This is a genomic window from Streptomyces sp. WMMB 322, from assembly GCF_900090145.1.
In the GTDB taxonomy this organism is placed as follows: Bacteria; Actinomycetota; Actinomycetes; order Streptomycetales; family Streptomycetaceae; genus Streptomyces.
This window is the reverse complement of record NZ_FMHI01000026.1, coordinates 1-55,081: the sequence shown is the minus strand read 5'-3', so window position 1 is coordinate 55,081 and position 55,081 is coordinate 1. Positions and strand designations below refer to the sequence as shown.

Annotated in this window: 53 protein-coding genes and 1 pseudogene (1 of these 54 cut by a window edge); 20 read left to right on the top strand and 34 right to left on the bottom strand. The window is 71.1% G+C overall.

What is annotated here, in order from left to right:
* Window positions 1-826, bottom strand: the 5' portion of a protein-coding gene (locus H180DRAFT_RS28190; RefSeq protein WP_055488990.1) for an ROK family protein. The gene continues 338 nt to the left of window position 1, outside the view; 826 of the gene's 1,164 nt are visible here — the first part of the coding sequence; its start codon is at window positions 824-826; the stop codon falls past the left edge of the window.
* A 187-nt stretch (window positions 827-1,013) separates the two neighbouring features.
* On the opposite strand from H180DRAFT_RS28190, the gene H180DRAFT_RS28185 reads away from it, so the two are divergent.
* On the top strand, window positions 1,014-1,454 hold the full coding sequence (locus H180DRAFT_RS28185) for a hypothetical protein (protein WP_055488989.1): 441 nt from the start codon (window positions 1,014-1,016) through the stop codon (window positions 1,452-1,454).
* A 388-nt stretch (window positions 1,455-1,842) separates the two neighbouring features.
* Here the strand turns inward: H180DRAFT_RS28185 and H180DRAFT_RS28180 are convergent, their stop codons facing one another.
* The 7 genes and pseudogenes from H180DRAFT_RS28180 to H180DRAFT_RS28150 form a co-directional block, all read right to left on the bottom strand.
* Complete coding sequence (locus H180DRAFT_RS28180) at window positions 1,843-2,379, bottom strand: GrpB family protein (RefSeq protein ID WP_055488988.1); 537 nt, start codon at window positions 2,377-2,379, stop codon at window positions 1,843-1,845.
* 136 nt (window positions 2,380-2,515) lie between these two features.
* Window positions 2,516-3,021: pseudogene (gene mug, locus H180DRAFT_RS28175) on the bottom strand (G/U mismatch-specific DNA glycosylase).
* A gap of 113 nt (window positions 3,022-3,134) precedes the next feature.
* A complete protein-coding gene (purB, locus tag H180DRAFT_RS28170) occupies window positions 3,135-4,565 on the bottom strand; it encodes an adenylosuccinate lyase (RefSeq protein ID WP_055488987.1) in 1,431 nt (476 codons plus the stop codon).
* Between the two features lie 31 nt (window positions 4,566-4,596).
* Complete coding sequence (locus tag H180DRAFT_RS28165; protein ID WP_055488986.1) at window positions 4,597-5,457, bottom strand: SGNH/GDSL hydrolase family protein; 861 nt, start codon at window positions 5,455-5,457, stop codon at window positions 4,597-4,599.
* Between the two features lie 35 nt (window positions 5,458-5,492).
* Window positions 5,493-6,527 (bottom strand): hemolysin family protein, encoded by a 1,035-nt coding sequence (locus tag H180DRAFT_RS28160; protein ID WP_055488985.1) that lies wholly within the window; start codon window positions 6,525-6,527, stop codon window positions 5,493-5,495.
* A complete protein-coding gene (locus H180DRAFT_RS28155; protein WP_055488984.1) occupies window positions 6,524-7,885 on the bottom strand; it encodes a hemolysin family protein in 1,362 nt (453 codons plus the stop codon). Before H180DRAFT_RS28155 ends, H180DRAFT_RS28160 begins: the two co-directional genes overlap by 4 nt.
* A gap of 310 nt (window positions 7,886-8,195) precedes the next feature.
* Window positions 8,196-8,576: a hypothetical protein gene (locus H180DRAFT_RS28150; protein ID WP_055488983.1), complete on the bottom strand. Its 381-nt coding sequence runs from the start codon at window positions 8,574-8,576 to the stop codon at window positions 8,196-8,198.
* A gap of 157 nt (window positions 8,577-8,733) precedes the next feature.
* Between H180DRAFT_RS28150 and H180DRAFT_RS28145 the strand changes: the two genes are divergently transcribed.
* Window positions 8,734-8,979, top strand: a complete 246-nt coding sequence (locus H180DRAFT_RS28145) for a toxin-antitoxin system HicB family antitoxin (RefSeq protein ID WP_055488982.1) — start codon at window positions 8,734-8,736, stop codon at window positions 8,977-8,979.
* The gene (locus tag H180DRAFT_RS28140) at window positions 8,976-9,347 is read left to right on the top strand and encodes a hypothetical protein (protein ID WP_055488981.1); all 372 of its coding nucleotides are present in this window, start codon (window positions 8,976-8,978) and stop codon (window positions 9,345-9,347) included. Before H180DRAFT_RS28145 ends, H180DRAFT_RS28140 begins: the two co-directional genes overlap by 4 nt.
* 139 nt (window positions 9,348-9,486) lie before the next feature.
* Here H180DRAFT_RS28140 and bioD read toward each other — a convergent pair whose 3' ends face one another.
* From bioD to bioB, 3 genes are read right to left on the bottom strand one after another with little or no spacing between them, the layout of a single operon-like run.
* Window positions 9,487-10,212, bottom strand: a complete 726-nt coding sequence (gene bioD / locus H180DRAFT_RS28135) for a dethiobiotin synthase (protein ID WP_055488980.1) — start codon at window positions 10,210-10,212, stop codon at window positions 9,487-9,489.
* A gap of 4 nt (window positions 10,213-10,216) precedes the next feature.
* A complete protein-coding gene (locus tag H180DRAFT_RS28130) occupies window positions 10,217-11,563 on the bottom strand; it encodes an adenosylmethionine--8-amino-7-oxononanoate transaminase (protein WP_055488979.1) in 1,347 nt (448 codons plus the stop codon).
* Window positions 11,556-12,638: a biotin synthase BioB gene (gene bioB / locus H180DRAFT_RS28125; RefSeq protein WP_055488978.1), complete on the bottom strand. Its 1,083-nt coding sequence runs from the start codon at window positions 12,636-12,638 to the stop codon at window positions 11,556-11,558. Before bioB ends, H180DRAFT_RS28130 begins: the two co-directional genes overlap by 8 nt.
* Before the next feature lie 272 nt (window positions 12,639-12,910).
* Between bioB and H180DRAFT_RS28120 the strand changes: the two genes are divergently transcribed.
* A complete protein-coding gene (locus H180DRAFT_RS28120) occupies window positions 12,911-14,134 on the top strand; it encodes an 8-amino-7-oxononanoate synthase (RefSeq protein WP_079100471.1) in 1,224 nt (407 codons plus the stop codon).
* A gap of 63 nt (window positions 14,135-14,197) precedes the next feature.
* On the opposite strand, the gene H180DRAFT_RS28115 is transcribed toward H180DRAFT_RS28120, so the two are convergent.
* Window positions 14,198-14,524, bottom strand: a complete 327-nt coding sequence (locus tag H180DRAFT_RS28115; RefSeq protein ID WP_055488977.1) for a hypothetical protein — start codon at window positions 14,522-14,524, stop codon at window positions 14,198-14,200.
* A gap of 6 nt (window positions 14,525-14,530) precedes the next feature.
* Entirely contained in the window at window positions 14,531-15,175 is a 645-nt protein-coding gene (locus H180DRAFT_RS28110) for an ATP-dependent Clp protease proteolytic subunit (protein ID WP_055488976.1), read from the bottom strand.
* A gap of 73 nt (window positions 15,176-15,248) precedes the next feature.
* On the opposite strand from H180DRAFT_RS28110, the gene H180DRAFT_RS28105 reads away from it, so the two are divergent.
* On the top strand, window positions 15,249-15,551 hold the full coding sequence (locus H180DRAFT_RS28105) for a type II toxin-antitoxin system Phd/YefM family antitoxin (RefSeq protein ID WP_055488975.1): 303 nt from the start codon (window positions 15,249-15,251) through the stop codon (window positions 15,549-15,551).
* Between the two features lie 54 nt (window positions 15,552-15,605).
* On the opposite strand, the gene H180DRAFT_RS28100 is transcribed toward H180DRAFT_RS28105, so the two are convergent.
* A complete protein-coding gene (locus H180DRAFT_RS28100) occupies window positions 15,606-16,556 on the bottom strand; it encodes a M28 family metallopeptidase (protein ID WP_055488974.1) in 951 nt (316 codons plus the stop codon).
* A gap of 753 nt (window positions 16,557-17,309) precedes the next feature.
* Between H180DRAFT_RS28100 and H180DRAFT_RS28095 the strand changes: the two genes are divergently transcribed.
* Entirely contained in the window at window positions 17,310-18,959 is a 1,650-nt protein-coding gene (locus H180DRAFT_RS28095; protein WP_254666221.1) for an alpha/beta hydrolase, read from the top strand.
* A 100-nt stretch (window positions 18,960-19,059) separates the two neighbouring features.
* Here the strand turns inward: H180DRAFT_RS28095 and H180DRAFT_RS28090 are convergent, their stop codons facing one another.
* The 6 genes from H180DRAFT_RS28090 to H180DRAFT_RS28070 form a co-directional block, all read right to left on the bottom strand.
* Window positions 19,060-19,791: a lysophospholipid acyltransferase family protein gene (locus tag H180DRAFT_RS28090; protein ID WP_055488973.1), complete on the bottom strand. Its 732-nt coding sequence runs from the start codon at window positions 19,789-19,791 to the stop codon at window positions 19,060-19,062.
* Window positions 19,792-19,878: 87 nt separating this feature from the next.
* Window positions 19,879-20,037, bottom strand: coding sequence for a hypothetical protein (locus tag H180DRAFT_RS30020; protein ID WP_175437844.1), 159 nt, complete (start codon window positions 20,035-20,037; stop codon window positions 19,879-19,881).
* A gap of 112 nt (window positions 20,038-20,149) precedes the next feature.
* Window positions 20,150-21,100, bottom strand: a complete 951-nt coding sequence (locus H180DRAFT_RS28085; RefSeq protein WP_055488972.1) for a cytochrome c oxidase assembly protein — start codon at window positions 21,098-21,100, stop codon at window positions 20,150-20,152.
* A gap of 147 nt (window positions 21,101-21,247) precedes the next feature.
* Entirely contained in the window at window positions 21,248-21,976 is a 729-nt protein-coding gene (locus tag H180DRAFT_RS28080) for a type 1 glutamine amidotransferase (protein WP_055488971.1), read from the bottom strand.
* A 31-nt stretch (window positions 21,977-22,007) separates the two neighbouring features.
* Window positions 22,008-23,246 (bottom strand): Mur ligase family protein, encoded by a 1,239-nt coding sequence (locus tag H180DRAFT_RS28075; protein WP_055488970.1) that lies wholly within the window; start codon window positions 23,244-23,246, stop codon window positions 22,008-22,010.
* A 184-nt stretch (window positions 23,247-23,430) separates the two neighbouring features.
* Entirely contained in the window at window positions 23,431-24,078 is a 648-nt protein-coding gene (locus H180DRAFT_RS28070; protein WP_055488969.1) for a TetR/AcrR family transcriptional regulator, read from the bottom strand.
* Window positions 24,079-24,232: 154 nt separating this feature from the next.
* Between H180DRAFT_RS28070 and H180DRAFT_RS28065 the strand changes: the two genes are divergently transcribed.
* Complete coding sequence (locus H180DRAFT_RS28065) at window positions 24,233-25,465, top strand: acyl-CoA dehydrogenase family protein (RefSeq protein WP_055488968.1); 1,233 nt, start codon at window positions 24,233-24,235, stop codon at window positions 25,463-25,465.
* A gap of 117 nt (window positions 25,466-25,582) precedes the next feature.
* Here H180DRAFT_RS28065 and H180DRAFT_RS28060 read toward each other — a convergent pair whose 3' ends face one another.
* Window positions 25,583-25,912 carry a hypothetical protein gene (locus H180DRAFT_RS28060; RefSeq protein ID WP_139151457.1) on the bottom strand — a complete coding sequence of 110 codons (330 nt, stop codon included), beginning with the start codon at window positions 25,910-25,912 and terminating at the stop codon, window positions 25,583-25,585.
* Here H180DRAFT_RS28060 and H180DRAFT_RS28055 point away from each other — a divergent pair.
* The 4 genes from H180DRAFT_RS28055 (at window position 25,905) to gndA (ending at window position 30,009) form a co-directional block, all read left to right on the top strand.
* Window positions 25,905-26,813, top strand: a complete 909-nt coding sequence (locus H180DRAFT_RS28055; protein ID WP_254666220.1) for an aminoglycoside phosphotransferase family protein — start codon at window positions 25,905-25,907, stop codon at window positions 26,811-26,813. The genes H180DRAFT_RS28060 and H180DRAFT_RS28055 overlap by 8 nt on opposite strands.
* Window positions 26,814-26,904: 91 nt before the next feature.
* A complete protein-coding gene (locus H180DRAFT_RS28050) occupies window positions 26,905-27,747 on the top strand; it encodes a DUF427 domain-containing protein (protein WP_199822530.1) in 843 nt (280 codons plus the stop codon).
* A gap of 136 nt (window positions 27,748-27,883) precedes the next feature.
* The gene (locus H180DRAFT_RS28045; protein ID WP_055488965.1) at window positions 27,884-28,471 is read left to right on the top strand and encodes a pyridoxamine 5'-phosphate oxidase family protein; all 588 of its coding nucleotides are present in this window, start codon (window positions 27,884-27,886) and stop codon (window positions 28,469-28,471) included.
* 95 nt (window positions 28,472-28,566) lie between these two features.
* On the top strand, window positions 28,567-30,009 hold the full coding sequence (gene gndA, locus H180DRAFT_RS28040; RefSeq protein ID WP_055488964.1) for an NADP-dependent phosphogluconate dehydrogenase: 1,443 nt from the start codon (window positions 28,567-28,569) through the stop codon (window positions 30,007-30,009).
* A gap of 586 nt (window positions 30,010-30,595) precedes the next feature.
* Here gndA and H180DRAFT_RS28030 read toward each other — a convergent pair.
* On the bottom strand, window positions 30,596-30,826 hold the full coding sequence (locus H180DRAFT_RS28030; RefSeq protein WP_055488963.1) for a DUF6480 family protein: 231 nt from the start codon (window positions 30,824-30,826) through the stop codon (window positions 30,596-30,598).
* A 71-nt stretch (window positions 30,827-30,897) separates the two neighbouring features.
* Window positions 30,898-31,554, bottom strand: coding sequence for an alpha-ketoglutarate-dependent dioxygenase AlkB family protein (locus tag H180DRAFT_RS28025; protein WP_055488962.1), 657 nt, complete (start codon window positions 31,552-31,554; stop codon window positions 30,898-30,900).
* 213 nt (window positions 31,555-31,767) lie between these two features.
* On the opposite strand from H180DRAFT_RS28025, the gene H180DRAFT_RS28020 reads away from it, so the two are divergent.
* On the top strand, window positions 31,768-32,034 hold the full coding sequence (locus H180DRAFT_RS28020) for a GlsB/YeaQ/YmgE family stress response membrane protein (protein ID WP_055488961.1): 267 nt from the start codon (window positions 31,768-31,770) through the stop codon (window positions 32,032-32,034).
* A gap of 183 nt (window positions 32,035-32,217) precedes the next feature.
* Entirely contained in the window at window positions 32,218-33,270 is a 1,053-nt protein-coding gene (locus H180DRAFT_RS28015) for a phosphatidylinositol-specific phospholipase C domain-containing protein (protein WP_055488960.1), read from the top strand.
* A 92-nt stretch (window positions 33,271-33,362) separates the two neighbouring features.
* Here the strand turns inward: H180DRAFT_RS28015 and H180DRAFT_RS28010 are convergent, their stop codons facing one another.
* Together H180DRAFT_RS28010 and H180DRAFT_RS28005 are read right to left on the bottom strand one after the other, a co-directional pair.
* Entirely contained in the window at window positions 33,363-34,898 is a 1,536-nt protein-coding gene (locus tag H180DRAFT_RS28010) for an ATP-dependent DNA ligase (protein WP_055488959.1), read from the bottom strand.
* Window positions 34,899-34,981: 83 nt separating this feature from the next.
* The gene (locus H180DRAFT_RS28005; protein ID WP_055488958.1) at window positions 34,982-35,326 is read right to left on the bottom strand and encodes a DUF3140 domain-containing protein; all 345 of its coding nucleotides are present in this window, start codon (window positions 35,324-35,326) and stop codon (window positions 34,982-34,984) included.
* Window positions 35,327-35,832: 506 nt separating this feature from the next.
* On the opposite strand from H180DRAFT_RS28005, the gene H180DRAFT_RS28000 reads away from it, so the two are divergent.
* The 5 genes from H180DRAFT_RS28000 (at window position 35,833) to H180DRAFT_RS27980 (ending at window position 39,883) form a co-directional block, all read left to right on the top strand.
* Entirely contained in the window at window positions 35,833-36,987 is a 1,155-nt protein-coding gene (locus tag H180DRAFT_RS28000; RefSeq protein ID WP_079100468.1) for a polyprenyl synthetase family protein, read from the top strand.
* A 217-nt stretch (window positions 36,988-37,204) separates the two neighbouring features.
* Window positions 37,205-37,741 carry a Dps family protein gene (locus H180DRAFT_RS27995; RefSeq protein WP_055488957.1) on the top strand — a complete coding sequence of 179 codons (537 nt, stop codon included), beginning with the start codon at window positions 37,205-37,207 and terminating at the stop codon, window positions 37,739-37,741.
* Window positions 37,742-37,785: 44 nt separating this feature from the next.
* On the top strand, window positions 37,786-38,232 hold the full coding sequence (locus H180DRAFT_RS27990) for an SRPBCC family protein (protein WP_055488956.1): 447 nt from the start codon (window positions 37,786-37,788) through the stop codon (window positions 38,230-38,232).
* A gap of 110 nt (window positions 38,233-38,342) precedes the next feature.
* The gene (locus H180DRAFT_RS27985) at window positions 38,343-39,461 is read left to right on the top strand and encodes a LacI family DNA-binding transcriptional regulator (RefSeq protein WP_055488955.1); all 1,119 of its coding nucleotides are present in this window, start codon (window positions 38,343-38,345) and stop codon (window positions 39,459-39,461) included.
* 212 nt (window positions 39,462-39,673) lie between these two features.
* Entirely contained in the window at window positions 39,674-39,883 is a 210-nt protein-coding gene (locus H180DRAFT_RS27980; RefSeq protein WP_055488954.1) for a hypothetical protein, read from the top strand.
* 94 nt (window positions 39,884-39,977) lie between these two features.
* On the opposite strand, the gene H180DRAFT_RS27975 is transcribed toward H180DRAFT_RS27980, so the two are convergent.
* The 6 genes from H180DRAFT_RS27975 to H180DRAFT_RS27950 form a co-directional block, all read right to left on the bottom strand.
* A complete protein-coding gene (locus H180DRAFT_RS27975) occupies window positions 39,978-41,603 on the bottom strand; it encodes an amidohydrolase (RefSeq protein WP_107097796.1) in 1,626 nt (541 codons plus the stop codon).
* Window positions 41,600-43,135 carry a sodium:solute symporter family protein gene (locus H180DRAFT_RS27970; RefSeq protein WP_055488953.1) on the bottom strand — a complete coding sequence of 512 codons (1,536 nt, stop codon included), beginning with the start codon at window positions 43,133-43,135 and terminating at the stop codon, window positions 41,600-41,602. The genes H180DRAFT_RS27975 and H180DRAFT_RS27970 overlap by 4 nt, the downstream gene beginning before the upstream one ends.
* Window positions 43,132-43,506, bottom strand: coding sequence for a DUF3311 domain-containing protein (locus tag H180DRAFT_RS27965; RefSeq protein ID WP_074467046.1), 375 nt, complete (start codon window positions 43,504-43,506; stop codon window positions 43,132-43,134). Before H180DRAFT_RS27965 ends, H180DRAFT_RS27970 begins: the two co-directional genes overlap by 4 nt.
* A gap of 67 nt (window positions 43,507-43,573) precedes the next feature.
* Window positions 43,574-44,374, bottom strand: a complete 801-nt coding sequence (locus H180DRAFT_RS27960; protein WP_055488999.1) for an SDR family NAD(P)-dependent oxidoreductase — start codon at window positions 44,372-44,374, stop codon at window positions 43,574-43,576.
* A 32-nt stretch (window positions 44,375-44,406) separates the two neighbouring features.
* Window positions 44,407-45,903: an aldehyde dehydrogenase family protein gene (locus tag H180DRAFT_RS27955; protein ID WP_254666219.1), complete on the bottom strand. Its 1,497-nt coding sequence runs from the start codon at window positions 45,901-45,903 to the stop codon at window positions 44,407-44,409.
* Window positions 45,900-47,168 (bottom strand): M20 family metallopeptidase, encoded by a 1,269-nt coding sequence (locus H180DRAFT_RS27950; RefSeq protein ID WP_055488952.1) that lies wholly within the window; start codon window positions 47,166-47,168, stop codon window positions 45,900-45,902. The genes H180DRAFT_RS27955 and H180DRAFT_RS27950 overlap by 4 nt, the downstream gene beginning before the upstream one ends.
* Before the next feature lie 195 nt (window positions 47,169-47,363).
* On the opposite strand from H180DRAFT_RS27950, the gene H180DRAFT_RS27945 reads away from it, so the two are divergent.
* Window positions 47,364-48,134 (top strand): FadR/GntR family transcriptional regulator, encoded by a 771-nt coding sequence (locus H180DRAFT_RS27945; protein WP_055488951.1) that lies wholly within the window; start codon window positions 47,364-47,366, stop codon window positions 48,132-48,134.
* Between the two features lie 52 nt (window positions 48,135-48,186).
* Here H180DRAFT_RS27945 and H180DRAFT_RS27940 read toward each other — a convergent pair whose 3' ends face one another.
* Window positions 48,187-49,569, bottom strand: coding sequence for an FAD-binding oxidoreductase (locus H180DRAFT_RS27940; RefSeq protein WP_055488950.1), 1,383 nt, complete (start codon window positions 49,567-49,569; stop codon window positions 48,187-48,189).
* Between the two features lie 292 nt (window positions 49,570-49,861).
* Here H180DRAFT_RS27940 and H180DRAFT_RS27935 point away from each other — a divergent pair, with 292 nt between their 5' ends.
* Window positions 49,862-50,428 (top strand): flavoprotein, encoded by a 567-nt coding sequence (locus H180DRAFT_RS27935; RefSeq protein WP_055488949.1) that lies wholly within the window; start codon window positions 49,862-49,864, stop codon window positions 50,426-50,428.
* 366 nt (window positions 50,429-50,794) lie between these two features.
* Here the strand turns inward: H180DRAFT_RS27935 and H180DRAFT_RS27930 are convergent, their stop codons facing one another.
* A complete protein-coding gene (locus H180DRAFT_RS27930) occupies window positions 50,795-53,152 on the bottom strand; it encodes a transketolase-like TK C-terminal-containing protein (RefSeq protein WP_079100467.1) in 2,358 nt (785 codons plus the stop codon).
* Between the two features lie 227 nt (window positions 53,153-53,379).
* A complete protein-coding gene (locus H180DRAFT_RS27925) occupies window positions 53,380-54,576 on the bottom strand; it encodes a hypothetical protein (RefSeq protein WP_055488947.1) in 1,197 nt (398 codons plus the stop codon).
* Between the last annotated feature and the right edge of the window lie 505 nt (window positions 54,577-55,081).

Here is a 55,081-nt window from a genome sequence, read left to right as displayed (position 1 = left end):
GCGGCTCGCCCGTGGTCGACAGCAGACGCTCCGGGGTCGACTCGCGGCCCAGCAGGTGCAGCGCGCCGATCTCGCCCGCCGCACCGCCGAACCCCCGGTGCAGCCGCCCGCCGATCAGCGAGCCCGCCCCCGGGCTCAGCCCGACGAGCACCATCACGACATCCTCGGCACCTTCCGCCGCGCCCTGCCAACGCTCCGCGACGACAGCGGAGTTGGCGTCGTTCTCCACGATCACCGGGCAGCCGAAGGCCGTCTCCCGCAGCTTCTCGCCCAGCGGCAGGCCCGTCCAGCCGGGCAGTGCCGTGCTCAGCCGTACGGTGCCGTCCGCCTCGACGATTCCCGGGGTGCCCACACCCACCGCGCGCAGCGAGCCGCATCCGGTGCCGCTCACGTCGATGAGCTCGGAGACGGTGCTGTGTGCCTGTACCAGCCGCTCGACGGCGGGGGTGTCCTCGTCCACCTCCCGGGTGACCGTGCCGGCGATCTCGCCCGTCAGGTCGGAGAGCACGGCGGCTATCCGGTGGGCGCCGATCTCCACGCCGATGGCGTGCCCCGCCTCGGCCCTGAAGCGGAACCGCCGGGCGGGGCGGCCGCGCCGCGCCGCGCGCGGTGTGCCGGCGGGGCTTCCCTCGGCCTCGGCCGCGAGCCCCGCACCGACGAGGCCCTCGATCACGCCCTCCACGGTGGGACGTGACAGCTCGGTGGCGTTCGCCAGGTCCGTGAGGGTCAGCGGAGACCGGCCGAACTCGGTGCGCAGCACGCGCAGTACAGCGGTCGAGTTGATCCGTCGCAGCAGAGAGGGATCCCTGCCGGAGAGCCGCGTCAAGTCCGCCTCCTTGCCTCCACCCTGAGCCGGATGGTATCCGGAAGCCGGAGTTACCGCGAGTAGACCCAACTCCAGTCAGAACAGGGGAAGTTGATGCACTTCGGCGCGGAACTGCTTCCGACGCCGGGGATGCGCGGGCCTGGGACCCGCCCGCCCGGATGTCGGCGGGCGGAGGTTTACTGGAGGAATGAGCGACCTGGCCCAACACCTCGCCACCATCGACGTGTTACGCGACCGTCCGTTCCCCGAGCAGCGAGGGCGGCAGGCCGAAGTGGTCAGCGGTCCCGGCTACCACCTGGCGGAGCTGGCCACGAGCGAGGAGTTCTGGGAGGGCGACGGCGCGGGCCGGCTCACCACCGGGGAGCAGTACGAGGCGGAGTGCGGGGCGTTGAGCCGGCTGCTCACCGGGCGGTGGGGCGAGCCGCAGCTGGTCAGCCTGAGGGGCACCCTGATGCGCGGCGCCGAGGGGGAGGAGATGCCCGAGCCCTGGCAGGGGCTGAGCGCGGGCGTCCCCTACGTGGAGCTGTGGCAGACGGAGGGCCGGTGGGTCGCTGTGGGCGTATCGCAGCTGGGCCCTGCACTTCCCTTCCAGCTGATCGCAGCCGTCACGGTCAACGACCCTCCCTAGGCGGGTTGTTCCGGCACGCCGGTGACGGGGAGGCGGGGTCTGGCACGCGTTCCCCCGGCCGCCGGCCGGGGATGCCCCCACGCTGCGTCGCCGGTCGTCGGCGCAGCCCTCCCCCTGGGTTCGCCGGGGTGGGGTCTCCCCCGCGGAGCCAGGGGAAGTACCCTCAGCGCTCTCTCCCCCTGGGCCTGGCCGCCCGGGAGGTACCCCGACCCTCCGCCTTCCGATCGCACGTACCAGCCACCGCGCGCCCCACCCTGCTCAGGCTCGCCCCGGCCGCCAGGCCCAGAGGAGGGCGACGCTGCTTTGCGGACACGCCCCAGCCTCGTGCCGGGCCTCGGCGGTCAGTCCGCAGACCGGGCCGTGTGCCGGGTCGCGCGCAGGTCTGGGCTCACTCCTCCCAGACCGGTACGAGAGGCAGCCCTCGGGCGGCACGCTCCTGGTCGACGACGCGTTGGATCAGTTCCGTCTTGCGCTTGGTGTACGCGAGCCCGTCCTCTGCATCGGCAGCGGCACGCCGCTTCAACTCGCCGTATTCCTGTGCCACTTGCGGATGCGAGCGCAGGTGGTCACGGAAGAGCCGCTCGTTACGCGTGTCCCAGGTGTCGGCTGTGACGATGTGCAGGTGATGACTGCGCCGCCCGTCGGCACGGCTCCGGAAGTAGAACAGCCGACCGGGCATCCCGGTCTCCTGCAAGCGGTAGCCCAGCCGTCTCAGGGCGGCTCTCCGCCCCGCGGTGACATCGTCCAGGGTGGTGACCGACGCCATCAGATCGATCACCGGCTTGGCGGCCAGGCCCGGAACAGAGGTGCTGCCCACGTGCTCGACGTCCAGGAACAGCCCGGGTGCGGCGTCGATCAGCTCCGCACCGGCCTCGGTGCCCTCTCTGCGCCAGGCTGAGTCGTAGTCCACTATCTCAACGGCCATCCGCGCATTTTACGGGCGGACGGAACCAACGCTCAGAAGCCGGATGAGGTGCGTGTGCCGGCTCGGTCCGGTGCTGCCGTTCCACATGATCGCCGCGGTGACGGGCAACGGCCCTCCCCGGCCGCCGAATTCGGCCTCAGCGTTCTGCCTGCGCCCCGGCCGCCTCCCTCAGCCGGGAGAACTCCTCGGCCATGGCCTTCGGCGTCCAACGGGCGTTCAGTCCGCTGGGGTTGGGAAGTACCCACACACGCGCACCGCCGATCGGCTGCTCCTGCGGGCCGATCCGGGCCGTGCGTTCGCCGAAGGCGGTGCGGTATGCCGTCACGCCCACCACGGCCAGCCACCGCGGCCGCAACCGTGAGACCTTGCGGGCGAGCCGGCGGCCGCCCTCCCGGTACTCCTCGGCGCTCAATTCGTCGGCCTGCGCACTGGCCCGCTGCACGACGTTGGTGATGCCCAGCCCGTACTTGAGCAGTTCGCGCTCCTCGTCCGGCCGCAGCAGGCGCGGCGTGAATCCGGACGCGTGCAGCACGGGCCCTGGGGGCACCTCCCGGACGGAGTCCGGGGGAGGTTGCCGGGACGGGCGAAGTGGTGGCCGGTCGCCGCCGACATCAGCCCCGGATTGATACCGCAGAAGAGCACGTGCAGCCCTTCTGCCGTCACGTCCGGTACGAGCTTGCCGCGGGCGGCCTCCAGCTCCTCCCTGGAGGCACCTCCCGGACGAGGTCCGGGGGAGAAGCGGGTTGCACGCCGCGTCAGAGGATCGCCCCCGGCGTGTAGGCCGCGGCCTCCGGGTGCTCCTTCGTGATCTCCTCGATGCGGGCGATCACCGCACCGACCTGGCCCGCGGCGGCGCCCGTGAAGGCCAGCCGGTCGTCCATCAGAGCGCTCAACTCCCCGCGCCCGAGGGGGATCCGCCCGTCCTCGGCCAGCCGGTCGAGGAGCTCGTTGCGTTCCGCTCCCGCCCGCAGCGCCAGCGCCGAGGCGACCGCGTGCTCCTTGATGACCTCGTGTGCGCTCTCCCGGCCGACTCCCGCCCGTACGGACGCCATCAGGACCTTCGTGGTGGCCAGGAAGGGCAGATAGCGGTCGAGTTCGCGTTCCACCACGGCGGGGAAGGTGCCGAACTCCTCGAGCACCGTCAGGAAGGTCTCCATCAGCCCGTCGAGGGCGAAGAAGGCGTCGGGCAGAGCCACCCGGCGTACCACGGAGCACGAGACGTCGCCCTCGTTCCACTGGTCACCGGCCAGTTCGCCCGTCATCGACGCGTAGCCGCGCAGGACCACCATCAGGCCGTTGACGCGCTCGCAGGACCGCGTGTTCATCTTGTGCGGCATGGCGGAGGAGCCGACCTGGCCCTCCTTGAAGCCTTCGGTGACCAGCTCCTGCCCGGCCATCAGCCGGATCGTCTTCGCCAGTGACGAGGGCGCCGCGCCCAGCTGGACCAGTGCCGTCACCGCGTCGTGGTCGAGGGAGCGGGGATAGACCTGCCCGACCGAGGTGAGTGCGCGCGCGAAGCCGAGATGGGAGACGACCCTGCGCTCCAGTTCGGCGAGCTTCTCCTCGTCCCCGCCGAGCAGGTCCAGCATGTCCTGCGAGGTGCCGACGGGGCCCTTGACGCCGCGCAGCGGGTAGCGCGCGAGCAGCTGCGTCAACCGCTCGTAGGCGATGAGGAGTTCGTCCGCGGCGGTGGCGAAGCGCTTGCCCAGAGTGGTGGCCTGCGCGGCCACGTTGTGCGAGCGTCCGGCGACGACCAGTTCGGCGTGCTCCCCGGCCAGCCGGCCCAGCCGGGCCAGCAGCGCGACGGTGCGGTCACGCGCCAGCTCCAGCGACAGCCGGATCTGCAGCTGCTCGACGTTCTCCGTCAGGTCCCGGGAGGTCATGCCCTTGTGCACGTGCTCGTGCCCGGCCAGCGCGTTGAACTCCTCGATGCGGGCCTTCACATCGTGCCGGGTGACCCGCTCCCGTGCCGCGATGGACGCCAGGTCGACGTTCCCCAGGACACGCTCGTAGTCGGCGACGGCCGCCTCGGGTACGTCCACACCCAGGTCGCGCTGGGCCCGCAGTACCGCCAGCCACAGCCGCCGCTCCAGCACCACCTTCTCTTCGGGGGACCACAGCCGGGCCAGCTCGGCGGAGGCGTAGCGGGAGGCCAGGACGTCGGGGATGCGGGGCTTGTCAGTCACAGCCCGATTCTACGGGGTGGCGCCCCGGCCTCTACGGGGTGTCCTCGCAGGCCAGCGCTGTCAGCTCGGGGCGCTTGGGAGTGCGGCCGTCGCCGCTGGAGCGTCCGGTCAGCCGCCGGCCGATCCACGGCAGCAGGTGTTCCCGTGTGAAGCGTGCATCGGCCCGGCGCCGGGCGACCCATGACTGTGAGGGGGAAGGAGCGAGAGGGGCGCGCCAGTCCGAGACGGCGGAATGACCCAGCTGCTGGCACACCGCTTCGGCCACCCGGCTGTGTCCCTCACCGTTCAGGTGCAGCCGGTCGTCGGCCCACAGCCGCGGATCGGCCAGCGGCCCTCCGGTGTAGAGGTCGACGACTGCCGCACCGTGCCGTCCGGCCAGGTCGTCGATGAACTCGAACAGGTGCTCCATGCGGGCCCGGTAGCGCTCCAGCCCGGGGCCGTTGCGCCCGGGACTGCGCATCAGCACCAACTGCCCGCAGCCCGGCGCCAGTTTGCCCACGCACTCCTCCAGGACACCGCACACCCTGCCCATGTCGCACCGGGGCCGCAGCGTGTCGTTGAGGCCGCCGACGAGCGTCACCAGGTCGGCGTTCATCGCGGCGGCCGCGTCCACCTGTTCCGCGGCGATCTGCCCGATGAGCTTGCCGCGCACGGCGAGGTTGGCGTACCGGAAGCCCTCCTCCGCGGGCGGCCCGGAGGCCGGCCGCGCGGCAGCGCCCGCTGCGTGGGTGGCGAGGCGCCTCGCGAGCAGGTCCGCCCAGCCGCGGTAACTGCCGTCCGGAAGGCGGTCGGACATTCCTTCGGTGAAGGAGTCGCCGATGGCGACGAAGCTGCGTATGACGGGGGTCTCACGGGCCCCGGAGGCTTCTGGGGAGTCCTGCGCGGTGTTCACGGCCGTTCATCGTATCCGGTGCTCAGGGCGACCTTTCACCGCTCGTATGGCTCCTCCTCCGGACTGCGGTGCACCAGCTCGCGCAGCACGTCCTCCATCGTGACCACTCCCGCCGTGCGTCCGCCGTCGTCCATCACCGCGGCGAGATGCGTGCTGCTGGAGCGCATCGCTCCCAGAACGTCGTCGAGCGGCATCGAGGCGTGGACCCGGGCGATCGGCCGCATCGCCGTGGCGGGGAAGGCCGCGTCGCGGGGGAGGGCGTCCAGCGCGTCCTTGACGTGCAGATATCCCAGAGCGCGGCCCTTGCTGTCGACCACCGGGAAGCGGGAGAAGCCCGAGCTGGCCGCGAGCTGCTCCAGCTCCTCGGGTGTCACTCCCAGGCGGGCGGCGACGACCTCCTCGGTGGGCTTGGCGACGGCGCCGACGGGACGCCGCCCGAGCTCCAGCGCGTCCCGCAGACGTTCCGTGGAGCCGGCGTCCAGCAGACCCGCCTCGCTGGAGTCGGCGACCATCTGCGCCAGCTCGTCGTCGGAGAACGTCGAGACGACTTCGCCCTTGGGCTCCACACGCAGCAGCTTCAGCAGGCTGTTGGCGAACGCGTTCACCGTGAAGATCACCGGACGCAGCGCCCGCGCCAGCGCCACCAGCGGCGGGCCCAGCAGCAGCGCCGCACGCTCCGGACCGGCCAGAGCGATGTTCTTCGGCAGCATCTCGCCCAGCAGCATGTGCGCGTACGTGGCCGCCGTCAGAGCGATGACGAAGGAGATGATGCCGGCGAGGCCGTCGCTGACGCCCACCAGGTGGAAGAGGGGCTCCAGGAGATGCTCGATGGCGGGTTCGGCCACGACACCGAGCACCAGCGTGCAGAGCGTGATGCCCAGCTGCGCCGCCGCCAGCAGGGCGGAGACGTTCTCCAGGCCCCACAGGACACTGCGGGCCCGCCGGTCCCCGTTCTCCGCGAGCGGTTCGATCTGTGCGCGACGCACGGAGATCAGCCCGAACTCCGCGCCCACGAAGAAGGCGTTGGCGACGAGCGTCAGCAGTCCGATGAACAGCTGGATCGCAGTCATCGGTGATCCACCTCCTCCTCGGCCTCGTCGGCGCCGTGCTCCTCGCCGGGCTCGGGCGGAGCGGTGAGCTGCGAGCGGGCGGCACGGCGTCCGTGCGCATCGACGACCTCGATGTGCCAGCCCGCGACGTCCAGTGAGTCACCCCGCTCGGGGATCCGGCCGAGCCCGGTCGCGACCAGCCCGGCCAGCGTCTCGTACGGGCCCTCGGGAGCCCGCAGGCCGATGGTCTCCAGCTGGTCGATGCGAGTGGCGCCGTCGGCGTCGAAGACGCGCCGCCCGTCCGGGTCGCGGCCTGCCGGGGCGAGGTCCGGGGGTTCCTGCGGGTCGTGCTCGTCGCGCACCTCTCCCACGACTTCCTCGATGATGTCCTCGAGCGTGACGACACCGGCCGTGCCGCCGTACTCGTCGATGACGACGGCAATGCTCCTGTCCCCGCCCGGCATGCGGTCCAGCAGCCGGTCCACGGTCAGTGACTCGGGCACGAGCAGCGGCTCGCGCATCAGGTCCGTCACCGGACAGCGCACACGATCATCCGCCGGCACCGCCAGCACGTCCTTGATCCGGACGATGCCGACGACGGTGTCGAGGCCGCCGCGCACGACGGGGAAGCGGGAGAGGCCCGTGGCACGGGTGGCGTTGGCGACGTCCTCGGCGTTGGCCTGCACATCCAGCGACGTGACCTGCACGCGCGGGGTCATGACGTTCTCGGCCGTCAGCTCCGGCAGGTGCAGCGTCCTCACGAACAGGTCGGCCGTGTCCGGCTCCAGCGCGCCCTCCTTGGCCGAGTGGCGGGCGAGCGCGACGAGTTCGCGGGGAGAGCGCGCGGAGGCCAGCTCCTCGGTCGGTTCGAGGCCCATCCGGTGCATGATCCGGTTGGCCGTGTTGTTCAGATGCCGGATCAGCGGACGGAAGAGCGCGGAGAAGGCCCGCTGCGGGGTGGCGACCGCCTTGGCGATGGCCAGCGGTCTGGAGATCGCCCAGTTCTTCGGGACGAGCTCGCCGACCACCATCAGCACGAGTGTGGACAGCGCGGTGCCGAGGACGAGCGCGGCGGAGGGCGCCGCGGAGGACGGCACCCCGAGGGCTCTCAGAGGGCCGGCGATCAGCTTCGCGATCGACGGCTCGGCCAGCATGCCGACGACCAGATTGGTGACCGTGATCCCGAGCTGTGCACCGGAGAGCTGGAACGTCAGCGACCGCACCGCCGCCATCGCGCTGCGCGCGCCCCGCTCGCCGCGCTGCACGGAGCGTTCCAGATCGGCGCGCTCCACCGTCGTCAGCGAGAACTCGGCGGCGACGAACGCGCCGCAGGCCAGGGCGAGCAGCAGAGCGAGGAGGAGGAAGAGCACCTCGGTCACCGGGCCGCCTCCGCGGGAGACAGAAGCACCTGGCGGGACACGGTGGGCGGTGCGGGGCGGGACGTGGCGCTCGCGCCGTGCCGGTCACGGTGCTGTGTGCTGTTGGGAGGGTCGCCCATGGGCGGACTCTCACACCTTTCGTTCAGGGGTGCCCTGCTCGGCGCGGGGGCGTGGGCGTCACCGGCCCGGGGGCCGGGAGCGACGTCGGTTGTTCATCGTAGACGGACGGGGTCGGCGGCGAGTTCCCCGGAAGGCGGGTCGTATGCGGCCCGCATCAGGGGTTCGGCCCGGGGGACGCTGCAGTCCGGCGTCAGCTGCGTATGCGGAGCGAGGGCGTGAGCAGGAGCACCAGCACTACCAGGTTCGCCACCGTTCCGAACGGCAGGTACCACAGTCCGAGCACGGCGAGGAGCGCCACCGCCCACCATGCCTGCACCGCTCCCGCGGCGAAGGCCGCCACTGAGATGAGGTACGCCGCCGCGTACCCGACGAAAGTCCACTTGACCAGCAGCGATCTGGGATCGCCCCCGATGCCGGAGACCAGGTCCGCCCACGGGCCCAGCCGGCCGGCGTGCGTTCCGCCGGCGGGCGTCACGAAGTCGCCCGTGATCAGCGCGTGCAGCCCGTCGAAGAGCATCCATCCGCCGACGACGGCCACCAGCACGACCACGGCCCATCCCGTCCAGCTCACGGCTGCTCCCCCTCCGCCGGTCCGGTGCGGAATTCCCCCGCAGCCCGTCACGGCGCAGAACTGTAGGGCAGGGCACTGACAGCGGGATCCGGCCGTGCAAGGGGCAGCTCGACCCCGCCCATAGCCACTGCTAGCAGTTGAGTGCTAGCTTTGACGTGTGTCGAAGACTCAGCTGAACGTCCGGGTGGATGAAGCGACCGCACACACGGCGCGAGAGCGCGCCCTCGAGCGGGGAGTGAGCATGAACCGCTACATCGAGGAGCTGGTCGAGCGCGACGCCGGGGAGGCGGGGCAGACGTTCGTCGAAGCGGCGTCGGAGTTCATGAAGAGCTACGAGTCGGTCTTCGCGGAGGAGTTTCCGGAGTCCGGACACCGCGAGAGCGAGGGTCTTCCGCGTACGTGACTCTCCGCATCGACCTCGCCTGGCTTCTGATGGTCGCGGAGTCCAAGGCTCCCGGTGACCCCCGTGTCACCGACTACGGGGCCCTCGTCGCCGCCGTCAGCAGGCACGAAGCGACCATATTCGAGCGCCCCGTCTACGCCGAGCCGCAGGACCGGGCCGCCGCGCTGCTGCAGCTTCTGCTCCACGTGCCCGCGCTGGAACGGGGCAATGCCCTGTTCGCGTGCGCCGTCGCCTACGGATACCTCGTCGCCAGCGGGCTGCGGGTCCAGGTGTCTCCCGAGAAGATCCGCGACCTGGCGTGGCTCGTCAAGGACGGCTCTGCGGGCGTGCGCGACATCGCCCTCGAACTGCGCACCTGGACGAGCTGACCCGCGCGGCGCCCCCGGGCCGACGGCTGTGGGCGGCAGCAGGGCGCACTGCCTCCCGGCGTCGCTGCCGAGCAGCCGGACGGCACGCGCACGTCGCGGCCACGGGAACCGGCCGGGGCCGGGGGGGCAGACGCCGAGGTCAGATGCCGAGGGCCGGACTCCGAGGGTCGGACGCCTTACGGCTGCCGCCGAGCCTGCCGGTGAGCCAGCTCGGCGCCGCCGCACGGAAGTCGGGGGTGCTCATCGCACCTGCCCCCGCGGGCAGCGCCCCCGCCAGCGCCGCTCCGGACGCCGCCGGAAGATCCTCCACGTTGCAGCGCGTCGCCAGATCGGGCTCGGCGGGGAAGCTGCCGATCACCACGCCGCGCGTGCGCAGTCCGCGGGCGCGCAGGGCCTCCGTGGTCAGCGCCGTCGCGTTGAGCGTGCCCAGACCCGCGGCGGCGACCACCACCACCTCCGCATCCAGAAGCCTTGCCGCGTCCGCGAGGGTCGCCCCGGCGTCGTCGAACCGTACGAGCAGCCCGCCCGCGCCTTCCACCAGCACCAGGTCGTGCACGTGCGCCAGCCGCCGCGCGGCCTCCGCGATCTGCGCGGGGGCCACGCAGGCGAGGCCCGAGCGCCGCGCGGCGGTCCCGGGCGCCAACGGCTCCGGATAGCGGGCGAGTTCGGCTCCGGTGACCTCCTCGCCCGCCAGCTGCCGCACCGTCTCCACATCGGCGGGCTCACCCGCCGCCACACCGGTCTGGGCGGGTTTCAGGACCGCCACCGACAGACCCCGCTCCAGGGCTGCCGCTGCCATCGCCGCCGTGGCGACCGTCTTGCCGACCTCCGTGCCCGTCCCTGTGACGACGATGATTCCCCGCACCGCCTCAGCCCTCCGCCGCCGCGGCCAGCATCGCCGTACAGATCGCCGCCACGTCCTCGTCGCTCGTCACGTAAGGAGGCATCGCGTAGACCATGTCGCGGAAGGGCCGCAGCCATACGCCGCTGCGGGCGGCAGCCCGGGTCGCGGCGGCCATGTCGACGTTGTGGCGGAGCTGGAGGACACCGATGGCACCGAGCACCCGTACGTCCGTCACACCGGCCAGCTCGGAGGCAGGAGCCAGCCCCTCGCGCAGCCCGTTCTCGATGCGGCGCACTTCGCCCGCCCAGTCCCCCTCCAGGAGCAGACCGACGGAGGCGTCCGCGACGGCCGTGGCGAGCGGGTTCCCCATGAAGGTCGGGCCGTGCGCCAGTACCGGCACCTCACCCTGCGAGATCCCCTCGGCCACGCGTGGGGTGCACAACGCCGCGGCAAGCGTGAGGTAACCGCCGGTCAGCGCCTTGCCGAGGCACATCACATCCGGTACGACACCTGCGTGCTCCGCGGCGAAGAGGGCTCCGGTGCGCCCGAAACCGGTGGCGATCTCATCGAGTACGAGCAGGACGTCGTGCTCGTCGCAGGCCTCGCGCAGCGCCCGCACGTACGCGGGGGAGTGGAAGCGCATGCCTCCCGCTCCCTGCACGACCGGCTCCACGATCACCGCGGCCAGCTCGTCCGCGTGCCGCGCGATCGTCTCGTGGAGGTGCCGCACATAGCTCTCGTCCGGTGCCGCGCCGAAACCGGAGGGCGGGGCGTCGGCGAAGACCTGCCGTGGGAGCACCCCCGACCACAGCTCGTGCATGCCCCCTTCCGGGTCGCACACGGACATCGGATGCCAGGTGTCACCGTGGTAGCCGCCCCTCCACGTCATCAGCCGCCGCTTCGCCGCCCGCCCCCGCGAACGCCAGTACTGCAGGCACATCTTGACGGCGACCTCGACCGAGACCGACCCGGAGTCGGCGAGGAAGACGTGTTCGAGGCCTTCCGGCGTGATGTTCACGAGCCGCTTCGCGAGCCGCACGGCCGGCTCGTGCGTCAGCCCGCCGAACATGACATGGCTCATGCGTTCCAGCTGGGTGTGCGCCGCCTCGTTGAGAACCGGGTGGTTGTAGCCGTGCACGGCCGACCACCAGGAGGACATTCCGTCCACCAGCTCCCGCCGCCCGCAGAACTCCTCGGCCAGGCGCAGACGCACCCCGGATGCCGACTCGACGACCAGCGGTGCGGTGCGCCCCGGCATGGGCCCGTACGGATGCCAGACGTGCCGCCGGTCCAGGTCGAGCAACTCACCCGGGCTCAGCGGGTCTTGGGGGAGGGGGGCGCTCTCCACGGGAATGCGGGCGGGCTCAGGCATTGGGCGGCAGAGCGGTGCCGGCTCCCCGCCGGCGCACGGTGACCAGGTCCTCGGGGCGCTGCCCGGGCTGCTCCCGGTGTTCGGGCAGCGTGGTGGTGTCCGTGCCCTCGACCTCGAACCCGGCGTCCGCGATCATCTCCAGGTCGGACTGGCCCGCCTGCCCCTCGCTGGTCAGGTAGTCGCCGAGGAAGACGGAGTTGGCGAGATGCAGCGCGAGCGGCTGCATCGACCGCAGATGCACCTCGCGTCCGCCGGCCAGCCGCACCTCCGCATCCGGGTGCACGAACCGCACCATCGCGAGGATGCGGAGCGCCCGCTGCGGAGTCAGGTTCCACTCATCCGCCAGCGGCGTCCCCTCGAAGGGGATGAGGAAGTTGACCGGTACCGAGTCCGGGTCCATCTCGCGCAGCGCGAAGACCACGTCCACGAGGTCCTCGTCGCTCTCGCCCATGCCCGCGATGAGCCCGGAACAGGCCGACAGGCCGGCGCTCTGCGCCTGACGCACCGTCTCCTGCCGGTCGGAGTAGTCGTGGGTGGTGCAGATGTCCCCGTACGTCGCCTCGGAGGTGTTGAGGTTGTGGTTGTAGGCGTCGGCGCCGGCCTCCTGCAGGCGGGCGGCCTGGCCGTCGGAGAGCAGGCCGAGGCAGGCGCACACTTCGACGCCCTCGTGCTGCTCCTTGATGGCGCTGATGGTCTTGGAGACGCGGTCGATGTCGCGGTCCGTCGGTCCACGGCCGCTGGCCACCAGACAGACCCGCTTCGCGCCGCCCTTGAGCCCCGCCTCGGCGGCCGAGGTCGCCTCGTCGGGCTTCAGCCAGGTGTACTTGAGGATCTCCGCCTGCGAACCGAGCCGCTGCGAGCAGTACGAGCAATCCTCGGGGCACAGCCCGGACTTGAGGTTGACGAGGTAGTTGAGCTTCACCCTCCGCCCGAACCAGTGGCGCCGCACCTTTCCGGCCGCGGCCACCACGTCCAGCAATTCATCGTCGGAGGTCTCCAAAACGGCGCGTGCCTCGTCACGTGTCGGCAGCTCGCGGCGCAGACCTTTGTCCACCAAGTCATTCAGCAGCTCCATGACGGCGATCTTTGCAACTTCGCCGCTCAAGGCCAAGGGTGGAACTCACAACACCGGCCGGGGCCGGTGTGTGTATCGCCACACCACCACCCTGCGCGCAACGGGCTACCGTCTATGGAGTGCCGACAAAAGCCCGCTCTCGGCGCGCCCCGTTGCCGGTCCCGGCCCCCAGGTTCCGTTTCCTGCCGCGGGCGGGCACGATGCGCGGCAGGAAACGGAACCGGCGCTGAGCCGGACGGAGCCCGGCCGGCCGGAAACCAGGAGGAAGACCCATGCCCGACGAGTCCCGTGGGGCCACCGGTGCGTCGGACGTGCCCGGCGACGCCGGGCACGATGCGCGGCAGGCGCAGGGCGGGGACCCCTTCGCGTGGACCCGGCGTGCCCGCGCCGACCGGCAGCGCGCCGGGCTGGTGCGTGAGCTGCGCCCCCGCGCCGCCGGTTCCCCGCTGCTCGACCTGGCCGGAAACGACTATCTCGGCCTCGCCCGCCACCCCGAGGTGACCGGGGCCGCCGCGGCGGCGGCGCACCTGTGGGGAGCCGGCTCCACCGGCTCGCGCCTGGTCACCGGTTCCACGGCACTGCACGCCGAACTCGAGGCGGATCTAGCCGAGTTCTGCGGATTCGAGGCGGCACTCGTCTTCTCCTCCGGCTATGCGGCGAACCTCGCCGCGCTCACCGCTCTGACCTCGCCCGGAGGTCTGCTGGTCTCCGACGCGGGCAACCACGCCTCGCTCATCGACGGCTGCCGCCTCTCCCGCGCCGGGACCACCGTCGTACCGCACGCCGACCCCGACGCCGTGGCCAAGGTCCTGGACGGCCACGGCGGGCAGGCGCTCGCCGTCACCGACTCCGTCTTCTCCGTCGACGGCGACGCGGCACCGCTCACCGCACTCGCCGAGGTGTGCCGTGGGCACGGCGCGGCCCTCCTCGTCGACGACGCCCACGGCCTCGGCGTGCTGGGCGAGGGCGGCCGGGGGGCACTGCACGCCGCCGGCCTCGCCGGTGCCCCCGGCACGGTCGCCACCGTCACCCTCTCCAAGTCCCTCGGCAGCCAGGGCGGCGCGGTCCTCGGACCGGCCCACGTCATCGGACATCTCGTCGACACGGCCCGCACCTTCATCTTCGACACCGGGCTCGCCCCTGCGGCCGCCGGTGCCGCGCTGGCCGCCCTGCGCATCGTGCGGCGCGAGCCGGAACGCTCCCGCCGCGCACGGGCCGCCGCCGCCCTCCTGTACGAGAGGCTGACGGCTGCCGGGCTGCGCGCCGGCCGCCCCGACGCAGCTGTGATCTCCGTGCGGGCGCCCGCCCCCGAGGACGCCGTGCGCTGGGCGGCGGAGTGCCGTGCGGCCGGCCTTCAGGTGGGCTGCTTCAGACCGCCCTCGGTCCCGGACGGCATCTCCCGGCTTCGCCTGACGGCGCACGCCGGCCTGAGCGAGGAGCAGTTGGAGTCGGCCGCCGGCACCATCGCCCGCACGGCGCCGCCCGGAGCCCGCTGAGCGGGCCGCGGGCCGAGGCCCCGGTGGCTCTCTCCGCCCCGGCTCCCTCGGGCGGACCCTCCCTCAGGCCGCCCCTCCGCCGGCGCGCGGAGGGGCTGGTGGCAGACCCACCAGCGAGGAGCGCCGCTCACCGTCCAGTACGCGCAGCGCGGTTGCCATCGTTGTGCTGTGCAGTTCGCTCTCACCGCGCTCGTGCATCAGCGTCAGGGCGTCGCGCAGCGCCGCGGCCTTGACCACCAGTGCCTGTGCCGCGCGCAGTCTGCTGTAGGTGTGCTCGCCCCGCGCCGGGTTGATGCGCCCCAGTGCATCGACGACCTCCAGATACGCGTCGATCACCTGGCACTCCGCGCGGGTCAGTGCGGGCAGCGGAGGCAGCTCGGGAGGACGCACCGTCCCTCACCTCCCGGACGGCGGCCGGCCGGAGCCGCCGGTCCCGCGGGCGGCGGTGAGACGGTCGACCAGCCCGTACGCCACTGCGCCCTCGGCGTCGAAGATCTTGTCGCGCTCCAGGTCCGCGCGCACGGTCTCCAGGGGTTGCCCGGTGTGCCGTACGTACATCTCCTCCAGCAGCTCCCGCGTGCGCAGCAGCTCCTTCGCCTGGATGGCCAGATCGTCGGCCTGCCCGTGCACGGGCTCGGCGAAGGCCGGCTGATGGATGACGATGCGCGCGCCGGGAAGTGCCAGCCGTTTGCCGGGCGTTCCGGCGGCCAGCAGCACGGACGCCGACGAGGCCGCCTGCCCCAGGCACACGGTCTCGATGTCGCAGCTGACGTACCGCATCGTGTCGTAGACCGCCGACATCGCGGTGAACGAGCCGCCCGGGGAATTGATGTACAGCGAGATGTCCCGGTCCGGGGCCGCCGCCTCGAGGTGGATGAGCTGGGCCATGACGTCGTTCGCGGCGGCGTCGTCGATCTGCGTGCCCAGGAAGACGATCCGCTCCTCCAGGAGCTTGGAGTACGGATCGAGGGTGCGCACTCCATTGCTGGTGCGCTCGGTCAACTCGGGAAGCACGTAACGGGCTGACGGTCTGCCGGGCATCGCGACATCTCTCCCTCGGTCAGGGCTGGAACGTCAAAAATGTACAGGACGTACATGACGTTATGCTGGGAGCATGACGTACGAGATTCCGGTGACGCAAGCACGCGCTGCCCTCGCGGATCTGATCAACCGCGTGGTCTACGGCAGCGAGCGTGTGGTGGTGACGCGCCACGGCAAGCCGCTGGTGGCGCTCGTATCGGCTGCTGACCTGGAGAAACTCGAAAAGCTCAACGCGGCGGACGAGGAGGGCGTGGTCAGCACCGTCTCGGCGGTGGGCGATGTGCCCTCCGCTCAAGGCGAACGGCAGCGTTTCGGGATCGCCGCGGAGCACCGCGGCCCGGCCACCGGTAACAGGCGGCCGGGCCGGGAGAGTTGAGGAGCACGGGACCGGGCCCCGCGCCGCCTCCCTCGGAGGAAGCTGTGCTGAGGTCTAGGAGCTGAGCTCCCACACGGCGTGCGCGATGGCGTCACTGTTCAGGTCGAGCGCCTTCTCGTTGACGTTCGAGACGTCGTCGCACTCCGAGTGGTAGCAGCTGTCGTACGGCTCGCCCGCCTTGCCGTCCCACTGCTTGGCCTGCTCCTCGGTCATGGTCTCGCCGGCGCCGGTGAAGGTGCCGCCGACGGTCACCCCGGCGTCCTTGAACGAGGCGTGGTCGCTGCGGCCGCCGACCTCGGAGGAGGTCTCCGTGGTGATGTCCTTGGACTCGAAGTAGTCCTTGAAGACCTTCTGCACGGCAGCGTCGTCGTCGTAGACGAAGTAGCCCGCGTTGGGCGAGGCGATCATGTCGAAGTTGAGGTAGGTGCTGATCTTCTTCACATCGCCCTCGGAGAGGCTGTCGACGTAGTTGCGCGAGCCGACCAGACCCTGCTCCTCGGCGCCCCACCATGCGAAGCGCAGATGCTTCTTCGGCTCCAGGTTCTCCTTGGCGACGGCGAGGGCGACTTCGAGGATTCCGGCGGAGCCCGAACCGTTGTCGTTGATGCCGGGGCCGCTGCCCACCGAGTCCAGGTGGGAGCCGGCCATCACCGTGCTGTCCTCGGAGCCGCCCTTGGGCCAGTCGGCGATGAGGTTGTAGCCCGTCTTCCCGCCGTGGTCGAACTCCTGGACCTCGGTCTCGAATCCGGCCTCGTCGAGCTTCTTCTTGATGAGGTCGATGGACGCCTTGAATCCCGGTTCGCCGTGCGCGCGGCTGCCGCCGTTCTCCTCGGCCACCGACTGCAGTTCCTTGAGGTCCTTCTGGACGCTGTCGACGGAGATGTCGGGCGCGGCGGCCTGCTCGGGCTTGGCCGCCTGAGCGGCGCCTGCCCCGAGAAGGGAAGCCGCCAGCGCGGTGCTGGCGGAGGCGACTATGAGAACGCGACGCTTCTCTTTGCGGATCACAGGTACTCCGATGCTGTGTGGGGGGTTCGAAGTTACTGCTCGGTGTTGCGTCCACAAGAGAATCATCCGGCCGTCACCGCGCCGTCAAGAGCGTTTACCGGACGGGGGGTTGCGGCATACGGAGAGTCGCGACCGGAGGTGCCGGCACATCCGGATATGAGACGAACAAGGGCGCCATGCGCCGCTCGTCCTCCAACAGGCCGCGTACGGCCGGTGCTTGGCGCCCCGGATCCGGGTCGGCCCGTTGGTGCCCGAGGCATCGCCCGCTGCCGGCCGTGAAACGAGCGTGAGCCCAGTGTCGGCCTGTGCGGTGAGCACGTGCACCGGCGAGCCGGAGACCCTGCCGCCGAGGAGGCCGGCGGAGCGCAGCAGCAGTGTGGCTCCCGGGCCCGGCGGGGGGTCAGGCGCTCTTCGGCGGCATGGACCCGCCCGGATTCCAGGAGGGCCTGCGGGTGTTGGCGACCGTGAACGTCCTGGACCTGCGGGAGGCGGAGCAAGCCGAGCAGTGACTGCCGGCCAACTTCCCACCACCGCGCGGGAAATGACCCACGGCTGCGGCACGAGGCCCGTCACGACCCGCTGCCCCGGATGGACGCGCTGCGCAGGCGCGCCGCAGACAGTGCCGGTAGAAACGACTTGGTAAAGATCGCAAACGTGCTCTGTCCCCTGCCCGCGGTGGACAGGAAGGATCGGCGGAACTGTGATCAACGATCACTGTTGCGTCCAGCGGCCACCACTTCAGGGGAGCCCCCAGTGATCATACGGAATTCAAGCATCGCCGCCGCCGGCGCAGCGGCGCTCACAGCGAGTCTCCTCGCCGTCCCGTCGGCGTTCGCGGACTCCGGTAGCGGCCAGGCCTCGCCCGGCGGTGCTGCGGAGGCCCGTGGGGTGAAGGCCGCGGCCGCGCGTGCGGCCAAGGAAGGCGTCGACTGGAAGGACTGCCCCGAGGACTGGGGCCTCGCCAAGCCGATCCAGTGCGGATTCGTCACTGTCCCCGTCGACTACGCAGACCCCGGCGGCCGCACCATCAAGATCGCCCTCGACCGTGCCGAGAGCACCGGAGGCAAGGACGAGCGCCAGGGCTCCCTGGTCTACAACCCGGGCGGTCCGGGCGGCTCCGGCATGTCCTTCCCCACTCGCGTGACCAGGGACAACCCCCTGTGGACCAAGACGGCCAGGGCGTACGACTTCGTGGGCTTCGATCCGCGGGGTGTCGGCCACTCCGCGCCCATCTCGTGCATGGACCCCCAGGAGTTCGTCAAGGCTCCGAAGCCGGACCCGGTGCCGGACGACGAGGCGGACAAGCAGGCTCAGCGCAAGCTGGCCAAGGAGTACGCCGACGGCTGCAAGGAGCGCAGCGGCAGCCTTCTGCCGCACATGACGACGCCCAACACCGTCCGCGACCTCGACGTGATCCGTGCCGCGCTGGGCGACAAGAAGCTGAACTACCTCGGCGTCTCCTACGGCACCTACATCGGCTCCGTCTACAGCACCCTCTTCCCCACGCACGTGCGCCGCATGGTCGTGGACAGCGTCGTCAACCCCTCCCGCGACCAGATCTGGTACCAGAACAACCTCGATCAGGACGTCGCCTTCCAGGGCCGCTGGAAGGACTGGACGAAGTGGGTCGCCGAGCACGACAGCACCTACGGAATCGGCGACACCGCGGCGAAGGTCGAGGCGCAGTGGAAGAAGCTGCGGGCCGAGGCGAAGGAGAAGCCCTTCGGCGGCGTCGTCGGACCGGCCGAACTGCTGGCGTTCTTCCAGAACGCCCCCTACTACGACCAGATGTGGGCCCCCGTCGCCAAGGCGTGGTCGTCGCACCTCAAGGGTGATGAGAAGGCTCTCGTCGAGGCTGCCGGCCCTGACATGTCCGACAAGGCCGGCAACAAGGCCGCGGAGAACGGCAACGCCGTCTACACGGCCGTCGAGTGCACCGACGCCAAGTGGCCCACCAGCTGGAACAAGTGGGACCGGGACAACACCCGGCTGCACGAGAAGAACCCGTTCCTCACCTGGTCGAACGCCTGGCTGAACCTTCCCTGTGCGACCTGGCCCGTCGAGCAGCAGCAGCCGGTGGAGGTCGGCGCGGGCAAGGGGCTGCCGCCCGTGCTGATCGCCCAGTCCGAGCGGGACGCCGCCACGCCGTACGCCGGTGCCCTCGAAGTGCACAAACGGCTCAAGGGCTCACGCCTGATCACCGAGCGGGACGCCGGGTCGCACGGCGTCACCAACGTCCCCAATCCCTGCATCAACAAGCGTGTCGAGACCTACCTCCTCGAAGGCGACGCAGGCGAGAAGGACGCGGTCTGCGCGCCCCACTCCAAGCCGGTGCCGCAGATCGTCGGCGGCGGTCTGACGGGGCCCAAGGCCGGTGGGACCCTGCTGCGCGCGCCGCACTGACTCCGCGGGCCACACGCACCGCACGCGAAGGGGACAGCCGCAACTGCGGCCGTCCCCTTCGCGTGCGGGCCTTCGCATCCGGCTGCGGGGGAGTGCTGAGTCAGGAGTCCTTGCGTTCCCCGCCGCGCCCCCGGGAGCGGGCTTCCTGACGCTCCTTCGCCTGGAGGGCCTTCGCTTCCGGCGCGTACATGTCGACGTACTCCTGGCCGGACAGCTGGAGGATCTCGTGGATGATCTCGTCGGTGACGGCCCTCAGCACCGCGCGCTCGCTCTCCATCCCCGCGTAGCGTGAGAAGTCCAGGGGCTTCCCGAAGCGTATCGTCACCCGGCCGAACCGGGGCATCTTCCGCCCCGGAGGCTGGAGTTCGAAGGTGCCGACCATGGCGCAGGGAATGACCTTCACCCCCGCCTGGAGCGCCATCGACGCCACACCGACGCGGCCCTTGTACAGCCGCCCGTCGTGGGAACGGGTGCCCTCGGGATAGATGCCGAGCAACTCGTTCTTGCGGAGCACCCCGAGGCCCTCGTCGATCGCGGCCTGTCCGGCCCCCTTGCCCGACCGGTCCACCGGGATCTGCCCCACGCTGCGGAAGAAGGCCGCCGTGAGGCGCCCTTTCAGGCCGGGCCCCGTGAAGTACTCGGACTTCGCCAGGAATGTGATGCGCCGCCGGAGGATCGCCGGCATCAGGAAGTGGTCGGAGACGGAGAGGTGATTGCCCGCCACGATGGCCGGTCCCTCGTCCGGGATGTTCTCCAGCCCCTCGATCCGCGGACGGAAGTACAGCCGCAACAGGGGCCCCAGCAATACGTACTTGAACAAGTTGTAGAACACGCTAAGGCCTTCCCCCATGCATTCCGGTGAGATCGCAGAGTAGCTTCCGGCGTCGCCTGCGGGGGAGGGGGCCAACCGTACAGCGACTCAGCCGCGCTTCGTGGACAGCGCCCCCACCGTGACCAGAGCCAGAACGGCCCACCCGAGCCAGAGCCACCCGCTGCTCCCCAGAGTCACCGTGTAGGCCGTCACGAGAACGAGCGCCGCCACCGTGCCGACGGTCAGCGCCTTGGCAGAGCGAGGCATCACAGAATCCTCCTCCCGGCGACCCGGCCGGTGACGGGGACCGCGTACCGAGGGGACCGGGCCCGTCTCCCATGGTCGCCCGCGGCGCGGCCGTGGCGCTACTGCCCAAGAGTCACTGCTGACGGGCCTGCAGGGAGGCCAGGTAGGCGTTGTACGCGGCGAGCTCCTTGTCGCCGTCGCGGTCGGCCATCCTGTCCCTGCGCCGGGCCTCGCGCTCGTCCGACTTGTGCCACTGGTAGACCAGTGCGAGGAGCACCAGTACCGAGGGGATCTCGCTGAACGCCCAGGCGATCCCGCCCGCGGCCGTCTGGTCCGACAGTGCTGTGACCTGCAGTGACGCCGACGGGTCGGCGTACGTGGCGATCATCGGCTCCGAGGCCATCATGAGCGCGATCCCGAAGAAGGCGTGGAACGGCATCCCCGCGAACAGCTCCAGCATCCGCATCAGATAACCGGGCCGGTGCGGACCCGGGTCGACACCCATGATCGGCCAGAAGAAGACCAGCCCGACCAGAAGGAAGTGCACCATCATCGCCAGGTGGCCGACGGTGGAGCTCATCAGGAAGTCGAAGAGCGGCGTGAAGTACAGGGCGTAGAGACTCGCGATGAACAGCGGGATCGTGAACCCGGGGTGGGTCAGCACGCGCATGGCGCGGCTGTGCAGCACCGCCACGAGCAGCTCCCGCGGCCCCTTGCGACCGCGCCCCGCCGACGGAAGCGACCGCAGCGCAAGCGTCACCGGCGCTCCCAGCAGCAGGAGGATCGGAGCGAGCATGCTGATGATCATGTGCTGCACCATGTGGACGCTGAAGAGCACCATCCCGTACTCGTTCAGCGCCGTGCACATCGTCAGCGCGACGGCGAACACACCCAGCACCCACGCGACGACACGGAGAAGGGGCCATGCGTCGCCCCGCCGCCGCAGCCGCACCACGGCGCCTGCGTACAGCACGAGCGCGAGGAGGCACCCCACCAGGAAGAACGGCTCACCCGTGAACTCCAGTCCGCGGCCGAGTGTGAACGGCGGCAGATCCGTCGTCATGCCGTGTCCGCCGTGGTCCATCCGCGTTCTCTCCTGACTCGGGCGTTGTGCCCGGCAAGCGTATTCCCTCCGCTTCGGCGGCCGTCAGGCGCCCCCGATCGTGGCCGGGACATGCGGATCCCCCGCCCCGGATCGGGCTCCGCGGCGGGGGAGTGCGAGCGGGAGGGGTCAGGCGGGCTGGAGCGCCGCGGAGATCCGCTCCTTGCGCAGCGCCTCGTACCACTGGTCGTTCACGGAGGGCAGCGCGTTCACATCCAGCGCGAGCTTGATGAGGTGGTCGGCGATCTGCGGATTGCGCGCCAGCACCGGGCCGTGCATGTACGTACCGAAGACCGTGTCGTTCCACGCGCCCTCGGTGCCGTCGCCCGTGCCGTTGCCCTTCCCCAGCCGCACCCGCGCCAGCGGTCGTGCCGCCGGGCCGACCTTGGTGATGCCCTGGTGGTTCTCGAAGCCCGTCAGCTCCGGCAGGCCCAGCTCCGGATCGATGTCGGCCAGTACGTCACCGACGCAGCGCTCCGCCTCGCCGCGCGTGCTGACCACGTCCAGCAGCCCGAGGCCCTGCTGCGGTTCACCCAGGTCGTTGACGAACTCCCGGCCCAGGATCTGGTAGCCGGCGCAGACGGAGAAGATGATCGCGCCGTTGTCGACGGCCCGGTGCAGCCCGCCGTCGCGCAGCAGGCGCTCCGCGGCCAGCCGCTGCGGCCGGTCCTCCCCGCCGCCGATCAGATAGATGTCCGCGGAGGTGGGCACCTGCTGGTCGGAGCGGATGTCGGTGCGCTGCACCGTCAGTCCGCGCTGCTGCGCACGCCGTTCGACCACCAGGGCGTTGCCCTGGTCCCCGTAGGTGCTGAGGAGGTCGGGGTAGACCCACACCACTCGCAGGCCCGTGTCACTCATGCTCGCTAACTCCTTGAGCGGGTCGATGGGTTCAGTTGCCGACGACGCGGCGCAGATCCTGGAAGGCCGTGTAGTTCGCGATCGCTTCGATGCGTCCGGGCGGGCACGCCGAGACCGCTTCGGCAGCGCTCTCGCAGACCTGGAAGCCGACGCCGGCGACCTCCAGACGCACGGCCAGGTCCAGCTTGCGGTCGCCGATCACGCAGATCGGGTGCCCTTCCAGACGTGAGTAGTCCACGTCCCACAGCCACGAGGTGTCCGTGCCGTCGGCGCCACGGGCGTTGACCGAGAGGATGACCGGAGCGGGGGGAGGGTCGATCAGCGAGAAGGTCTCGAGCCAGCCGGCGGGGTTCTTGGCCAGCAGCAGCCGCACCTGCCGTCCGCGGTAGTCCACCACGTCGTAGCGTCCGGCGACGGCGGTCACCGAGTGCATCCGCTCCAGCGCCACCTGAGGCGGCACGCCGAACGCCGCGGCGACGGCAGCGGAGGTGGTGGCGTTGGCCTTGTTGGCGCGCCCCGGCAGCTGCAGCTTGATCGGCCAGGCCGAACCGTGCGGGTCCAGCACCTCGTCACCGGAGAGCGCCCAGCTCGGAGTGGGACGGCGGAATCCGCACTCGGCGCAGAACCAGTCGTCGTCCGGACGCTGCATGACGCCGCCGCACGCCGGGCACGACCATGCGTCGTCCTTCCACTCCTGGCCCGCTGCCACCCACACCACGTTCGGCGCGGACGAGGCCGCCCAGACGACGAGGGGGTCGTCGGCGTTGGCGATGACCACGGCCTTCGTGCCGGAGAGGCCCTCGCGCCAGCGTTCGGCCAGCATGCGCGTCTCGGCGGCCCGGTCGAGCTGGTCGCGGGAGAGGTTCAGCAGGGCGATCGCCTTGGGGGTCACATCGCGCGCGACCGTGGCGAGGTACTTCTCGTCCACCTCGATCACGCCGTACTGCGCCTCGGATCCGCCCGCGAGCGCCGAGGTGATCCCGGCGGGCATGTTCGCGCCCAGGGCGTTGGAGACCACGCCGCCGTTGGCGCGCAGTGCCTCCGCGATCAGCCGCGTCGTGGTCGTCTTGCCGTTCGTCGCGGACACCAGGACGACGTCCAGGTGATGGGCCACCTCGGCCAGCAGATCGGGATTGAGTCTGAGAGCGACCTTGCCGCCGATCACCGATCCGCTGCCGCGACCCGCCGCCCGCGACACCGCCGCCGCGGCCTTGCCTGCCGTCACGGCCAGCCTGGCCCGCGGAGACAGCGGCTCCTGGTTGCCTGCCATCGTCCTGCTCCTCCTTGCCCCTCGGTCGGGAGAAGCCTATCTAGGTCCGCCGCCGTGCCCGAACCGCCTCACCCACAGGGAAGTTGCGCGACGCGAACCGGTCCCGCGCCGTGCGTCCGGACTGCCGGGGTCCGCCGTACGTACGCGGGGTGTCCCGCCTGCGTGCGGTGCCCTCCCGCAGGTGTCAGACGCTGCCCGGGGCGCCGGGACGGTCGTCCGCCATCGCAAGCTGTCCCCACAGCAGGTCGGTGAGCTGACTGACCAACTCCGCGCGGGGACAAGGGCGTTCGCGCAGCCACCAGTCGCCGGCGGCATACGCCATGCCGACGACGCCGTGGCCCCAGATGCGTGCCGACTCCTGGCGACCGGGCCCCAGGTCGAGACGTTCCTCGATGACCTTGCCCAGTTCGTCGCCCAGGCGCCGCAACAGGGGAGCGGAGTGCTGTCCGGCTTCGAAGCCGCGGTCGCTGCCGGAGGCCTCTTCGGAGGGGTGCATGAGGAAGCGGTAGACCTGCGGGCGGGTCTCGATCGCGGCGAGGTAGGTGTCCAGTGTGGCCTCGACGCGTTTTCGCCGCTCGGCGGGGGCGTCGAGAGCGGCTCTCAGTGCGCTGATCAGGGCGTCGGTGTGCCGCACGGCGAGGGCGCGGTAGAGCCCTTCCTTGTCACCGAAGTGCCGGTAGAGGATGGGCTTGGTGATTCCCGCCTCGGCCGCGATGGCATTCATCGAGGCGCCGGGGCCTTCGCGCAGTACGACTCGGTCGGCTGCCTCCAGCAACTCCTTGCGGCGGCGGTCGGCGGAGCTTCGCTGCTCCGTAGGCTGTCCGGTCCCCATGGCGCCTCCCCTCCCTTTTCATTCTCGCTTCCCCAGCGAAACGTAACACCCGCCGCAGCAGGACGGCCGGGCGAGACCGGGAGTTGACATCCATTACCGAGCAGTAACAGACTTGCCATTACCATTGGTAACTCAGCTGCTGGAAGGACCGGTCATGGGCGACCCCGCATTCGCGCTCGATCTCAATGACGACCAGAAGGAGATCCGTGAATGGATCCACGGTTTCGCCGCCGACGTGATACGTCCCGCCGCCGCTGAATGGGACGAGCGCGAGGAGACCCCCTGGCCAGTCATTCAGGAAGCCGCGAAGATCGGTCTGTACTCCCTGGATTTCTACGCGCAGCAGTTCTTCGACCCGACCGGCCTCGGCATCGCGATGACGATGGAGGAGCTGTTCTGGGGCGACGCGGGAATCGCCCTGTCCATCGTGGGCACCGGCCTGGCGGCCATCGGCGTGCTGGCCAACGGCACCGAGGAGCAGATCGGCACCTGGGTCCCGCAGATGTACGGCGACCCCGACGACGTGAAGGTCGCCGCATTCTGCTCCTCCGAGCCCGACGCCGGCTCCGACGTCTCCGCGATGCGCACCCGTGCCGTCTACGACGAGGCCAAGGACGAATGGGTGCTCAACGGCACCAAGACCTGGGCCACCAACGGCGGCATCGCCAATGTCCACGTCGTCGTCGCCGTCGTCGACCCGGAGCTGGGCACCAAGGGGCATGCCTCCTTCATCGTCCCGCCGGGCACGCCCGGCCTCTCCCAGGGACAGAAGTTCAAAAAGCACGGCATCCGCGCCTCCCACACCGCCGAGGTCGTCCTCGAGGACGTTCGTCTCCCCGGCAGCTGCCTGCTGGGAGGGAAGGAGAAGATGGACGAGCGCCTGGCCCGCGCACGTGAACGCGCCAAGAAGGGCGGCGAGCGTGTGAAGAACGCGGCCATGGCGACCTTCGAAGCCTCGCGGCCGTCGGTCGGCGCACAGGCGGTGGGCATCGCCCGCGCCGCGTACGAGGTCGCCCTCGACTACGCCAAGGAACGCGTCCAGTTCGGGCGGCCCATCATCGACAACCAGGGCGTCGCCTTTCAGCTGGCCGACATGCGTACCCGCATCGACGCGGCCCGCCTGCTGGTGTGGCGCGCCTCCTGGATGGCGGCGGCGGGCAAGCCGTTCGACGCAGCCGAGGGCTCCATGTCGAAGCTCTACGCCGGCGAGACGGCGAAGACCGTCACCGCGCAGGCCATGCAGATCCTCGGCGGCAACGGCTTCACACGTGAATACCCCGTCGAGCGGATGCACCGGGACGCCGCCATTTACACGATCTTCGAGGGCACCAGCGAGATCCAGCGCCTCGTCATCGCACGACAGCTGTCGGGCGTCCCCATTCGCTGAGGGCGAAGGTGCAGGTCGGACGGCCTGAGTGGCCGACGGGAGAGGCCTTTCCGGGCGAGGCCGGAGAGGCCTCTTCGTGCGTCAGAAGGCCCGGCTCCGTCGGGAGCCTCTCGGAGATCAACTGTTCCGCGATGCCGTCGCTCGCGCGACGGGATCCTCGTCGGCCTCGGCGGCGGCAGCGGTCCGGACTCGCGCCTTCCCGCTGGTGCCGCGGCACCAGCGGGAAGGCGGCATTCCTCGGCGGCGGGGCACCTGGAGCGTGAAACGCGCCTTGTCCTGCCGCGTGGTGCCCGGACGGTCGTAGATGCGGATCGCGCCCTCGTTCCACGACGGTGTCTGCCACTGCACCTCGCCCAGGCCCACGGCCAGTGCCTCGGCGACGGCTGCCGGAACCGATACCGGTTGCGGCCGGGCAGCGCGGGGCGCGAGGCTCCCGGGCGTGGACATGCACCCGGACCAGCTGCGCATCTCGCGGGAGACCGTGCGCCGCCTGCTGGACGATCAGTTTCCGCAGTGGCGGAACCTTCCCGTGCGGCCTTTGGCCACTCAGGGGACGGTCAACGCGATCTTCCGCATCGGCGAGCGGTTCGCGGCCCGGTTCCCGCTGCGCCGCGGCGACGTCGACGCGACGCTTCGGCAGCTGGAGGCCGAGGCGCAGGCGGCCCGCGAGCTGGCAGGCCGCACGCCGTTCCCCACGCCCGAACCCGTGGCGCTGGGCGAGCCCGGGCGGGGCTATCCGCTGCCCTGGTCGGTGCAGACCTGGCTGCCCGGCGGCGTCGTGGCCACCGACGAGGACCCGGGGGAGTCGGTTGCGTTCGCGCACGACCTGGCGGAGTTCGTCCGCAGCGTGCGCGCGATCGGTACGCGCGGACGTACGTGGAGCGGTGAGGGCCGCGGCGGTGACCTGCGCGCACATGACGCGTGGATGCAGACCTGCTTCGGGAAGAGCGCAGGGCTCCTGGACGTGCCCCGGCTCCGCCGGATGTGGGCGGCCTTGCGGGAACTTCCGCGCACCGAGGGAGCAGATGTGATGAACCACGGCGATCTCATCCCCGGCAACGTACTGGTCTCCCGTGGACGGCTCGCCGGCGTCCTCGACGTCGGCGGACTGGGACCGGCGGACCCCGCGCTCGACCTGGTGGGCGCGTGGCATCTGCTGGGGGCCGGGCCGCGGCAGGTACTGCGCGACGTGCTCGGGTGCGACGTCATCGAGTGGGAGCGCGGCAAGGCGTGGGCCTTCGAGCAGGCGATGGGCGCGGCCTGGTACTACGCCGGGAGCAACCCGGCCATGAGCCGGATGGGTTGCCGCACCCTGGAACGCATCCTCGCCGCCGGCACCCCGGCGTGAGTGCGCGTCCGCCGGGACATCGCGGGCCGGGCAAGAGGGACGGGCACGGGTACGGGATCGGGTGCGCGGGCCGGGCCGCGGCGGTGCGAGAGTGGGACGCGCACATCGCCACACCGATCCGGAGGCGCAGACCATGACCCTCACGCTCGGCGGCGGACCGCTCGCATCGCGGCCCCCGGAGACCGTCAACTACACGATCGACGGTCCCGCACACCGGCTGCTGTGGCAGCGCTTCCCGCGCCGCGTGCGTGCGCTGCTCGGCAGCAGCACGCTGCTGGACTCCACCGATGCGGCCCTCCTGCACGAGAGCAACCTGCTGCCCCAGCTCTACGTGCCCCTCGCCGACCTGCGCGAGGAGATGCTGGAGGAGAGCGCCCACACCACCCACTGCCCGTTCAAGGGGGATGCCCGCTACTGGAGCGTGCGTGCGGGGGACCGGCTCGTCGAGAACGCCGTGTGGAGCTACCCCGAACCGCTGGAGGGTGCGGAGTGGCTCAAGGGCCGTGCGGCGGTGTACTGGTCGGCCGTGGACGCCTGGTTCGACGAGGACGAAGAGGTCCACGGGCATGTGCGCGACCCGTACCACCGCATCGACGTACGTCCCACCAGCCGCCACGTGGTCGTCAGGGCCGGCGGCACGGACATCGCCGAGAGCCGCCGCGCATACCTGCTCTCCGAGACGGGTCTGCCCAACCGCTTCTACCTGCCGCGGCAGGACGTCCGCACGGAGCTGCTGCGGCCGAGCGCCACCCACACTCACTGCCCCTACAAGGGGCAGGCCTCCTACCGGTCTCTCCACACCGCCGGCAGCGTCATCGAGGACGCGGCCTGGTGCTACGAGCAGCCGTTCGACGAGGCCGTGCGCATCGCCGGACATCTGTGCTTCCTCGCGGACGGCATCGAGACCGTCGTGGACGGCACGACGCTGAGCTGAGGCGTCCACGGCCGCATCACGGCCGTGGACGCAGGAACCCGCGGCGTGACGGGACCGAAGGGATCCGCGTGCGCGGGGCCGCGTGCTTTCGCCGATCTCCGCGCGTCCGCACCGTCCGCGGGCCCACAATGCCGGTATGGGGACGATCTACGAACGAATCGACGAGCGGCTACGTACCTTCATCGAGGAGCAGCACATCTTCTTCACCGCGACCGCCCCGCTGGCGGCGGACGGGCATGTCAACGTCTCGCCGAAGGGACTCGCCGGGTCGTTCGCCGTCCTCGACGACGTCACCGTCGGATACCTGGACCTCGGCGGCAGCGGAGCCGAGACCATCGCCCACCTCCGCGAGAACGGCCGCGTCACCCTGATGTGGTGCGCATTCGACGGGCCGCCCCGCATCGTGCGCATACACGGAACCGGTGAGCCCGTCTTCCGCGACGACCCGCGGTGGGAGGAACTGCTTCCGCGCTTCGACGGGAGCATGCAGCAACGCACCGACCTGCGTGCCGTCATCACGGTGCGCGCGGAACGCATCAGCGACACGTGCGGCTTCGCCGTGCCGTACATGGACTACCGGGAGGACCGGCCGCTGCACACGCAGCGCTTCGCGCGCGAGACCGACGAGTCCTTCGCCAGATACTGCGAGAAGAAGGAGCACGTCGGTGTCAGCCTCGACGGTCTGCCCGCCCTGCCCCTGCCCCTTCCCGGACGCATCCGGTGACGTCCCGCCCCGCAGACCCACGGAAAGATCCGCAATCCGTCCATCCCGAGCCGAGCGGACCGGCCCGCCGGCCCGCTCATCCCAGGAGCTTCAGCATGAGCAGCAGTGCGCACATCGGTGTCACCGGCCTCGCGGTCATGGGCCGCAACCTTGCCCGGAACTTCGCCCGCAACGGATACACGGTGGCCGTGCACAACCGCACCGTCTCCAGGACACGCGACCTCGTGCGTGACTTCTCCGACGAGGGAAGCTTCGTCGCCGCGGAGACGGCGGAAGAGTTCGTCGCCGCGCTGGAGCGGCCGCGACGGCTGGTGATCATGGTGAAGGCAGGGGCGCCCACCGATGCCGTCATCGACGAGTTCGCCGCGCTGCTCGAACCCGGAGACGTCATCATCGACGGCGGCAACGCCCACTACGCCGACACCCGGCGCCGCGAGAAGGCACTGCGCGAGCGCGGACTGCACTTCGTCGGCACCGGCATCTCGGGCGGTGAGGAAGGCGCGCTGCACGGACCGAGCATCATGCCCGGCGGCTCCGCCGAGGCCTATGAGTCGCTCCGCCCGCTGCTGGAGAGCATCGCCGCAAAGGCCCCGGACGGCACCCCCTGCACCACTCATGTCGGCCCGGACGGCGCGGGCCACTTCGTGAAGATGGTGCACAACGGCATCGAGTACGCCGACATGCAGCTCATCGGCGAGGCCTACCACCTGCTGCGCGACGTCGCCGGATTCGAGCCCGGCCGCATCGCCGAGACCTTCCGGGAGTGGAACACCGGCCGCCTGGACTCCTACCTCATCGAGATCACCGCCGAGGTCCTGTCACACACCGACGCCGCCACAGGGAACCCTTTCGTCGACGTCGTGGCCGACGAGGCCGAGCAGAAGGGCACCGGCCGCTGGACCGTGCAGACCGCGCTCGACCTGGGAGTGCCGGTCTCCGGCATCGCCGAGGCCGTCTTCGCCCGGTCGCTGTCCGGCCACACCGACCTGCGCTCCGCCAGCGCCCATCTTCCGGGCCCGGCTGCCGCTCCGCTCGACCCGGCCGACGCCGAGCGGTTCGCCGATCAGGTCGAGCAGGCCCTGTACGCCTCGAAGATCACCTCGTACGCGCAGGGCTGGAACATGATCAGCAGCGGGAGCCACGAGTTCGGATGGGACATCGACCCCGGTGCCGTCGCCGCGATCTGGCGGGCGGGCTGCATCATCCGCGCCGCCTTCCTGGACCGCATCCGTGCCGCCTTCGCCGCGCGGCCCGACCTTCCGACGCTGCTGGCGGACGAACACTTCTCCAAGGAGATCGGCGACGCGCAGGGCGACTGGCGCACGGTCGTGGCCACCGCAGTGGGGCGGGGCATCCCCGTGCCGGGCTTTGCCGCCGCCCTCGCCTCCTACGACGGGCTGCGCAGCTCTCGCCTGCCGGCGTCGCTCACTCAGGGGCAGCGGGACTTCTTCGGCGCGCACACCTACCGGCGGACGGACCGGGAGGGCTCCTTCCACACGCTCTGGGGAGGCGACCGCAGCGAGGTCTCCGCGGACTGACCTCCGCCCGGTACGGCACGCACCACCCGGCCCGGCCTGCCGCGCCGGGTGGTGCGTGCCGGCGGGTCCGGGGCGGGGGAGTGGCGGCCGCGCGAGCGGGCACCCGGACCGGGACGGATATGCCGCTACGTAGATGCGCTGGAGTTGTGATGCCACAGCAGTCAGGCACGGGGTTCCCGGCCTGCAGGCGGCCAGACCCGGTTCCTCCCCATCCCACTCCGCCGCCCGAGCCCGGCGGGCCGGGACCCGGGCCGGCACCCGATCCGGTGCCGGCGCCCACGCCCGCCCCTCCGCCGGGACCCGCACCGGATCCGATTCCGCCGTCGCCCACGCCGGAGCCCGTCCCGCCGGAGCCGGAACCTCAGCCGGCGCCGCCGGCGCCGTGACGCGGGTGGCGTAGGAAGAGCGGGCCCGCGACGAGGAGCGCGGGCCGAGGCCGGGGCCAGACAGGCGAGCCCCTTCCCGCTTGCCGGCCCCCGGCCCTGATGGCTGCCGCGGCGAAGCGGAACAAAGGGAACGCATCCCCGACGGACGGCGACGGCGCGCCCGTCCTCACCGCGGTCGCCGCAGAGTCCGCCCGGTTCGCTCAGAGCTCCAGGGCCCAGGCCAGGAAGTAGATGAAGAAGACGGCGACGAGCACCGCCAGAATGATCACCGGTGCCTTCGCCCAGCCCTTGGCCGGGTTGTGGCTCTCGTCCGGACCGGCACCGCCCGTGCTGTCCTCGCCCGGCGGCGTCTCACCCGGCGGAACCTGCCCGCCCGGCTCCAGACCCGGCGTGTGGCGGGGGTCGTCCGGATCGGGGTCCTTCTCGTCCATGAGACCCGGGTTGGCAGCAACGCGCGACCTATACGTGCCCGACGGCGATTTCCGCGCCGCCGGGCGCCGTCTCACCCTGTCAGGCCCGTCTCCCGGAGGGTGAGGTTGAGCCTTCCCGACGCCATACCCGTGGCCGTCCCCGTGCCGGGGAAGACCTTCGTCACGCCGTGGTAGGCGTAGCGGGACGGGCCGCCGAAGACGAACAGGTCGCCCGAGGCGAGCCGGATGTCCGTGTAGGGCCTGCCGCGCGACTCGGTGTTCCCGAGGCGGAAGACGCAGGTGTCGCCGATGCTCAGTGAGACGACCGGCGCCGGCGACCTCTCGTCCTTGTCCTGGTGCATGCCCATCCGGGCGGCCCCGTCGTAGAAGTTGATCAGCGCCGTGTCGGGGTGGTAACCCTCGGCGCCCGCGTCGTCCTCGTACGCGTCGGCGAGTGCCCGCCGGCCGAGCCGGGCCAGCCAGTCGGGGAAGGCGGCGACGCGGCGCCCGTTCACGTCGTCCGCGGTACGCGTGTAGCGGTAGGGCTGCCAGTGCCACCCCAGGCACACCGTCCGCACCGACATCACGCCGCCGCGCGGAAGCCGCGTGTGCCGCAGCGGCACGGGGCCCGCCGCCCATTCCCGGCAGGCGGACACCAGGTCACGCTGCTCCTGGAGGCCGAGCCACCCGGGCAAATGCACCGCTCCGGGAGCCGGACGCGACGGGGTTGCCGGGATGAGCGCGTCCACTGCGGACCTCCTGTGACGACAACTCCTCGCGGACCGTGCAACGCCGGGTTGTCGGCCCGACGGACACCGGCCAGTGTCGCAGCCCCTGGTGACAGCGGCCGGCGGCCACCGGACACGCTGCTCCGGCCTCACCGCGGCCGGGGTGAAAAGCCCTGCGTGCGGGCCCGGGATGCGGGCACAAGGAGAAAACACGACGACTCACAAGGGGAGATAATGGAGATCTCAGGCATCCTCAGCGCCATCGTGATCGGGATCATCATCGGCGTACTGGGGCGGCTGATCGTGCCCGGCCGTCAGCGCGTCGGCATTCTCCTGACCATCGGCGTCGGCATCGTGGCCGCCCTCATAGGCTCCGCAATCGCCACGTATTTCGGCGTGGGTGACACGGGCGGAGTCGACTGGACCGAGTGGCTGATACAGCTCGTTCTGGCGGCGCTCGGCGTCTCCGCGCTGGACCGCTCGAAGCGCCGCCGCCGCTGAGCGGACCGCCAAGCAGCCTTCTCCCAGGGCCCCTTGCCGGGAAAGTCTTCCGGCAAGGGGCCCCGACGCGCCGCTTCCGGTCTCTTCCCGCGCTGCGCAGTTTCGCCGGGCACCGTACCGAGACGCCTCAACCGCTCTACGCTGATGCTCACTTGGACCCCCCACACCCCAAGGAATCAGCCGATGAGCAGATCCCGCCTGGCCGTCGCCATATCGACGGCCGCCCTGGTCACCGCCGCCACGGCGCTCGCCATTCCCGTCACGGCCCAGGCCGGTCCCGGGGAAGCTGCCGCCGAAAGCTACGGTGACACCACGAGCGTCGGCGTCCACAACGCCTACGAGCAGGACAAGTACGAGTACTTCGCGGATGCGCTCGACTCGGGCGCGTCTCTCTTCGAACTGGACGTGTGGACCAACGTCTTCGGCAAGGGCTGGCGCGTCTCCCACAGCAACCCGACCGGCAACGACAACAACTGCGAGAACGCGGCGTCGGCGCAGGAGCTGCGCACCAAGGAACGCGACCAAAGCCTCGACGGCTGCCTCGCCGACCTCCGGGCCTGGCACGATGCGCACCCCGGGCACCCGCCCGTCCTCATCAAGGTCGAGATGAAGGACGGCTTCTACGACAAAGCGGACCGCGGTCCGGACGAACTCGACGCGCTGCTCGGCGAGAAGCTGGGCGACGCGCTCTTCCGGCCCTCCGACGTCACAGGCTCGCACGCCAACCTGGACGAGGCCGTGGGCACTTCAGGCTGGCCCAGCCGGGAAGCCATGGCGGGCAAGTTCCTCTTCGAACTCATCCCGGGCACCGTCGAGGAGGACAACCCCGCCGACAAGCTGTGGACGGACGAGGAGTACGCCACCCACCTCAAGGACCTCGCCGCCAAGGGCGCGCTCGGCGAGGCCGGCGCCTTCCCCGCTGTGCACGGCGCCGAGAAGGGCGACCCCCGCACGGAGCGCTACGACGAGGCCCTGCGTCCCTGGTTCGTCGTCTTCGACGGCGATGCCGCCACGTTCACGGGCGGCGGCATCGACACCGCCTGGTACCAGGAGAACGGCTACCTCACGATCATGACCGACGCGCACAAAGTCGCCCCGGAGATCGACAACACCGACCCCGGTGAACAGGAGGCCCGTGACCGGGTCACCCAACTCGCCGCCTCGCACGCGAGTTTCACGACCTCCGACTGGTACCCGCTGCCGAAGGTCCTCTCGATGGTGGTCCCGCGCGGCTGAAGGGCCCCTGGCGCGGCCGTTGTTCTGCCGCCACCCCTCGGCCGTGGGCGCGACGGAACGGTGTTCCGGCGGCGTCCGCGCGCTCCGTCCGGCTACCGCTGGAGCGCGAGGACGTCGTCGACCGTGTCGGCGTCCGCGGCCCGCTTGTCCGTCCGGTAGCGCACCACGCGCGCGAAGCGCAGGGTCACCCCCGCCGGATACCGGGTCGAGCGCTGCAGCCCGTCGAGCGCGATCTCCACCACCAGCTGCGGCCGCACCGTCACGCCCCAGGGATGTTCGCGCTCCGTGATGCCGAGAAGCTGGCCCGTCTGCCAGGCCAGCAACTCGTCAGTGAGCCCCTTGAAGGTCTTGCCGAGCATCGCGAACGAGCCGTCCGGCCACCGGGCGCCCAGATGCAGGTTCGACAGCCGTCCCGCGCGGCGACCGTGGCCCCACTCGGCGGCCAGCACCACCAGGTCGAGAGTGAAGACGGGCTTCACCTTCAGCCAGGAGGCGCCCCTGCGCCCCGCGCTGTAGGCGGAATCCAGCGCCTTGACCAAGACGCCTTCATGGCCCTCCTCCAGAACCCGCGCCGCGAACTCCTCGGCGGCGCGGCGCTCTTCGTCCGCCTGCGGATCCTGGACGACCATGCGCCGCACACGCAGGGACTCGGGGACGACTCGCGCCAGAGCCTCATGGCGCTGCGCCGCGTCAAGGTCCACAAGGTCGCGCCCGTCGACGGAGAGTACGTCGAAGAAGCGCGGCGTGACCGGCAGCGCCTCCCGCGCCGTCGGCACGTCCACATGCGACCCCACACGCTGGGAGACCTCCTGGAACGGGCGCGGCCGGCCCTGCTCGCCCAGGGCGATCACTTCTCCGTCCAGCACGGCCCGCTGCACATCCAGCCCGGAAACGATCTCCGCGAGTTCGGGAAGCCGCGCAGTGATGTCGTCCAGGGTGCGCGTGTAGATCCCGACGTCCTCACCGTCCTTGTGCACCTGCACCCGGATTCCGTCGAGCTTCTCCTCCACCGCGCACGGACCGAGCCGGTCCACGGCTTCCAGCACGTTCTTCGCACTCTGCGCCAGCATGGGCTGCACCGGGCGGCCCGTCTCCAGCCGGAACGCCTCCAGCGCCGGCGGCCCTTCGGCCAGCAGTGCCCGCGCCACCGCGCCGAGCGAACCTCCGAACATCACCGCACGCCGTACCTGACCCGCGGGCACGGAGACGGCCTTCGCCAGACCCTCCACGGCGAAGGCGTCCAGCGCTCCCTGCCGCAACTCGCCCGTGAGCAGCCGGAAGAGGAAACGCTGCTCCTCCTCGGTCGCCGCCGACATCAGTGCTCCCAGGAGCCGCTTGCGCTCGGCCTGGGCGCCCTTGCCGTGCACGGCGGCGATCTCCTCCAGCGCGGCGTCCACGCCTGTGATCGTCAACCGCGCCTCGGATGAGGGCACATGGGACCCGGCGAGGGTACGGAAGCCCACCCCCGTCCTGCGCTGCGGCAGGCGCCCCGCCAAGTACGTGACGACCAGCGGGACTTCAGCGGGCGAAGCCGCGCGGAACAACTCCGCCAGGAGCGTCACCTTCTCCTTGCGTGAGGAGACTTCCGTGATCTCCCTCGATGTCCTGGCAATGTCGGCGAGCAGCATGACTCCATGGTCGCTCCGCCACCCCGGCCCCGCAGCATCCCGGGAAGGGCGGCCGGGGCGCCGCGCACGGCCGTCCCGGGTCGTCAGCGCTGCGGGTCGTGTCCCCAGTTCATGAGCGCGTAGCGCCAGTCCGTGTCACTGATGTCGCCGCGCGGACGGTGCCTGAGCTGCCGGTCGATGTGATGGATCGCTCTGCGCATGTGGATGAGGTCGTCCGCGGTGAAGTCCGCCCTGGGCGTGCGCAGGAGCCGCACTATGCGCCGGCCCACGGCGTGACCGTGACTCTCGCGCTGGCCCTTGTGCCGGCCCACGTTGCGGGACCGCTCCGTATCCAGCCACTGCTCGAGTTGGCCCGCGGGAATGTTCACGGCCCTGGCGAAGTCGGCGAAGAGCGCCTCGTGCTGGTCCTGCTGCTTCATGTCGCTCATGAGTCGCAACCCCCTCTGCCGCCGATGCCTGCACGTCCGCGCGGAGTCCCCGTGGAACCGGCCCGCGGCCTTGTGCCGCCCCGACCGGAAGTGGTGGCGGAGCCCGAAGCCGACGGGAGGAGGGGCTCCGTACACGCGACGGCGCGCGTCCCTTCGGCGAGCTTGCGACGGACCCTGCCGAACGCCGCGCTCCCGTGAGTCATCCAGCGAGACCGGCCGCGCCCCGCGGTCCTTCCGTCCGTCGACATGGATGTATGCCGCCTTTCACACCTTTCGTCCCTTTCAATGGGCGGGTGCCCTCCCAGCTGCGGTGAATGCCTCCGACTGCATCAGCGGCGGCGACCCGTACGGGGCGCGCGTCCACGGACGGCGGTCCGGCAGGCGCACGGTGCGGACGTGCACCCCGGCAGCAGGGCTGAAAAACTCCTCGTACATCTTCCTTGACCGTCCGTGAGCGCGAACGGCGTGCCTGCGCTGCCGGGCCGACCTTCCGGGAAGGAGCCGCCATGCAGCGTCGGCCGAGCGCCCGTGTGCGCGAGGGGAACCAGGACGTCCGGGACGTCCGTACGCTCGGCCTCGACCCCGACCAGGACACGGCGGCCGTGATCGAGGCCCTGCTGACCCGGCACATCGCGGTGCGCCGCGAGGAGGCCGCCCGCAGCAGCGACCGGTTCGCCGAGGACGTCATCGACCTGCTCGCCGACGTCGTCCTCCGCGGCGGCAGACGCACCCGCCCCGCGTTCCTGTGGTGGGGCTGGCGGGGCGCGGGCGGCGCGGCGCACGGAGCCGGCGCCGAAGCCGTCCTCAAGGTCGCCACCGCTCTCGAACTGATCCAGGTCTGTGCGCTCATCCACGACGACCTGATGGACGGGTCGCTGCTGCGGCGGGGAGCGCCCGCCGCCCACGTCGCCTTCGCCAACCAGCACCGGGCGGCGGGCCTGCGCGGCAACCCCGACGCATTCGGTGCCTCCGCCGCCATCCTCGCCGGGGACCTCGCCCTGGTGTGGGCGGACGACCTGTTCGAGACCGCCGGGCTCGACAGCAGGGCCAGACGGGCCGTCGGTCCCGCCTGGCAGGCCATGCGCACCGAGACGATCGCCGGCCAGTACCTGGACCTGTACGGGCAGGGCACCGGCGTCGACTCGCCCGAGGAGTCGCTGCGGGTCGCCTACCTCAAAAGCGGCCTCTACACCGTCGAGCGGCCCCTTCACCTGGGCGCGGCCATGGCGGGGGCCGACCCCGACCTCATCGCGGCGCTGCGCCGGGCCGGGCGCAGCGCCGGTGTCGCCTTCCAGCTGCGCGACGACCTCCTCGGTGTCTTCGGAGGGCCCGCCCGTACGGGAAAGCCGGCGGGCGACGACATCCGGGACGGTGCCTCCACGTATCTGGTGGCCATCGCGCTGCAGCGGGCCCGCGCCCACGGCAGGCACGAGGCCGAGCAGCAGTTGCGTGCCGCGCTCGGCAACCGGGAGCTGGACGCCGGCGAGCTCCAGCGGATCCGGGAGCTGCTGACCGGCCTGGGTGCCGTTGCCGCCGTCGAGGCCCGCATCGGCCAGCTCACCGCGGCCGCGCTCACCGCTCTGGACCAGGCCGACCTGGCGCCGCCCGCCGAGCAGCGGCTCAGCCGGCTTGTACGCGGCGTCTCGGCGCCGCCCGCCTGACCGGTGCTCCGGCGGCAGGTGACAAGGCGCAGGTGCGCGCGGGCGGCCGGGGCCTCACGCGTACCGAATGGCGGACCCCGCGCCGCTCCCGGCGCGCGGGAGGGCGGCAGCGGTGTTGGCATGGGGAGAAGCCGCCGGACCGTGGCGGACCGTCCATGCCGAGAGGGAGTCAGCCGTGCCAAGGAGCGCACCCGAACCGAACTATACGGTCCCCGGCATGTCCCAGCAGGAGGGCGCAGACGTCATCCGGCTGCTGACCATGCGTCTGCACGCTCTCAACGATCTCGCCCTGACCCTCAAGCACGTCCACTGGAACGTGGTGGGCCCGCACTTCATCGCGGTGCACGAAATGCTGGACCCGCAGGTGAACTCCGTACGGGAGATGACCGACACGACGGCGGAGCGGATCTCCACCCTCGGCGGTTCGCCGCACGGCACCCCGGGCGTTCTCGTTGCGGAGCGGCACTGGCAGGACTACGCCATCGGCCGCGCCGAAGCCATCGAGCATCTCGGAGCCCTGGACCTCGTCTACAGCGGGGTCATCGAGGACCACCGGGCGGCGGTACGCGCCACCCGAGAGAGCGATCTGATCACCCAGGACATGCTCATCGAGCAGCTGCGCAGCCTCGAACTCTTCCAGTGGTTCGTCCGCGCTCACCTGGAGAGCGCCGGCGGTTCGCTGAGCACCGCGAGCGCCAGCTCCGAACGGGACGCTGCGAGCAAGGCCGGCAAGCAGGCCCGCAAGCAGCCCTGAACTGCGTGGTCCGCGAGGGAGCGATCAGAGGCAGGGGAGAGACGATGGCCGGACAGTTCGAGGTGACCACGGAGGTCGATCGCCCCATCGAGGAGGTCTTCGCCTATCTCGCCGACGGTGAGAACGACCCCGAGTTCAGCCCCAGGGTGCTGGAGATGGCCAAGGTGACGGACGGGCCGACCGGAGTGGGGACCGTCTACAGGAGCACCGTCAAGGACGGTGGGGTGCGCACCCGCCGGGAGTTCCGCATCACAGAGTTCGAAGCGCCCACCAGGATCCGCTGGACGGAGACCTCGGAGAACCTGGTGACCGCGGAGGAGGGCGGCTACGACCTCGAGCCGGCAGGGGAATCCAGGACGCGTGTGCGGCTCTTCAACTCGCTGACCGGCCACGGCGTCGGCAAGATGATCGCCGGGGTCGCGCTGAACGCCGCGCGCAAGGACGCGGACGACTTCGGCCGCCGCATCAAGCAGGCCGTCGAAGCGGCCTGAACCCGAGACCTCCCGCAGAAAAACAGTTGGACAGCCGCTGACGCGCCGCGCTACTGTATCGATACAGACTTAATCGATACAGAAGAACGGTGGGCGGGCAGGTGGGGGCGATGGAGTCACGGGGAAAGCGGGCCACGCTGCAGACCGTGGCGGACGAGGTCGGGGTGTCGCGGACGACCGTCTCCAACGCCTACGGACGTCCCGACCAGCTCAACAAGGACCTGCGCGAGCGGATCTTCGACGCCGCCCGGCGCCTGGGCTATCCCGGTCCGGATGCGACCGCACGTTCACTGCGGCGGGGAAGGGCCGGAGCGATCGGGCTGCTCTTCACGGAGACCCTCTCCTACGCTTTCGCCGACCCGTACTCGGTCGGCTTCCTGCAAGGCGTCGCCGAGGTAGCGGAGGCCTCCGGTACCGGCCTGCTCCTCATCCCCATGCCGCCCCGTGCCTACGGCCCGGAAACGGCCGACAGGGATGCTCCGGTGCCGCCCGGCACCGACGATCCGGAAACAGCCGTGCGCAACGCGGTGGTCGACGGTTTCTGTCTGTACTGCGTGCCCGTGGGCCACCCCGCAAAGGCACTGATCCGGGCACGGGGCCTGCCGATGGTGACCACCGACGAGAGGGACGATCCCTCGATCCCGTTCGTAGGCATCGACGAACGGGCTTCCGCGCGGCTCGCCGCCGAGCACATCGTCCGGCTCGGCCACCGGCGGATCGCGGTGATGGTCGATCAGGTCGTCGCGCCGGGCACCTCTGGCCCCGCGACCGTGGAGGAACAACTGGCTTCCGACTGCGGTGACTTGCGCGGCCGTCTCGCCGGCTACCGCGACGCCCTGGAGGAGGTGGGAGTCGACTGGCGGAGTGTCCGCGTCGTGGCGGCGGGCCGCAACTCGCGCTCCGCTGCGGCTTCCGCGGCCTCCCACTTCCTCGATGTCGCCGAGCGGCCCACCGCCGTCCTCGCGATCGGCGACGTACTCGCGCTCGGGGTGCTCGACGCCTGCGAGCAGCGAGGGCTCGTCGTGGGGCGCGACATCTCCGTCGCCGGCTTCGACGACGTCCCCGAGGCGGAGCGGGCCCGGCTGACGACGGTGCGCCAGCCCATGGCGGAGAAGGGCCGCATCGCCGGGCGGCTGCTGCTCGAACCGCGGGAGGAGAAAAAGGTGCCCCGCATCAAGCTCCCCACCGAACTGGTCGTACGCGCCACCACCGGCCCCGCACCCCACTGACCCGGACGACCCCGGCCCTCAGCCCACCACGATCCTCAGCCGACACCGATCCCCGGCCCGCACCGGTCCCGGAGAGATCCCGATTCGCACGAGAACGGGGTCACCTGGCCCTGCCCAGGCCTGGCCCAGGCCCTGCCCAGACCTTTCCTCCATGTACGCGAACAGATCGGCCCACCCGGCCGAACCGCACTGCTCATCCGAAAGGAGAGGAAATGTTTCCGATCGAAGGTCCCCTCGTCACAGACGCCACCCGGCACCTCGCACACTCCGCGCTGCCCGATGCACCAGTCGTCCCCGACGAGGAGAAGCCGCCGAAGACGCACCGGTCGCGGCAGACGCTCGCACGGACGCTGCGAACCCTCGCCGACCGTCTGGAGCCGTCACGCTGCGGCGACCCGCCGCTCCAGCCGCGCACCCAGTGAGGAAGGGCCGGCGGGGGAGCAGCAGGGCCGGGCGCCCCTTTCGGGCCGCCCGGCCCTTCCAGCCGGTCCCGTACCGCGGACACTGCGCACGAGCTCATGCCCCGTGGACGCACTCACCCCCCACATAGGTGGCCCCGACCGGCACCGACGCGATGCCGTGGGGCTCCGCGGTGAGCAGGTCCTCGCCGAGGACGGTGAAGTCCGCAAGGTATCCGGCCTCCAGCCGCCCTTTCCGGCCGGCGGTGCCCTCGGCCTCGGCCGAACCGAGTGTGAAGACCGCCAGCGCCTCCTCCACGCTGATCCGCTGCGTGGCGCCGACCGCCACCCCGTCGTCGATGCCTTCGCGGGTGACCATCGACTGGATTCCGAGCAGCGGCTGGTAGGGACCGCACGGGTAGTCCGACGAGCCCGCCACCGTGACGCCGGCGTCCAGGAAGGATCGGTGTGCGAACATCCGCTCGGCGCGGTCCGGGCCGTACCAGCGGTTGAGCGCACCCCCGTGGTATGCCGCGTAACCCGCGAACGGCACGGCGACCGCTGCGAGTTCACGCATCCGCGTCAGGATCTCCGCGTCGACGATGCTGCAGTGTTCGATGCGGTGCCGCAGTCCGGGCCGGGGCATCTCCCGCTGCGCCGCTTCGAACGCGTCGAGGACGAGACGGACCGCCGCGTCCCCGTTCGCGTGCACACCGATGCGGCTGCCGTCGCGGTGCACGGTGCGGACCTGCGAGAACAGCTCCCCTGTCGGTGTCGTCTGCAGACCGTGGTCGTCCGAGTCCGCGTAGGGCACTGCCAGCAGGCAGGTACGTCCGCCGATCGCACCGTCCGTGAAGGCCTTCACGCCGACGAGCCGCAGCACGTCGTCGCCGAAGCCGCTGCCGACACCCAGGGCCTGCGCTGCCGCGTAGTGGTCGATGGAAAGCAACATGCCCACGCGCAGGGTCAGTTCGCCACGGGCACGGGCCTGCCGCAGCAGAGCGATGTCCTCCGGGGCGATCAGGGCGTCGCACACCGATGTCAGCCCGGCCGCGTGCCACTGCCGCTGCGCGCGTGCGAGGCCGCGCAGTTTCTCCTGCGGTGAGCTGGGCCGCAGCGGTGAGGCGCCGCCGCGGGCGGTGGCGGGGTAGACGACGTTCATCAGGGCCCGCTCGACGAGCCGTCCGTTGAGACGTCCGTCCGCGTCCCGTCCGAAGTCGCCGCCGTCCGGCGGGACGGAGTCCTCGTCGATGTGCAGGGCGCGCAGCGCCGCGGAGTTGGCCACTCCCCAGTGGCCCGCGACCTGCACGACGAGCACGGGGTGGCCCGGCGCCGCCCGGTCCAGGTCCCAGCGGGTGAGAGGTCCGGTCTTCGTGTCGTCGTAGCGGCTTCCGCGAATCCAGTCCCCGGGAGCCGCCCGCGCCGCCTCTGCCCGTACCTGGCCGAGAAGACCCTCGACGCCGCAGACGGCTGCGGCCGACAGGTCGAGATGCAGCAAGTCCTCGGCGGCGATGGCGAGATGGATGTGCGCGTCGTTGAAGCCGGGCACGAGCGCCGCGTCGCCGAAGTCGACCTCCTCGGCGCCGGGGAAGCGCTCCCGCAGCTGCGAGACCGTGCCCGTGGCGGTGATCCGCCCGCCGGCGACGGCGAGCGCCTCCGGTTCGGGGCCCCCGTGCGCCTGCTGGCTGACCACGCGGGCGGCGCGGTAGAGCACGGGACGCAGCTCGTCGAGCACCGCGGTCACGTGACCTCCCCCGCAACGGGCGCCGCGTCTGCGGCTGTTGAGGGCGCCGGCTCCCGACGGCCCGCGGGCGGCCCGCCCGCGGAGGGACGCAGCGCGGTGACGGCGCCCGTCACGGCGAGGTTCGCCGCCAGAGCGATGATGCCTCCGTTGATGCCGTTCAGCGGGTCGTTGCCGGTGGCCCACAGCAGCGTCATCACCGTCAGGCCCACCAGCATCCCGGCGGCCGCCGCGGAGGCCGGCATGCGGCGCCAGTACAGCGCCAGCAGTACGGCGGGAACCAGCTGCGCCAGCCCCTCGTAGGAGAGAACGGACAGCTGGACGAGCGTGTTGGGGAAGAACAGCGCTCCCGCCAGCGCCAGCAGCCCGGCCAGGAGACACACCAGCTGTGAGAGCCGTTTCGTGCGGATGTCGTCGGCCGGTGCCGAGCCGCTGCGGCGGCTGCGCGGGTCGGCACCGTTGCCGCCGCCCAGCAGGGTGCGGCCCCACAACGTGCCGATGGCCAGCATGAACACACTCATCGGCACGATCGCCGAGAGCGCCCCTGCCACACCGATGACCGCGACCAGGGGAGCAGGCAGCGCCTCGGTGACGAGGGAGAACAGAGCCAGATCCGGGTTCTCGAGATTGGGCACCACGAACAGCGCAGTCGCGCCGACCATCATCGGGATGAACAGCAGCAGTTGGTACCAGGGCAGCAGAACGGCGTTGCGCCGCAGGGCATTCGGCGACCTGGCACTCAGATAGCCGGCAACCGTCGTCGGGAAGATCGTGATGGTCACGGCGTTCAGCAGAAGGGTCGTCACGAACCACGTACCGTCGAGGCCGCCCGACTCGTGGCCGGGGAAGGTCAGCCACTCCGGCTTCTCCGTCACCATCCGGTGCATCAAGTCGCCCAGTCCGTCGACGAAATGGACGGGCACGTAGACCGCGAGGAAGACCACCACGGCGATCACCAGGACGTCCTTGAGGGCGCTGACCCACGCCGAGCCGCGCAGACCGGAGATCAGGATGAACACCTCGGCGACGACGAACGAGATGACCGCCGCCACCCGCAGATCGACGCTCCCGTACGTCATGGCGTTGACCACGACCCCCATGCCCTGAATCTGCACCTGGATGTAGGGGACGATGAAGACGGTCGCGACCACCGCGACGAGCATCCCCAACGGCCGGGAACGGAAGCGGTGTTCGGCCATGTCGGCAATCGAGATCAGCCGGTGACGGCTCGCATAGGTCCACAGGGCGGGACCCACCACGTACGCCACGGCGAAGCCCGTCGTCAGGTACGCCACCAGGTACAGGATCGGCACACCCATGGAGAAGGACCAGCCGGCCGTGCCCAGGAAGGAGAAGCTCGTGTAGGTCTCCCCGGCCATCAGCAGCCAGATGAACAGCACGCCCAGACCGCGGCTGGAGACCGACCACTCCGCCAGGCCCTTGTCGCGGCCGCGTGCACTGAGCAGCCCCACCACGATCGTCGCCACCATCGCCAGCCCGAAGATCGTCGTCGCTGTCGCCGCGGACGAACTCATGCCGCACCTCCGGCCGTTCCGCGTTCCCCGGCCGCCTCTGCGGCTCCGCCGGGGACGTCGTCGGCGTCGTCCGCGGGTATCGGCTCCAGCGCGTCCGCCCGGTACGCCGGGTCGAGACGGGCCGCGAGCCAGATGATCAGAGGGCTCACGAGGGACGCCATGATGATCCACGCCAGCAGGAACGGCACCCCGAGGATGCGCGGTTCGATGCTGTTGGCAAAGACGGGCGCCGCGCAGTACAGCACCCCCGGCACGACCAGCAGCCACAGCGAACGGCGGCGGCGCCTGTCGGAGGCGGGCAGGGCACGGAAGGGCAGCCGGGCCTGCCGGCCCCCGCCTTCCTGATCCGCGTCTGAGAGGCTGTCGGGCATATCTCTCCTTCTGTGGCGCTCTGTGCTGTGCTCGCTCGCGCGGGCCGCGGGCCGCCGCCGGAACCCGTCACACGGACGGTTCGTAGCGGCCGTCCACCGCGGTCCAGCCGCCGTCCACGGCCAGGACGCTGCCCGTGACGTACGTCGAGGCGTCCGAGACGAGATACGTCACGGCGCCCGCGATCTCCTCCGGCCCCGCCCACCGTCCGAGCGCCGACGCCTGCGCATAGGCGTCGTACCAGTCGGGATCGGCGGCGATCTGGTCCGTCAGCGGAGTGCGCACCACGCCCGGCGCGACGGCGTTGAAACGCACCCCGCGCCGCCCCCACTCCGCGGCAGCGGTGCGCAGCAGCTGAACCAGCCCCGCCTTCGAGGCCGCGTAGACGCTCTGCCCCGCCTCCACCTGGAAGGCCCGCATCGAGGTCAGACCCACCACACTGCCCCGGCCGCGCTCGGCCATCGCCGGTGCCACCGACTGCACGAGCGTCAGGTACGCCCGCAGATTCAGCGCGACGACCCGGTCGAATTCGCAGAGCGTGTAGTCCGCGATCCGCTTGCGCACGTTGGCGCCCACAGTGACGACGAGACCGTCCAGGACGCCCCACCCGGCCACGGCGCTGCGCACGGCATCCTCATCCAGGACGTCGAGGTGGTGAACGCTGACCGGACCCGTACGGGAACCGGGCGCCGGCCGCTCACCGGCGGCGAGCCGCGCCGTCTCCTCGGCGCCCCGCAAGTCGACGTCGGCGACCAGCACTTCGGCGCCCTGCGCGGCCAGCGCCCGCGCGGACTCCCTGCCGATGCCGCTGGCTCCGCCGACCACCGCCACCCGCCTGCCGTCGAGCCGGAACACGTCCGCGTACGCCACTGAAGCCTCCTCCGTCCCGCCGTGTGCCGCGGTCACCGGCGGAACACCGCCATGCGCGTCACCGTCATCTCCTCGATCGCGAACCGCGGCCCCTCGCGGCCCGTGCCGGAGTCCTTCACACCGCCGTACGGCGCGATGTCGCAGCGGTAGCCGGGCACGTCGTTGATCACCACGCCCCCTGTCTCCAGTTCCTCCACGGCCTCGAACGCCGCGCCCAGGTCCCGGGTGAAGACCGCCGCGTGCAGCCCGTAGCGGCCGGCGTTGACCGTCGCGTACGCCGTGTCCAGGTCCGGCACTGCCCGCAGACACACCACCGGTCCGAAGATCTCCTCGTCCCACGCGGGTTCACCGTCGGGCACGCCGGTCAGCAGCGTCGGTGTGATGCACCGGCCGCTGCGGGCACCGCCATGCACCACCCGTGCGCCCGCGGTGCGGGCACGTTCGATCCAAGAGCACACCCGGTCCGTGGCGGCCTCGTCGATGAGTGCCGCGACACGCGTGTCCTCCTCCCGCGGATCACCCACGACGACGCGCGGCAGCCGCTCCGCGATCCGCCGCTCCAGCTCCGCGGCGACCTGCTCCACGGCGATCACCCGCTGCACCGAGATGCACGCCTGGCCCGAGGCGTACAGACCGCCGCGCACGACGGCGTCGGCCGCAGCGTCGAGGTCGGCGTCGGCGGCCACCACGAGTGCCGCGTTGGAGCCCAGTTCCAGAACAACCTTGCGGGGCGCCGCCTGGCGGGCGATACGGTGCCCGATCTCTGCGGACCCCGTGAAGGAGACAGCCGCCACCTGCGGATGCGTCGTCAGGGCTTCCCCCACCGCGGCGTCGCCGGTGACCAGCTGCACCGCGCCCGCCGGTGCGCCCGCTGCCGTGAGCTGCTCCCGTACGAGACGGACCAGCCACAGTGTGGCCAGCGGCGTCGCCGGAGCGGGCTTGACGATGACGGGGCAGCCCGCGGCGATCGCCGGGGCGATCTTGTGCGAGGCGAGCATCATCGGGTAGTTGAAGCCGGCGACGCCCACGACGACACCGACGGGACGCCTCGTCCAGAACCCCGTCATGCCGTCGCCGGAAGGCAGCCCGTCGAGCGGCACCGTCTCACCGTGCACGTGGAAGACCTCGCCGGCCGCGGCCTCCCAGGTGGCCACTGCCCGCACCACCTCGGTGCGGCAGTCCGCGCGGGGCTTGCCCGTCTCGAGAACGAGCAGATCCTCCATGCCGTCGGCGACCTCCCGCAGGGAGGCGGCGACCCCGATGAGAACCTGCCGGCGCACCCGAGTGGGCAGTTTGCCGACCTGCCTGCGCAGTCCCGCGGCGTGCTCGGCCGCCCACCGCGCCAGTGCCTCGTCGCCGACCGGGACGAGGGCGACTTCGCTGCCGTCGTAGGGGAACCGCACCGGCTCACTGAGAGAGGCCGGCACCCTGTCCTCGCCGACGGGAAGCGAATCGGTCAGGCCGCGCGGGAGCGCTTCCGTCCACGCCTCGGCGGGCGCGGGACGCCGGCGAGCGGGGGAGGGGCTCACCGCGGGCCCCCTTGTGCTCCTGCCGTCAGGAAGTGCCGGGCCGCCGACGCGTAGACCCTCGCGTACTCACCGATCTCCGCCACCTCGACGTACTCGTCCTTCTGGTGCGCGATCCACTTGCCGCCCGGGCCGTAGACGACGGTCGGCAGCCCGGCGTCCCGCGTGAGGACGGTCCCGTCCGTGGTGCCGGGGACCGCCCCGAAGGCCGGCGGGGAGCCGTGCTCGTCGCGGTGCCCGGACACCAGCGCCGTCACGACGGGGTGGGTTTCGCCGATCTCGATGGCGGGCCGGTCGTCGACGACGGTCAGCTCGACCGTCACGCCCACGGTGCCGGCGGCGTCGCCCGCCGTCTGCCGCACCCTTTCGATCAGCTCCTCGTGGTCCGTCCCCGGGACCGTGCGCACGTCGACGCCGACCGTCCCGTGTGCCGGGATGACATTCAGCTGGCCCGGGTCTCCCGCCTGCAGCACGGTCGGAGTGACGGTCACCGAGCCGGCGTGCGGGTGGGTGCCGAAGCGCCGCACCGCCCACTCCTCGACACCGGCCAGCGCCTCGACGATCCGCGCCCCGGCGACCAGGGGGGAACGCGCCTCCTGCGGCATCGCCCCGTGTGCCATCACCCCGGTGAGAGCGAGGCGGATGCGGATGCCGCCCCGGGCCGAGGTGCACACCTCGTACCCCTCGGGCTCGCAGACGATCACCCCGTCCACGGCGGCGGCGTGCGGCGAGGCGGCGAACGCCTTGGCGCCGAGCATCATCCCCTCCTCGTCGCACAGCACCCCCAGCACGATCCGTCCGGGGAACGGGCCGGCAAGCTGCAGGGCCCGCACGCCGTGGATCATCGCCGCCAGACCGGACTTCATGTCCGCGGAGCCGCGACCCCACAGCCTGCCGTCGCGGATCTCCCCGCCGTACGGATCGACGCTCCAGTCCTCCTCGCGCCCCTCCGTCACGACGTCGGTATGGCCCTCGAACATCAGCGTCGGCCCGTCGCCCCCGCCGCCCTCGACGAACGCGACGAGGTTCGTGCGGCCCGGCGCGACCTCGGTCACCTCGTGCTCCCAGCCGAACTCGGTGAACAAAGCTGCGAGAAGGCGGACCGCCGGCCCTTCCACGTCCTGCGCACCCGCATCGCTCACGGTGCGCAGCCGCACCAGGTCGCGGGTGAGACGGACAGCGGCCTCCGCGTCGACCACCGGAAGCGATGGAGCAGCGGGAGCCGAATCGGGACCTGCGTCGGGACCGGCACCGGGACCGGAATGCATGCGCAACCTCCATGAGTGCTGGCCAGAGCACCAGGGCGACTGGTCAGACCAGTTGATTTCCCGTACTCTCCTAGCACGCTCACGCGTCGGTCAAGGGGGAAGACGGCGCTCGTCCTTCCGGCGCTCGTCCTTCCGGGCCGCGCCGGACTCCGTGAGCAGCACAGCCGCAACCGACCGGGACGACGAGGGGAAAGCATGTCCGCCGAGGGAGCCGTCTTCCGCCCGGTGGAGCCGGTGCGCGCGTACCAACGCGTCGCGGAGCAGATCGAGGAGCGCATCCTCAGCGGCGACCTGCCGCCCGGATCACGGCTGCCGGGGGAGCGCGAGCTGGTCAGTCAGTTCGCTGTCGGACGCTCCACAGTCCGCGAAGCCCTGCGCGTACTGCAGTCCGCGGGGCTGGTGCGCTCCCGCCCGGGAGATCCACTGGGCGCCGAGGTCCTGGGTGTCACGCCGGACAACCTCAGCCGGACACTCGGACGCCTCGCCCGCTCCCACCTGTCGACACTCGGCGAACTCGTGCAGTTCCGCATGGTGCTCGAAGCCGAGAGCAACAGGCTCGCGGCGCGGTTGCACAGTGACAGCGACCTGGAGCGCATGGAGGAGCAGATCCGGCGGATGGAGGCGCTGAGCGCCGACGAAGCCGGTCTGCACGCCTTCAGCGAGGCCGATGCGCTCTTCCACCGGGCGGTCGCCGAAGCCAGCCACAATTCGCTGCTCGGGCTGTGCGCACGTGCCGTGCACGATGCCGTCGTGGAGGTCATCGAGGGGAAGATCGCGGCCGCACGTGAGACGAGCGTGTGGATGGAGCGCTCCATCGCCCACCACCGGCAGGTCCTGGCGGCGATCCGCGACGGCGACGCCGAGCTCGCCGCCCGCCTGGGACGGCAGGCCCTCTACGACTACTACGCCGACCACGTCGAGGAAGGTACCCGCCGGCTGCTCCGCGCGGCCCTCGACGAGCAGTGACCGCTGCCCCCGCCCTGTGACCGGGCAGCCGGGGCCTGAGGGCCGGGCCCGTTCAGGCCGCCGGCGTGATGTTGTGGTTGAGCCGGAAGACGTTCTCCGGGTCGTACTGCGCCTTGACCGCCGCCAGCCGCCGGTAGTTCTCCGGCCCGAAACCGGCGACGACCCGGTCCCGGCCCTCCTGGCCGATGAAGTTCAGATAGACGGCGCCGCTTGTCCAGGGCCTCAGGTCCTCGCGCAGGCCACGGGCCCACTCCTTCGCCCTGGCGTCGTCGGCGGGATCCTCCCAGAGACCGAACGGGTGCACCGTCCACGGCGCGCTGCGCCAGGGCAGCGGATACAGCTCCGCACCCCGGGCGACCGCCCCGCCCTGCGGGAAGAGGACGTGCTGCGACGGCGAGGGCACCACCATGTCGTGAGCCCGCGCGCAGAAGAGGTCGACAGCCTCGTCGGGGAAGGCGTCGAGATGCTCCGCGGACCAGTAGTTGCGGTAGCCGGGCGGGTCGTCCAGCATGCGCTGCACCTGCGCGTACGGCATCTGCCCGATCAGCTCGCCCGTGTGCCCGAGGCCGAGCATGGGAGCCATGACGTCACGGGCCTCCGCCTCCCGGCCCGTGTAGGTGATCAACGACGCGCACGCGAGCTTCCCCACCAGATCCTCCGGGACGGGGGGTTCCTCGCCACCCGTGAGATAGATCAGCCCTCCTCCTGCCTGATCCGGCGCCGCCTCCATGAAGTCCCGGTAGGCGCGCACGACTTCGGGTCCGGCAGCCGCCGGCCACATCAGCAGTGCGGCGGTCAGCGCCGGCAGCGGATGCAGCCGCAGTGTCATGGACGTCGCCACGCCGAAGTTCCCCCCGCCGCCGTGCAACGCCCAGAAGAGTTCGCGGTTGTTGTGACCGGTGGCCCGCACGAGCTCACCGTCTGCGGTGACGAGCTCGACGGCCAGCAGATTGTCGCAGGCCAGGCCGAACTCCCGCTCCAGCCAGCCCGAGCCTCCGCCGAGGACGAACCCGCCGACACCGGTCGTCGAGACCCGCCCACCGGTCGTGGCCAGTCCGTAGGGCTGAGTCGCCCCGTCGAGGTCCGCCATGGTGGCACCGCCGCCCACCCGCACGGTGCGGGCACCGGGGTCGACGGTGACGCTGTTCATGTGGCGCAGATCCACCACGAGCCCGTCGGAGATCGAGTTCCCCGCGACGCTGTGACCTCCGCCGCGCACAGCGATCTGCAGCCCCTCCGTTCGGCCGTACGCGAGGGCCCGTGCGACCTCGGCCTCGTTGCGGGGCAGAGCGATCACGGCGGGGGAGCGGTCGATCATGGCGTTGAAGACGGGCCGGGTCTCCTCGTAGGCCGGGTCGTCGGGCGTGAGGACCTCGCCCGTGAACTTCCTGCGCAGATCGTTCAGAGCGCTGTCGTGAAGCATCCGGGACGCCATGATGTCCCCCTTCCTCCACTTTCGACGGTAACGCTCAGCGGGGAGTGACGGGGGTGACGCGGAACGTCCTCTACCTCCAGAAGGGCACCGCGACCGCTCTGCCCGGCAACCCCCGGAGAACCGGACCCGGAGCGGAAACCATCACCCCGGAACTCCTTCGGCGCGGTCGGCGTGCTGTCGCACTCCGGGGCCGCGCCGCCGCGCATGCGACGGCCGCTGCCCCGGGCGAAAGGCCGCGACGGGATCCTCACGCAAGCAGGTTCGGCGCGGTCCGCTGTGGTGGGATGGCCGAATGGCTCCACCCGTGCTGCACCTCCTGGCCTCCGCCGCGCCGCCGGTGGTCGACCTCGTCGAGATCGTCCGGCGTGCGAAGAGCGGCGGCTGGACCGTATGCGTCGGCCTGACGCCCACGGCCGCCGAATGGATGGAGGGGCAGCTGTCCGCACTCGAGGAGCAGACCGGACACCCGGTGCGCAGCACTCCGCGCAGATTCGACGAGCGCGAGGTGTGGCCCGGCGCGGACGTCACGGTCCTGGCACCGGCGACGCTCAACACCGTCAACTCCAGCGCTCTCGGGCTCACGACGAACTTCGTCACGGGCCGAGTGGTCGAGGCCGTCGGCAAGCGGTGGCCGCTGGTGATGATGCCGTGCGTCAACAGCGCCTACGCCACACACCCGCAGTTCGCCACCAGCATCGAGACGCTGCGGAACGCGGGCGTGCACGTGCTGTACGGCGAGGGCGGCTTCGAGCCGGACCCGCCGGGGGAGGGCGACCGGAGGACCTACCCGTGGGCACTCGCCCTGGACGCGGCCCGTTCCCTGGCGGGGTGGCGCCGAACACCCGCTCCGCCGGGTTGAGTTCGTGAGGCGCAGGCTCCGCCGCCGGAATTCGGGCCCGGCGGGCCGGGCTGGTCGTTGCATTGCGCCGTCGGCGGACGGCCGCGGTGCCCCGCTCCTGCAGGAAGAAGCCGTCGAAGCCGTGGAACCCCCGGCCCGCACTACCGCAGTTCGGCCTGCCCTCCGGCGGCCAGGCCCCGGTGGTGAACTCGACGTCCTCTCCCTGGAGCCGCGCCGGGGAGGACCGCCAAGCGGAACTCGCTCTCCTCACATGTCCGGACGGCGGGCCCTCCCGAGCTCTGCCGAGGCCAGACGGAGTCGTTGCGGTGGCCGAAGAGCCGATGACTCGCCGTCGCCGTCGCCGTCGCAGGCGCGCGGCACCGTCCGTCAGTCGGCCAGGTCCAACGCCGCCGCAACGATTCCGTCGGCGTCGATGCCGTGGTGGCGGTGGACGTCGGCGAGACTGCCGCTCTGCCCGAAGCCGGTGACACCCAGCGCGCGGGAAGGCACCCCGTTGACGCCCGCGAGGAAAGCAAGCGTGTGCGGATGCCCGTCGAGAACGGTCACCAGCGGACGGGCACGCTCGCGGGGAAAGGCCTGCCCGAGGATCCAGTCCGGGCCCTCCTGCAGGCCCTGCCGCGCCTGCACAGCACGGAAGAGCAGGTCGGGACTCGTGACGCACACGACGTCCGCGCCGATGCCGAGCTCCTCCAGACGGTCCGCCGCGGCGACCGCCTCGGTGACCATCACGCCGGCGGCGGCGATCGTCAGCGAGGGATTCGCGTGGCGGCGCAGCGGATAAGCGCCTGCCACGGACTGCCTGCGCCGCCGCTCCCGCGCAGCGGAGTCGGCCGGCACGGCTGCCAACGACTGGTCCACGGGGCGGGTGGACAGCCGCAGGTACGTCGAACTGCCCCCGGCCCTGCCGAGGTTGGCCAGCCCCGCCAGCAGGCACCACTCCAGGTCGAGGGCGAAAGCCGGCTCGTACGAGGTGCAGCCCGGCTGCTCCAGGCCGATCGAGGGTGTGATGACCGACTGGTGGGCGCCACCCTCCGGCGCGAGACTCACCCCCGAAGGCGTACCCACGAGAATCGACTGCCCGCCCGCGTACATCCCGAACGACCACGGCTCCAGGGCGCGGCCCACGAACGGGTCGTAGACCACACCGATCGGCAGCAGCGGCGTTCCCCACCGGCTCCACGTGGCACCCAGCTCACCGAGCAGCCCGACCAGATTCGTCTCCGCGATGCCGAGCTCGATGTGCTGGCCGCCCGGCTGCTCGCGCCAGTGGAGAATGGTCTCGGCGTCGTCGTCGAACCAGTCCCGGCGCTGCGTCGCGGACCAGGTGCCGACCTTGTTCAGCCAGCCGCCGAGGTTCGTCGTCGACGCGACGTCCGGGCAGACCGTCACCACGTGCCCCGCCGCCTCGGGAGCCTCCCGCGTCAGATCCAGCAGAGCCCGGCCGAGAGCCTGCTGTGTCGAGCCCTTCCCGGAGGGTGTGCGTCCGAAGTCCGAAGGCAGTGCAGGGGGTTGCTGCGGGGGCGTGTCCTGGCGGCGCAGCCTCGCCGCCGTGCGTTCGCACAACTCGGCCGCTGCGCTGCCGCGGGGGAAGCGGGCCCAGGGCGCGTCCGCGTCGGCGCCCACGCGTGCCGCGAGCTGCTGCATCTGCTCACCGGTCAGCAGTGCCGAATGGTTCTGCGGGTGCCCGGCCGTGGGCAGACCGTGCCCCTTGACGGTATAGGCGAAGACGACGGTGGGCCGGGTGTCGTCGATGCTCGAGTAGGCGTCGATCAGCGCCCCGAGGTCGTGCCCGCCGAGATTGCGCAGCAGGGAGACCACCGAGTCGTCACCGAGCCCGGCCAGCAGCTGCGCGATCGCCTCCCGCCCGGGACCGGAGCCGGGCAGACGCTCACGCAACTGGCCGGCGGAGCAGCGCAACAGCCGCTGGTACTCCGGGTTCGTCATCTCGTCGATGCGTGTGCGCAGGGCATCGCCGCCGGTTCGTGCGAACAACTCCTCCAGCAGACGCCCGTACTTGACCGTGAGGACCTGCCATCCGGCCGCGTCGAACATGCCCTGCAGGCGGGTCGCCGAGATGTTCGGCACGACCCGGTCCAGCGACTGCCGGTTGAAGTCGACGATCCACACGATCTCGCCCAGGTCCGCCACCGCCGGGTCGAGCACCGCCTCCCAGCAGGCGCCCTCATCGAGCTCGGCGTCCCCCAGCAGCGAGTACTGCCGCCCCGTGGTGCCGCCGCCGAAGCGCCCGTTCACATACCGGCGTGCGATCGCACCCCAGATCGGAGCGGTGGCGCCGATGCCGACCGAACCCGTCGAATAGTCGACCGGGTCCGGGTCCTTCTCCCGGCTCGGATAGCTTTGCAGGCCGCCGTAACTGCGCAGCGTCGTCAGATATGACTCGTCCAGCTCACCCAGCAGATAGTTCACCGCATGCAGGACGGGCGAGGCGTGCGGCTTGACCGACACGCGGTCGTCGCGCCCCAGTTCGTGGAACCAGAGAGCCGTCATGATCGACGTCATGGAGGCGCTGGAGGCCTGATGGCCGCCGACCTTCAGGCCGGACGGGTTCGGGCGTACGCGGTTGGCGTGGTCGATGACCGAAGTCGCCAGCCACAGCACACGCTGCTCGACCGCCGCAAGCGTCTCCAGGTCCGGCGCCCCGGTTAGCCGAGCACCATCGCCGGCCGCCGCAGCCGCCCCTGCCATGTCGTCAGTGGTCTTCATGCCGCCCGTCCGAAGCGTCGAAGTCAGCAGATTGCATCAATATGACAGCAGGGTGACGATGGCCGCACAATCACGACGCATGCCACTGAGCAATCTGCACAGCAAGCGGGCTGAGCAGGCCCGTGAGGCTGAGCATTGTGACAGGCGATATGTCCCTGCAGACCTCCACGCCACGGGGCCGGCGACGCACGGCTGTACCCGCCGTCCCGACCGTCGGGACGCCTTTCTCAGTGCTCGGCCGCGACTCGGAGAAGTGAGCGGACCTGGCTGACGATGGTCCGCCGATTCTTGAGGAACTCCGGATCGGTGATGGTGCCCGTTGCCGGGTCGGCGTTGTCCGGGCCGAACTCGAGAACAGGGGTGTGCACATGGCCACCCGGAATATCCAGACCGAGCCTGTCGCGCAGCAGCGTCGCACGGTAGGCGATCTCGTTGGACAGGTAGTCCCCGCCGCCCCCTTCACGCGCGATGGAGCCCTCGGTAGGGCCGTCGGGCTGCTTCACCGGCTCACTCGCGCCCGCCGGAATCTCGACCACCGCCGTGTTGTCCTGAACGGGGAAGCGGCCCGTCGGCGCGGACGCGATGTCCTTGAAGGGGAGCGTGGTGGTCGTCCACTGAGGCTGCGTCCCGGTGTCGGACACCGGGACCGTCCCGGTCGCGGAGATGTTGTTGTTGTCGGGAAAGGTCCCCCGCCAGGCCCCGTTGTAGCGCTCGACGTCGAACCGGCCGGGCCGGCCCTGGCTGATGGTGGCGAACAAGTTCACCTGCGGCAGATGCGGCCGCATGGCCCGCTCGACCATTCCGTCGGTGAAATCCGCCCAGCGCACGGGGAAGAGGGCCGTCTCGATCCTGACGGGACCCTTCTTGGTGCGGATCACCGTGCCGTCCAGCGCCAGGGCGCTCGCCCCCGAGGGATTACTGATCCGAATGTCCTCATCCAGCGTGAACGGGTCGAACCCGGTGACCAGCATCCGCTTCAGTCCCTTCCCCTCACCGACAGGGAAGTCGATGGCATCGTGGCCGCGGGAGCTTCGCTCCAACCGCTCGCGCAGCGCCGAGCGTTGGGCACCGGAGAGGTCAAAGCCGGGCCGCCATTGGCGCAGCGCCGCCGTCATCCCGAGCCGCGCCCAGTACAAGGGCCGGTCATCCGCCCGGCTCAGATCCCCGCCGGCCGGACCGCGGCCCTGCACCCGCGCAACCGCCCGCTGCCACAGCCGATGCCCCCACCGCGCCACGACCTCCTGTGCCTGCCCGTAGGAGCCGGCAGCGCACAGAGCCCGCGTGAAGTCGGAGGCCACCGAGTCGAATCCGGAACGGTGCAGGATCTGCTGGGGCACCCGTTCGGGCAGGCGCTGCTCCTCCACAGTCAGCGGCGCCGAAGGATCGCTGCACCCGGCGGGCTGCGCGGCCAGTGCAGGGGTCATGGGCAAAGCAGTGCTCACGACACCGGTGCTCACGACCACTACGGCAACCAATCGCGCGCGCACACTTCGCATCCGGATCTCCTCTGCGGGGCTTGTCGACGTGAATGAGGGCGGAAACCCGGTGCAGAGAGATACGGGTGCACCGGTGCCGGTGGCCCAGGTGGTGGAGGACTTCGGCGGGTCGGAGTGGTGGTCGGATGGGCGTGGTTGCTTCGGCTGCGGGGTCAACACGCCCGTGGTGTTTGGCGGTTAAGGGTAGTTGCGCCGGTGTACGGGGAAGCGTCGATTTCGGTTTTTGAGTGGGCCGGCGCGGGATCGGTGTTTGTTGGCGGGCGGGTCCGGCGGGCGAGTGGCTGCGGTGGTCCGGTGTTTCGCATTCTCCGGCGGCGTCTTTGGTTGGTGGCCGCCCACCGTGTCGGGGGGTTTTGGGGTGTTTTTAGGTGGGGGGCCAGGTGTGTGGGATGCCTTCGTGGTTGAGGAGGTGGTGGAAGTGTGTTCGGTGTGT

Bases quoted from the DNA above. Each gene is read 5' to 3' on its own strand.
- H180DRAFT_RS28010 (WP_055488959.1), bottom strand. From the start codon at position 34,898: ATGCTGCTCGCCGACATTGCCAGGACATCGAGGGAGATCACGGAAGTC.
- H180DRAFT_RS28070 (WP_055488969.1), bottom strand. From the start codon at position 24,078: ATGGGGACCGGACAGCCTACGGAGCAGCGAAGCTCCGCCGACCGCCGC.
- H180DRAFT_RS28075 (WP_055488970.1), bottom strand. From the start codon at position 23,246: ATGGCAGGCAACCAGGAGCCGCTGTCTCCGCGGGCCAGGCTGGCCGTG.
- H180DRAFT_RS27965 (WP_074467046.1), bottom strand. From the start codon at position 43,506: ATGCCCGACAGCCTCTCAGACGCGGATCAGGAAGGCGGGGGCCGGCAG.
- H180DRAFT_RS28120 (WP_079100471.1), top strand. From the start codon at position 12,911: ATGCCCGACGAGTCCCGTGGGGCCACCGGTGCGTCGGACGTGCCCGGC.
- H180DRAFT_RS27925 (WP_055488947.1), bottom strand. From the start codon at position 54,576: ATGACCCCTGCACTGGCCGCGCAGCCCGCCGGGTGCAGCGATCCTTCG.
- gndA (WP_055488964.1), top strand. From the start codon at position 28,567: ATGAGCAGCAGTGCGCACATCGGTGTCACCGGCCTCGCGGTCATGGGC.
- H180DRAFT_RS28000 (WP_079100468.1), top strand. From the start codon at position 35,833: ATGCAGCGTCGGCCGAGCGCCCGTGTGCGCGAGGGGAACCAGGACGTC.
- H180DRAFT_RS28060 (WP_139151457.1), bottom strand. From the start codon at position 25,912: ATGTCCACGCCCGGGAGCCTCGCGCCCCGCGCTGCCCGGCCGCAACCG.
- H180DRAFT_RS28065 (WP_055488968.1), top strand. From the start codon at position 24,233: ATGGGCGACCCCGCATTCGCGCTCGATCTCAATGACGACCAGAAGGAG.
- H180DRAFT_RS28105 (WP_055488975.1), top strand. From the start codon at position 15,249: ATGACGTACGAGATTCCGGTGACGCAAGCACGCGCTGCCCTCGCGGAT.
- H180DRAFT_RS27945 (WP_055488951.1), top strand. From the start codon at position 47,364: ATGTCCGCCGAGGGAGCCGTCTTCCGCCCGGTGGAGCCGGTGCGCGCG.
- H180DRAFT_RS28030 (WP_055488963.1), bottom strand. From the start codon at position 30,826: ATGGACGAGAAGGACCCCGATCCGGACGACCCCCGCCACACGCCGGGT.
- H180DRAFT_RS27995 (WP_055488957.1), top strand. From the start codon at position 37,205: ATGTCCCAGCAGGAGGGCGCAGACGTCATCCGGCTGCTGACCATGCGT.
- H180DRAFT_RS28045 (WP_055488965.1), top strand. From the start codon at position 27,884: ATGGGGACGATCTACGAACGAATCGACGAGCGGCTACGTACCTTCATC.
- H180DRAFT_RS28015 (WP_055488960.1), top strand. From the start codon at position 32,218: ATGAGCAGATCCCGCCTGGCCGTCGCCATATCGACGGCCGCCCTGGTC.
- H180DRAFT_RS28020 (WP_055488961.1), top strand. From the start codon at position 31,768: ATGGAGATCTCAGGCATCCTCAGCGCCATCGTGATCGGGATCATCATC.
- H180DRAFT_RS28085 (WP_055488972.1), bottom strand. From the start codon at position 21,100: ATGGACCACGGCGGACACGGCATGACGACGGATCTGCCGCCGTTCACA.
- H180DRAFT_RS27970 (WP_055488953.1), bottom strand. From the start codon at position 43,135: ATGAGTTCGTCCGCGGCGACAGCGACGACGATCTTCGGGCTGGCGATG.
- H180DRAFT_RS27990 (WP_055488956.1), top strand. From the start codon at position 37,786: ATGGCCGGACAGTTCGAGGTGACCACGGAGGTCGATCGCCCCATCGAG.
- H180DRAFT_RS28005 (WP_055488958.1), bottom strand. From the start codon at position 35,326: ATGAGCGACATGAAGCAGCAGGACCAGCACGAGGCGCTCTTCGCCGAC.
- H180DRAFT_RS28180 (WP_055488988.1), bottom strand. From the start codon at position 2,379: ATGGCCGTTGAGATAGTGGACTACGACTCAGCCTGGCGCAGAGAGGGC.
- H180DRAFT_RS30020 (WP_175437844.1), bottom strand. From the start codon at position 20,037: ATGCCTCGCTCTGCCAAGGCGCTGACCGTCGGCACGGTGGCGGCGCTC.
- H180DRAFT_RS28080 (WP_055488971.1), bottom strand. From the start codon at position 21,976: ATGAGTGACACGGGCCTGCGAGTGGTGTGGGTCTACCCCGACCTCCTC.
- H180DRAFT_RS27985 (WP_055488955.1), top strand. From the start codon at position 38,343: ATGGAGTCACGGGGAAAGCGGGCCACGCTGCAGACCGTGGCGGACGAG.
- H180DRAFT_RS27940 (WP_055488950.1), bottom strand. From the start codon at position 49,569: ATGGCGTCCCGGATGCTTCACGACAGCGCTCTGAACGATCTGCGCAGG.
- bioB (WP_055488978.1), bottom strand. From the start codon at position 12,638: ATGGAGCTGCTGAATGACTTGGTGGACAAAGGTCTGCGCCGCGAGCTG.
- H180DRAFT_RS28185 (WP_055488989.1), top strand. From the start codon at position 1,014: ATGAGCGACCTGGCCCAACACCTCGCCACCATCGACGTGTTACGCGAC.
- H180DRAFT_RS27935 (WP_055488949.1), top strand. From the start codon at position 49,862: ATGGCTCCACCCGTGCTGCACCTCCTGGCCTCCGCCGCGCCGCCGGTG.
- H180DRAFT_RS27980 (WP_055488954.1), top strand. From the start codon at position 39,674: ATGTTTCCGATCGAAGGTCCCCTCGTCACAGACGCCACCCGGCACCTC.
- H180DRAFT_RS27930 (WP_079100467.1), bottom strand. From the start codon at position 53,152: ATGAAGACCACTGACGACATGGCAGGGGCGGCTGCGGCGGCCGGCGAT.
- H180DRAFT_RS27950 (WP_055488952.1), bottom strand. From the start codon at position 47,168: ATGCATTCCGGTCCCGGTGCCGGTCCCGACGCAGGTCCCGATTCGGCT.
- H180DRAFT_RS28160 (WP_055488985.1), bottom strand. From the start codon at position 6,527: ATGACTGCGATCCAGCTGTTCATCGGACTGCTGACGCTCGTCGCCAAC.
- H180DRAFT_RS28130 (WP_055488979.1), bottom strand. From the start codon at position 11,563: ATGCCTGAGCCCGCCCGCATTCCCGTGGAGAGCGCCCCCCTCCCCCAA.
- H180DRAFT_RS28110 (WP_055488976.1), bottom strand. From the start codon at position 15,175: ATGCCCGGCAGACCGTCAGCCCGTTACGTGCTTCCCGAGTTGACCGAG.